Raw genomic sequence first — 56,812 nt, 5'->3', positions numbered from 1 at the left:
CTGGCCGGCGCCAAGCTCCGCCACTACCTGGTCGACGAAGCTGCGCAGCTTCGGCGGCATGCGCCGGTCGCTGGCGTACAGCAGGTGCACCGGCCGCGCCGGCATCTGCAGCTGGGGGAACAGCCGCACCAGGCTGCCCCGGCGCAGGTCTTCGGCGAGCATCGCCTCGGCGCCGAGGAGGATGCCCAGGCCGTCGCGCGCCGCGGCTCGCTGGGCGCGCGCGTCGTTGACCTGGAAGCGGCTGCCGCGGGAGAAGTACTGCAGGCTTTCGCTGTCGAGCATCAGCCAGTCGCTGGCCGCCGCGGGCGACTGGAAGGTGAAGCCCAGGCACTGGTGCCGGGCCAGTTCGGCCGGGGCATGTGGCGTGCCGTACTCGGCCAGGTAGTCCGGCGAGGCGCAGGCCACCAGCCGGTAGGGCGCCAGCGGCCGGGCCACCAGGCTGGAGTCGCCCAGGGTGCCGATGCGGATGACCGCCTCGAAGCCGTCGTCGATCAGGTCCACCAGGCGGTCGTTGAGCGACAGTTCCACCTGCACCTCGGGGTGCGCGCGCAGGTAGCGGCCGAGCAGCGGCAGCAGGCAGTAGGTGCCGTAGGTCACCGGGGCGCTGATGCGCAGGCGCCCGCGCGGCACCGCGCTGTGGTTCAGGGCCAGGGCGTCGGCCGCTTCCGCCTCGGCCAGCACCAGCTTGCAGCGTTCGTAGTACTGCTGGCCGACCTCGGTGAGGCTCTGCCGGCGGGTGGTGCGGTTGAGCAGCTTGACGCCCAGGCGCTCCTCCAGTGCGCCGACGTGCTTGCCGACCATCTGCGAGGACATGCCCAGGGCCGCGCCGGCGGCGGAGAAGGAGCCGCTGTCGGCGGCCTTGACGAATACCGCCATGCTTTGCAGACGATCCATGCTTCAAAACTCGCGATTCAAAACCAATGGTTTCATAACTTGAAAGCGGAGGCCGATTTTTCCGCCTCCAGGTTTCAAATAGCATCCTGGCTTCCGGGTTGGCTGGCAAGCGCCAGCCGCCCCCCACCGAGAATGGACAACGGGAGACAGGCGATGCGTATCGGAATCATCGGGGCGGGCTTCATCGGCCGCGCCCTGGCAGAACTGGGCGTGAAGAACGGCTACGAGGTGATGCTCAGCAACTCCCGTGGCCCGCACACATTGACCAGCACCATGATCGCCCTGGGCTGCCGGATCGGCAGCGTGGAGCAGGCCGCCAGCTTCGGCGACCTGTTGCTGCTGGCGATCCCCTTCGGCCGCTACCGCGAGCTGCCGGCCCAGGCCTTCGCCGGCAAGATCGTGCTGGACGCCAACAACTACTACCCGCAGCGCGACGGCCAGTTCGCCGAGCTGGACAGCCAGGCGACCACCACCAGCGAACTGCTGGCGCAGCACCTGCAAGGCGCCCGCGTGGTCAAGGCCTTCAACGCCATCCTCGAACGCGACCTGGTCGCCGACGCGCGGCCCGCCGGCGCCGCCGACCGCCGCGCGCTGCCGATCGCCGGGGACGATGCGCAGGCCAAGCAGGCGGCCGCTGAACTGCACGAGCGCTTCGGCTACGACGTGGTCGACGCCGGCCCCCTGGCCGAGGGCTGGCGTTTCGAACGTGCCCGCCCGGCCTACTGCCGGCGCCTGGACAGCGCCGGCCTGCGCGCCGCGCTGGCCGATACCGGGCCCAACCAGGCCGAAGGCGCCTGGCGCAGCTGACGCGGCGCGGGGGAGGGCTCTGGCGCGGGGGATTCTGGTTTGCCCCGAGTGACTCCGATAGTATGGGCGGCATGCCCAAGAGTCCCTCCGCACCGCCCGCCGCCAGGCCCTCCCGGCCTGTTTCGCCGCAGGAAAAGATCGCTTTCGTACCGCTGCCCAGCTGGATCCAGGCAGCGGCGCGCTGCGGTTTCGCCATCGACCCCATCCTCCGCGAGATCGGCGTGCGGGTGGATGGCATCCGCCTCAACGAGGTCAGCATCAGCCTGGCCCAGTCCAGCCGGCTGATCGAGGCCTGCGTCGCCCGCTCCGAGGCGGCCAGGGCGCGTGGCGAGCATTTCCCCTTCGTCTTCGGCGAGTCCTTCGCCTTCGGCTCGATCCCCGAGATCGAGACCTACCTGGCCACCTGCACCACGCTGCGCAAGGCGCTGCGCGCGCTGGACTGGGTCAGCGAGCTGATGAGCCAGAGCCTGCGCATGACCCTGCACGAAAGCAGCCGCTACGCCCAGCTGCGCATCGACCTGGGCGACTACCAGGCCTGGCCGGCGCCGACGCGCTACTTCACCGAGGCCTGGCTGGCTTCGATGCTGCGCTTCACCCGCACGCTGATCGGCCGCAACGCCGTGGAACGCGTGCTGGTGCGCCATGCCGCGCCGGAGTATGGCGAACTCTATGCCCGCCACTTCGCTGCCGAAGTGCGTTTCGAGCAGCCCTGCAACGCCATCGTGCTGCCCCGCGAACTGCTCGACCAGCCGCTGTTCGGCGCCTTGCCCGAACTGCATCGGCAGGCCGAGGTGAGCATCGAGCAACGGGTTTCCCGGCTGACCTCGCAGGTGGGCATCAGCGGCCAGCTGGAACGGCTCTTCGGCGAGCGCCCGGCCTTGCTCAGCCTGGGCATCGAGGGCAGCGCCGAGGAACTCGGCATGCAGGTGCGCACCCTGCAGCGGCGCCTGCAGAGCGAGGGCGAGAGCTTCGCCGCGCTGCAGGCGCGCCTGCGCTTCCGCCAGGCCAGCAAGCTGCTGCGCGAAACCGACCTGGACCTGGACAGCATCAGCGAACGCCTCGGTTTCTCCGAACGGCGCGCCTTCACCCGGGCTTTCAGCCGCTGGGCCGGCATGTCGCCCAGCGTCTTCCGGCGTTCGCAGAAGGGCTGAGGGCCCGGCTGGCAGCGACCGCCTTCGACTGTCGTCTTCGGTCCCCTGGGCGTCGCGGGCGGTCCTAGTTGCGCCCCGGGCCTGGCCCTATCGTTCTGCCACACCCCCGCCGGCCAGGCGGGCGGTGCCAGAACAATAAGAGGCCCAGCCTCAGGAGCGCCGAATGACAAGAATAAATCGGCAGGCCAACCTTGCGTCGCAGGTACTGACCTTCTCGGTCGTACTGGGATTGGCCGCCCCCGCCCATGCCTACAACTTCACCCTCGGCGAGATCGAAGGCCAGCTCGACTCCTCGCTTTCCTTCGGCGCCAGCTGGGGGACCTCGAAAATCGACAGGAACCTGGTCGGCATCAACAACGGCGGGCGCGGCCCGACCGCCACCGGCGACGATGGCCGCCTCAACTTCAAGCGCGGCGAAACCTTCTCGAAGATCTTCAAGGGCATCCACGACCTGGAACTGAAGTACGGCGACTACGGTGCGCTGCTGCGCGGCCGCTACTGGTACGACTTCGAACTCAAGGACGAAAACCGGCCCTGGAAGGACATCGACGACCACGGCCGCGACGAGGGCGCCAAGGCCTCCGGCGGCGAAATCCTCGACGCCTTCGTCTACCGCAACTACGACATCGGCGGGCAGCCCGGCGCGGTGCGCCTGGGCAAGCAGGTGGTGAGCTGGGGCGAGAGCACCTTCATCGCCAACGGCATCAACGCCATCAACCCGGTGGACGTTTCCGCCCTGCGCCGCCCCGGCGCCGAGGTCAAGGAAGCGCTGATCCCGGTGAACATGCTCTCGCTGTCGCAGAGCCTCGGCGACTCGCTGAGCGTCGACGGCTTCTACCAGCTGGAATGGCAGAAGACCGTGGTCGACAACTGCGGCACCTTCTTCTCCAGCTCCGATGTGGTGGCCAAGGGCTGCAACGACAACAACCGCGTCGGCTCGCCGGCCATCGCGCCCCTGGAGCCCCTGGCGCGGGCCTTCGGCATCGGCTTCGACGTCGACGCCGAGGGCGTCGCCATCCCCCGCGGCAAGGACCGCGAGGCGCGCGACTCCGGGCAGTGGGGCCTGGCCCTGCGCTGGCAGACCGAGAACGTCGAATACGGCGGCTACTTCATCAACTACCACAGTCGCTCGCCGTTCCTCTCCACCCGGACGCCCAGCGGCCTGCTCGCGGTGGCCGCCAACCCGGCCTTCAACGCTGCCGCAGGGCCCCTGGCCGGCGGCCTGCTGCAGAGCGCCGCGCTGGGCACCGGCCAGTATTTCCTGGAATACCCGGAAAACATCCGCCTCTACGGCCTGAGCTTCTCCACCACGCTGCCCACCGGCACCGCCTGGAGCGGCGAGATCAGCTACCGGCCCAACGCGCCGCTGCAGATCAACACCACCGACCTGCCGCGGGCGCTGCTCAACCCCATCAGCGGTGGCCTCGCCTCGCCAACCATCCCCACCAGCGAGGGCGCCTACAACCAGGGCTACCGGCGCAAGGAGATCACCCAACTGCAGACCACCTTCACCCACTTCTTCGACCAGGTGATGGGCGCCGAGCGCCTGACCCTGGTGGGCGAGGTGGCCTACGACCACGTCGGCGGCCTGGAGAGCACTCACGACCTGCGCTACGGCCGCGACCCCAACTTCGGCAGCGTCGACGACCCGGCGCAGCGCGCCGAGTTCGGCACCGCAGGCTTCGTCACCCGCGACTCCTGGGGTTACCGCGTGCGCGCGCTGTGGGACTACAACAACGTGTTCGCCGGGGTGAACCTCAAGCCCAACCTGGCCTGGTCCCAGGACGTCGACGGCTACGGCCCCAACGGGCAGTTCAACCAGGGCGCCAAGGCCGCCAGCGTCGGCCTGGACGCGGACTACCTGAATACCTACACGGCCAGCCTTTCCTATACCAACTTCTTCGACGGCAAGTACAACACCCAGGGCGATCGCGACTTCCTCGCGCTCAGCTTCGGCGTGAACTTCTGAGGAGCCACAGATGCGTGCAACAACCCGATGGTTCGCTTCCCTGACCCTTTCCCTGCTGGCCACCAGCGTGCTGGCCGCGGCCACCCCCGACGAGGCCGCCAAACTCGGTAGCAGCCTCACCCCGCTGGGCGCGGAGAAGGCCGGCAACGCCGACGGCAGCATCCCGGCGTGGACCGGCGGCCTGCCGACCGATGCCGCGCCGATCGCCGCCGGCGGCTTCGTCGGCGACCCCTATGCCGGCGAGAAGCCGCTGTTCGTGATCACCGCGCAGAACCTGCAGCAGTACCGCGGCAAACTCACCGAGGGCCAGCTGGCGCTGTTCCAGCGCTACCCGGACAGCTACCGCATCCCGGTGTACAGCAGCCACCGCAGCGCGGCGCTGCCGCAGAAGATCTACGACCTGGCCAAGGTCAGCGCCCAGCGCACCAGGCTGGTGGAGGGCGGCAGCGGCCTGGCCGATTTCACCGACAGCCGCTATTACGCCTTCCCCATCCCGCACAACGGCCTGGAGGTGATCTGGAACCACATCACCCGCTACCGCGGCGGCACCTTGCGGCGCTCCATCGTGCAGGCGGCGCCGCAGACCAACGGCGAATACAGCCTGGTCAACTTCGAGGACGAGATCGCCATGCCCGACGGCCTGCCCGACCTGCCGGCGGACAAGGCGGCCAACCTGCTCTTCTACTACAAGCAGAAGGTCACCGCGCCGGCGCGCCTGGCCGGCAACGTGTCGCTGGTGGCCGAGACCATCGACCAGGTCAAGGAGCCGCGCCTGGCCTGGGTCTACAACGCCGGCCAGCGCCGCGTGCGGCGCGCCCCGCAGATCGCCTACGACGGCCCCGGCACCGCCGCCGACGGCCTGCGCACCTCGGACAACCTGGACATGTTCAACGGCGCGCCGGACCGCTACGAGTGGAAGCTGCTGGGCAAGCGGGAAATCTACATTCCCTACAACAACTACCGGCTGGCCTCGCCGCAGCTGAAATACGCCGACATCCTCAAGCCCGGGCACATCAACCAGGACCTGACGCGCTACGAGCTGCACCGCGTGTGGGTGGTGGAAGCGAGCCTGAAGAGCGGCGAGCGCAACATCTACGCCAAGCGCCGCTTCTACCTCGACGAGGACAGCTGGCAGATCGCCGAGTCGGAGCTCTACGACGGCCGCGGCCAGCTCTGGCGGGTGGGCGAGGCGCAGTTGTACCAGCAGTACGACAAGCAGATCCCGGTGTACGCCCTGGAAGCCTTGTATGACCTGATCGCCGGGCGCTACATCGCCATCGGCCTGGGCAACGAGGAAAAGGCGCCTGTGCAATACGGGATCGAGCTTTCTTCCAGTGACTTCAGCACCGCAGCACTGCGCAACGACGGCGTGCGCTAAGGGAGGCGATATGTTTCTGAGTATCCAGCAGGCCCGCGAACTGGCCGAAGCCGGCATGCGCGGTTGCGGCCACAGCGCCGAAGAGGCGAGGGTGATCGCCGACCACCTGATCGACTGCGAACTGCGCGGGCTGTCCTATGGCGGCCTGCCGCGGGCGCTGTCGATCATCGAGCGGATCGCCGCCAGCCCCACGCCGCCGCGGCCGATCCGCATCGAGCGGGAAAGCGCGGTGTCGGCGGCCATCGACGGCGGCGACCAGGTCGGCTACCTGGTCGCCCAGCGCGCCACCGACCTGGCCATCGCCAAGGCCCGCGACAGCGGCGTGGCCGTGGTCGGCGCCCGCCAGACCTGGTACACGGGGATGTTCTCCTACTACCTGGAACAGGTCACCGGCGCCGGCTTCGCCGGCATGATCGCCGGCAGCGGCGGGCACATAGTGGCGCCCCACGGCGGCACCGAAAAGCGCTTCGGCACCAACCCCATCGCCTTCGGCTTCCCCACCCCGACGGCGCCGATGATCTGGGACATCGGCACCTCCAGCGTGATGCTCGCCGAGGTGCTGCTGAAGCTGCGCCTGGGCGAGCGGCTGGCGCCGGGCCTGGCCTTCGACGGGCAAGGCCAGCCGACCCGCGAACCGGCCGAAGCCCTGGCCGGCGCCTTCAGCGTCTGGGGCGGCCACAAGGGCTCGGGCCTGGCGCTGGTGGTGCAACTGCTGGGCATGCTCTGCGGCGCCGCGGCGGCCCCCGAGGGGCTGCGCGATTGCGGCTTCTTCCTGCTGGTGGTGGACCCCGGCCTGTTCGGCGAGCGCGAGGCGTTCCGGCAGAGGGTGGGCGAGTATCTGGAAAGCCTGCGTGCGACTCGTCCGCTGGAGGAAGGTAGGCCGGTGAGGGTGCCGTTCGAGCGGTCGGCGGCGGAGCGTGAGCGGCGGCTGGCGGAGGGGCGGGTAGAGGTGGAGGAGGTGGTGTATCAGGCTCTGGTGAAGGTCGCTGGGACTGGAGGGTGAGGGAAGGGGAGTATGGTTTGGCGCTGGAGCGGTGTTGACGTCCGCAACCCTCTCCCCAGCCCTCTCCCTGAAGGGAGAGGGGGCCGTTCGGTGTGTGCGGGAAGTCAGCAGTTATCCTGATACTCCTTTCGCTCTTGAAACCTCCGTTGTTCCAGGATGACACCAAGCCCCAAATCCGCTCAGGACAGCCCCCTCTCCCTTTAGGGAGAGGGCTGGGGAGAGGGGCGGAGTCCATCCAGCACACCACAACCACCGGCGAACACCTTTCTCGAGCAAGCTCGCTCCTACACTGCAGGAAAAACACCAACGTAGGATGGGTTGAGCGAAGCGATACCCATCGTCACGACCGCATGGGTTTCGCCAAGGCTCAACCCATCCTACGAAAAGCAGCGCACAAACGCCGTTTCCCACCCCTGGGAAACGGCGTTTTCATTTGCCTGCCATACCCTGCATCGAGAACCTTCCAGTCTGTCGTCTTCGGTCCCCTGTCCGTCGTGGCCTGTCCTATGGAGCCCCGCGGCCGCGCCCTATAGTCGCCTCAAGCTCATCGCCGCTCCCCGTGGCGGCGATGCCCCATAACAACAACGAGGAACGGCAGCAGATGGTCAAGATATTCACCGTGGACAGTCCCTTCGAGAACAACGTCCCCAGCCCCGAGGCACTGGCGCGCCAGGCGCGCAAATGGGAGGCGGCGGAGGTCATCGACTACGTACTCTGCGGCTATTCGTCCCTGTGGCCGCACAACCTGGTGACTTCGCCGCTGCTGTTCGCCGAAAGCAGCCGCGTCAAGCTGATCGTCGCCCACCGCCCGGGGGTCATGCACCCGGCCGCCGCGGCGCGCTGCTTCGCCACCATGGACGTGATGTCCGGCGCGCGCCTGGCGATCAACTTCGTCACCGGCTCCTCGGACAAGGATGTGCACCGCGAGGGCGACTACGCCGACAAGGCCACTCGCTACGAGCGCGCCGGCGAGTACGTGGAAGTGATGAAGCGCTGCTGGAGCGAGCCGAAGTCCTTCGACTACCAGGGTGAGTTCTACCGCGCCGAGGCCGTGCGCCAGCTGCTGCGTCCGCTGAAGAACCACGTGCCGGTGTTCATGGGCGGTGACAGCGACGCGGCCATCGAATTCGGCGCCCGCCATGCCGATACCTACATGCTCTGGGGCGAGCCCCTGGCCGGCACCCGCGAGCGTATCGAGCGGGTGCTCGCCGCCGCCGAGAAGCATGGGCGCAAGCCGGAATTCTCGCTGAGCCTGCGGCTGTTCCTGGGCGAAACCGACGAGGCCGCCTGGGCCGCCGCCCACGCCGCCGAGGACACCATCCTCGCCGCCCAGGGCAGCAACCGCTTCGCCCGCTCCAGCGCCGGCGACACCTCGGTGGGGCGCGAACGCCAGTTGTCGCTGACCAACGCCGACGTCCACGACGACTGCTTCTGGAGCGGACTGGTCAAGCTGCTCGGCGGCTTCGCCAACTCGGCGGCGCTGGTCGGCACCCCGGACCGCGTCATGGCCACCCTCAAGCAGTACCACGCCCTGGGCATCGGCGCCTTCCTCTTCACCGGCGGCGCCGATGGCCTGTGGGAACCGTCGCTGAAGGACTTCCTGGTGCGCGTCAAGCAGGAGCTGCAATGAAGCCGGTGCGCCTTCGCGACATCTCGCCGCGCCTGGCCTTCCAGGCACGGCCGGCGAGCACCGCGCAGAAGATCGAGCTGGTCGACCGCCTGAGCGCGGCCGGGATGCGCGCCATCGAGGTGTCGTCCTTCGTCCACCCGAAGCTGGTGCCCGGGCTGGCCGACGCCGAGCAGGTGTTCGCCGGCGTGCAGCGCCGCGAGGGGCTGTCGCTGGAGTGCTGCGTGGGCAACCTCACCGGCCTCAAGCGCGCCATCGACGCCGGCGCCCACGTCGCCTGGTTCCTGCTGGCCGCCGACGAAGCCTTCGCCCGCGCCAACATCGGCCGCTCCATCGACGATTCCCTGCTTGAGCTTGAGAAGATGCGCGAGCTGGCCGAGGGCACCGGCACCGGCCTGGGCACCTATATCATCGCCGCCTTCGGCGGGCCCATCGGCCTGCCGCGCGGCCCGGCCAGCGTGCGGCCGCTGGCCGAGCGCCTGCTGGCCATGGGCGTCGAGCACTGGATCCTGGCCGACTCCTGCGGCTACGCGGCGCCGCCGCAGGTGCGCGCCATGGTCGAGTTCGCCGCCGGGCTCACCGGCATCGACCGGCTCAACGTGCAGGTCCACGACAGCCGCGGCATGGGCGTGGCCAACGTCGCCGAGCTGGCGCGCCTGGGCGTGGCCAACATCGATACCGCCCTGGCCGGTTCCGGCGGCCATCCGGCGGCGCCGGGGGCCTCGGTGGGTGGCGTCTGCACCGAGGACGCGGTGCAATTGCTGGAGCTGATGGGCGTGGACACCGGGCTGGACCTGGGCGCGCTGATCGACACGGCGAACTGGCTGGACGCTATCCTCGGCGCAGGCGAGAAGGGTTTCACCCGGCGCGTCGGCAAGGTACCGCTGGACCAGGCCGAGCTGGAAGCCTTCCGCAAGGCCCAGGGTACCTTCGACTGGGCCAGGCGATAGAACACAGGGCCTGCGTGCCCGGCCGCCAGGCGCCACAGAGCGCCGCCGGCCGGTAGCCCACGAAACATGTGCCCGGTATGCCGGGCCACCATAACAACAAGAGGCGAATCCATGAACGTGCATGACTTAGAGGACCTTGGCGGCGGCACCCTGACCGGCCTGCTGGCCCGGCGCGCCCGGCAGGCGCCGGACAACCCGGCGCTGCTGTTCGAGGGCCGCGAGTACAGCTATGCCGAGCTGAACCGCGAGGCCGACCGGCTCGGCTCGGCGCTGATGGCGCAGGGCCTGGGCAAGGGCGACGTGCTGGGCGTGTTCCTCGGCAACCGTCCGGAATACCTGTTCACCACCCTCGGCTCGTCCCGCGCCGGGCTGGTCAACGTGTCGATCAACAACGCCTACAAGGGCGAGTTCCTGCACTACGCCCTGGAGCATTCCGGGGTGCAGATACTCATTACCGACTCGCGCCTGGCCCAGGCCGTGGCCCAGCTCGACGAACTGCCGCCGACGCTGCGCACCCTGGTCTACCTCGGCGACGAAGCGCCAGGCATCGACGCGCCGGGGCTGCGGGTGCTGTCCTGGGCCGAGCTGCTCGCCGGCGCCAGCGACGCGCCGCAGTTCCCCCGCGTGGAATACCACGACATCGGCGCCATCAGCTTCACCTCCGGCACCACCGGCAAGAGCAAGGGCGTGGTCGCGCCGCACCTGCAGGGCGTGATCATGGCGCGGGAGACCGCCCAGGCCTTCGGCCTCACCCCGCGCGACCGGCTGTACACCTGCATGCCGCTGTTCCACGGCATGGCCCAGGTGACCACCTGCGCCGCGGCCATCTACGCCGGCGCCTGCATCATCCTGTCGCCGCGCTTCAGCGTCAGCAACCTGTGGAACGAGGTGCGTGAAGCCCGCGCCACCCAGTTCAACGCCCTGGGCTCGATGCTGCACATGCTGCTGTCCACGCCGCCGTCGCCGCGCGACCGCGAGCACGACGTGCAACTGGTGTTCGCCGCGCCCGCGCCAGCCGAGGTGCTCTACCGCTTCGAGGCGCGCTTCGGCGTGCACGTGCTCGAAGGCTACGGCCAGACCGAGATCAAGAACGTCCTGTACAACCCGCGCCAGGGCCGCAAGGTCGGCTCGCTGGGCAAGCCGACCGCCTCGTCGATCCTGGAAATCCACGACGAGCAGGGCAACCGCCTGGCGCCCGGCCAGGTCGGCGAGATCGTCTACCGCCCGCGGCTGCCGCACATCATGCTCAGCCACTACCACCGCAACCCGACCGCGACCCTGGAGAAGATGGCCGGCCTGTGGTGGCACACCGGCGACCTGGGCTCGATGGACGAGGACGGCTTCTTCTACTTCCACGACCGCAAGTCCGACTCGCTGCGCCGGCGCGGCGAGAACATCTCCTCGATGGAGCTGGAGCGCGCCCTGGCGGCCTTCCCCGGGGTGGTGGACGCGGCGGCCATCGGCGTGCGCTCGGACCTGGGCGAGGACGAGGTGATGGTGGTGGTGGAGCACCACGCCCCGCAGGCGCTGGACTTCAGCGCGCTGTTCCAGCACTGCGTGCGGCAACTGCCGCGCTTCATGGTGCCGCGCTACTACCGCGTGGTGCAGGTGCTGCCGCGCACGCCCACCGGCAAGGTGCTCAAGGTCCCCCTGCGCGAAGCCGGGCTGACCGCCGACACCTGGGACCACGTCGCCGTCGGCCTCACGGTTCCGCGCTGAGCCGCGGCTTTCCTCTTCGATCTCGCGGCCGCCCGGCGCGGCCCCTTGCAGGTATGACGACATGACTCTCTCCGTCGCTCCCTTCGACCAGCGGCAACTGCGCGACGTCCTCGGCACCTTCGTCACCGGCGTCACCGTGGTCACCACCCGCGACGCCCGGGGCGTGGCCCACGGCGTCACCGCCAACTCCTTCAGCTCGGTGTCCCTCGACCCGCCGCTGGTGCTCTGGAGCCAGGCGCTGACCTCGCGCAGCTTCGAGGCCTTCCGCGACAGCCGGCATTTCGCGGTGAACATCCTGGCCCACGACCAGGTGGCGCTTTCCGGGCACTTCGCCAAGTCCCGCGAGGATAAGTTCAACGGCGTCGAGCACCACGACGGCCACGGCGGCGCGCCGGTGCTGGCCGGCGCGGCGGCGCACCTGGAATGCGAGCAGGTGGCCGCCTATCCCAGCGGCGACCACCTGATCTACATCGGCCGGGTGCTGCGCATCGGCCACGCCAACCGCCGGCCGCTGGCCTTCGCCGGCGGCCGCTACATGCTCGCGAATTCCTGGGACCTGGAGGCTTCCTACCTGCAGTTCGAACAGGCCCCGGCCTTGCCGCCGCAGGCCCTGCGCAACGTCGTCGCGGCGCTGCCGGAGCTGGCCGCGAGCCTGGGCGAGCACAGCCTGTGCCTGGCGGCCTGGGGCAACCGCGGGCCGGTGGCGCTGCACTGGGAGGCGTCGCGCCAGCCGGTCAGCGAGCACCTGGTCAGCGGCCTGGTCATGCCGGTCACCCGCTCGGCCACCGGCCAGGCCTTCGCCGCCTTCCTGCCGGAGGCCTGGACCACGCCCTTCATCGAGGAGGAACTGCGCCAGTTCGCCGAGCCTGGGCAGGACCTCGATGCACGCCGCGAGCAGTTCCGCGCGGCCCTCGACGAGGTGCGCCGGCGCGGCCTGGCCCGCGAGCTGGGGCCGGCGCCGGCGCGTTTGCACAAAACCGCGGTGAATACTTTCAGCGCACCCATTCGCGACACGAATGGTGACATGATCATGGCGTTGACCTTGGCAGGCAGCCCGGCACGCCTGGGTGCAGACTGGGAGGGCGAGGTGCCCCGGCGCCTGCTCGCGGCCGCCGCCGAACTGTCCCGGCAACTCGGCCACCCGGCGGCGGGCTCCGCGGCCTTGCCGCGCTGAAGCCCGGCGTGCCGGTGTCCATGACAACAAGAACAAGGGAAACACCATGCAGCAGCACAGCCAGCAGGCGGACAATGCCTGGCGCATCCTCTTCCTGCTTTTCCTCGCCAACCTGTTCAATTTCTTCGACCGCACCATCCCGGCGATCCTGGTCGAGCCGATCCGCCACGAGTGGAACCTCAGCGACTTCCAGCTGGGCCTGGCCGGCACCGTGTTCACCCTGGTCTACGCCATCGCCGGCCTGCCCCTGGGGCGCATGGCCGACCGCGGCTCGCGCAGCCGCATCATGGGTTGGGGCCTGGCCACCTGGAGCGGGCTGACCGCGCTCAACGGGCTGGCCTGGAACTACACCAGCTTCCTGCTCATCCGCATGGGCATCGGTGTCGGCGAGGCCAGCTACGGGCCGGCCGCCAGCTCGCTGATCGGCGACCTGTTCCCGGCCCACAAGCGCGCCCGCGCCATGGGCATCTTCATGCTCGGCCTGCCGCTGGGGCTGATCCTGGCGTTCTTCACCACCGGCGCCATCGTCAAGGCCTTCGACAGCTGGCGCGCGCCTTTCTTCATCGCCGCGGTGCCGGGGCTGCTGCTGGCGTTCTTCACCCTGCGCATCCGCGAGCCGGCACGTGGCGCGGCCGACGGCGTGGTTGCCGACAGCACGCCGGTGGCGCGCCCCATGCGCCGGGTGCTGGCGATCCGTACCTTCTGGTGGCTGATCCTCGCCGGGCTGGCGTTCAACTTCGCCAGCTACGCCTGCAACTCGTTCATGGTGCCGCTGCTGCAGCGCTACTTCCTGCTGCCGCTGGAGCAGGCGGGCATCGCGACCGGGCTGATCGTCGGCCTGACCGGACTGATCGGCCTCACCGCCGGCGGCTGGGTCGCCGACTACCTGCACCAGCGCAGCCGCAGCGGGCGCCTGCTGTTCGCCGCCTTCAGCATGCTGGTGGCCGCGCTGGCCACCGGCGGCGCCTTGCTCGCCGGGCGCATCGATACCGGCCTGTTCATCGCCGTGTTCGGCGTCGGCTGGCTGTTCTCCTACGCCTTCTTCACCTGCGTCTACACGGCGATCCAGGACGTCATCGAGCCGCGCCTGCGGGCCACCGCGATGGCCCTGTACTTCATCTTCCTCTACCTGCTCGGCGGCGGCCTGGGGCCGATCGTGGTGGGCCTGCTCTCCGACCACTTCTCGCACCTGGCGATGCTCGCCGCCGGCACCGGGCAGATGCGCGAGGAGTTCCGCGCCCTGGGCCTGCACGACGCCATGTTGCTGATCCCGGTGTCGCTGCTGCTGTGCATGCTGGCGCTGCTGATGGGGGCGCGCACCTACGCCGCCGATGCCCACCGGCAGAGCGCCGCGCTAAGCGAGGCCACGCCCCAGGGCGCCAGCTGAGGCCCGGTCGGCCGAGCGCCGCGGCCGACCAGCGCTCGGCCGGGCCACTGCTGTAGAGTACGCCTTCGCAAAGCTCCGCCCCGCGGAGCGCAAGGGCGTGATCGAAGGACGGCGCATGTCGAGCAGAAAGCCACACAACCAGCCCGGGGCGCCCGCGCCCCAAGCGGATGCCGGCGCGGCCACGCGCAACGCCAAGGCGCGTTCGCGCACCCGCGCCAAGCTGATCCGCGCGGCGCGCGAGGTCATGGGCCGGCAGGGCATCGAGGCCACCGCCATCGGCGAGATCACCGAGCGCGCCGAGCTGTCGCTGGGCTCGTTCTACAACTACTTCAGCAGCAAGGAAGCGATCGCCCGCGCGGTGTTCATCGAGGACGCCCTGGCCCTGGCGGACCTGCTGGACGCCGAGGCCGCGAACAGCCGCGACATCGTCGAGCAGGTCGGCCACAACATCCGCAGGACGCTGCACCATGCGCTGCACGACCCGGTGTGGGGCTGGTTCTTCATCCACTCGGCGCACAGCATCAACGACCTCGGCGCCACCCTCGGCAGCCGGCTGCTGCGGGACCTGCGCAGCGGCGCGCAGCAGGGATCGTTCGCCATTGCCGACGCGCAGGCCGCGGCCGATTGCATCATCGGCGGCTGCCTCTACCTGTTGCGGCAGATTCTCGAAGGCGAGCGGCAGGCCAGCGCCATCGAAGGCGCTGTGGAGTTCTTCCTGCTCGGCCTGGGCGTTGCCGGGGAAGCGGCCGGGCGGGTGGCGCACCGGCCGTTGGTAGCGGGTTCCAGCGCCTAAGGCTGGATGAAGGGAACCCCGCGCGGCTCGTGGCTGCGCGGGGGCGGGGCGAGGTCAGCGCGGTTCGGCGACCACGCGGTTCTCGATGTGGCCGATGCCGTCGATCTCCACGCGCATCACGTCGCCGACGGCGAGGAAGCGCGGCGGGTCCATGGCCAGGCCGATGCCGGCCGGGGTGCCGGTGATCAGGATGTCGCCGGGTTGCAGGGTCATCACCTGGCTGAGGTAGGCGATCTGCTTGGCGACGCTGTAGGTCATCTTCGAAGTGGAGGATTCCTGGCGCGTCTCGCCGTTGACCTGCAGGCGGATGTTCAGCGCCTGCGGGTCGGCGATCTCGTCGGCGGTGACGATCCACGGGCCGATCGGGCCGTGGGTGTCGAAGGACTTGCCGAGCGTCCAGGTCGGGCTCTTGGCCTGCCAGTCGCGGGCGCTGACGTCGTTGGCCACGAAGTAGCCGGCGACGTGTTCCAGGGCCTGTTCCTCATCGATGTAGCGCCCCGGCTTGCCGATCACCACGCCCAGCTCGGCCTCGTAGTCCATGCGCTCGCACACGGCGGGGTAGTGCACGTCGTCGAACGGGCCGGTGATGCAGGACACCTGCTTGCTGAACCACACCTGGGAGGTGGGGATGGGCACGCCGGCGCGGCGCGCTTCGGCTTCGTGGTCCTTGTAGTTCATGCCCAGGGCCATGAACTTGGACGGCCGCAGGATGGGCGCGCCCAGGCGCACCTCTTCCAGCGCCAGGCGGTTGCCGGCGTGGCCCTGCAGGGTGCGCGCGGCTTCCAGGGCCGCGGGCGAGGCGAGGATGTCGGCGACGTCGCGGGCGCCGGCGGGCAGCACTTCGGACAGGTCGATCAGGTACCGGCCCTCGACCTTGCCCAGGGAGGTGCGGCCGTTGTGGCTGTAGCGTGCGAGTTTCATGGGGTTTCCTCTTGTGCGTTGCCGCCCCGGGCGCTGGCCGGGGCGGGGCTGGGGTGGGGACGGCTCAGTTCAGGAAGTCCGGCGACAGCGGCGGTGCCCATTGCGCGAAGGCGTCCGGCGTGAGCGGCTCGTGGGTGGTGGGCGTGGCGTCGTTGACCAGGTCGCCGTCGGTCCAGTGCTCGATCTTGTTGCCGAAGGGGTCGCGCCAGTAGTCGAACACCTGGCTGCCCTGGATGTGCCGGCCGATGCCCCAGGCGTGCTGGCGCTCACGGGCCGCCAGGTGCTGGTTGCCGCGCACCAGGTCGTCCCAGTCCAGCACCTCGAAGGCGCTGTGGTCGAAGTCGCGCTCCTGGCTGCCGATGTTGATCAGCGCCACGGTGTGGTGATCGGTGTAGCGCTCGCCCAGGCCGCAATGCAGGAAGGCGGCGACCATGTTTTCCGGCGCCTGCGCGTAGTAGCTGTCGGAAATCCGCAGGCCCAGCACCTTCTGGTAGAAGTCCATCATGGCCGGGAAGTCGACGGTCTTGAGCACCACGTGGCCCAGGCGCATGACGTGCGAGGGGCCGGCCGGCACCCGCGCGGCCTGGCCCAGGCGCGGGCGCTGCTGGGCGTTGTTCAGGCGCAGCGCGGCGCGGGTGGGGGCGGCCTGGACCACTTCGCCGCCGTGCAGCAGGTCGACGCGGAAGCCGTCGGGGTCGGCGAGGGTGACGATGGAGCCGGCGCCCAGTTCGTCGTTGTCACGCACCTGGGTGCCGAACTCGGCGGCGATGCGCTGCAGGTCTGCCAGTTCCTGGGCGATGAAGCCGATGCCCAGGGCCTGGCGCGGGCCCAGCTGGGAGATGTGCAGCGGGTAGCCGCCGGTGTAGGAGCCCATGTACAGGGCGGTGTCGGTCCTGCGCTGTCGGCGCATGCCGAAGTCCTCGAGGAACGCGGCCTGGGCGTCCAGGTCCGGGACCTGGTAGCGGACGTAAGCGATGTCGCGCACGCTGATCATGTTTGTGCACTCTTGTTGTCGTTCGTGAAGGAAAGGTGGCTCAGCCGAAGTCGTGCCAGCAGTGGCTGGGGTCCAGGGCATGCAACTGCTTGTAGGCGCCGGAGAAGAACAGCAGCGGGCGGCCATCGGACTCCTCGATGGCCTCGACGTCGGCCGTGTAGATCAGGTGATCGCCGCCGGGGTACACCGCGTTGGCGCGCACCGCCAGCTGCACCAGCGCGCCCTGCAGCAGCGGGGTGCCGCGGTGCTCGCCGAAGGCGACCTGGCACGCCGCATCCGGGCGGCCGCCGAAGTGCCGGCTCAGCGCCTCGTGCTCCTCGCGCAGGAAGGCGATGCCGAAGCCGTCGCCGGGCTTCACGCTGCCGGCGAAGCGCGACTCCTTGCGGATCGACACCAGCACCATCGGCGGGTCCACCGAGAGCGACATGAAGGCGTTGGCGGTCATGCCCGCCGGCTGCCCCTCGTGCTGGTAGGTGATGACGGTGACGCCGGTGGCGAACTTGCCCATCACCCGGCGAAAGCGCTTGGCATCGAGTGCCGCTGTCTGCATGTCCATGGACTTCTCCTGGCTGGCCACGGGTTCAGATGAAGGGCGTGCCCGGTTCCATGCCGCAGAGGATGCGGCCGTAGGTCTCGAAGTTGGTGGCCGGGGTGACGATGCCGTGCAGCGAGGCGATGCGCGCGTCCTGCCAGAGGCGGTTGAAGGGGTTGCCCACCGCCGCCAGGGAGCCGCCGGAGGCGGTGGCCAGCATGTCCACGGCTTCCCACAGCAGCTTCTCGGCGAAGCCGACGTCGCGGCGCACCCGGGCGCGGTCGAGGAACTCCATGTAGCGGCCGTCGCGGGCGCAGGCGTCCAGCGCATCGGCGTGCTTCTCGAGGATGGCGCGCGCGCCCTCCAGCTTGGCCGAGGCCTCGCCGAGCATCAGGTGGGTGACCGGCGCCTCGGCCTGCTTGGTGTACCAGCTGTACTGGATGCCGCGGCGCGGCAGGCCTTCGAGGAAGGTTTCCAGGGCGGCGACGCCCAGGCCCAGGGCGGGGAAGGCGAGGATGATCGCCAGCATCGGCATGCAGGCGACGCTGTACAGCGGCTCGTCCGCCAGGTGCCTGGACTCGTAGTCGCCGGTGATGGCCTTGCTCACCGAGGTGACCCGCGCATCCGGCACGAAGACGTTGCTCACCGAGACGCTGGAGCTGCCGCTGCCGGAAATGCCGATCACGTTCCAGTCGTCGAGGATCTTCACCTGCGAGGTGGGGACCAGCGACACGCCCTGGTCGATCACGTTGCCGACGGCGTCGACGATGGGGATGCCCAGCAGGTCCCAGTTGGCGTGGTAGATGCCGGAGTTGAAGCCCCACAGGCCTTCCTCGATCAGGTAGCCGCCCTCGACCTTCTTCACCACCGCCTTGCGCGGCGAGAGCACGCCGACCACGCGGGCCTTGGGCCCCTCGCCGAACAGCTCCTCGGCGGCTTGCTCGCCGAAGAAGGTCGCGGCGCTCCAGGTGCTGACGTTGGTCAGGGCGGTGACCCAGGCCACCGAGGCATCGGCCTTGCCCAACTCGGCGACGACTTCCAGGAAGGTGCGCACCGACACCGAGGGGCCGCCGTACTTGCGCGGCGTGGTCATGCTCAGCAGGCCGCCGGCCTCGAGGTCGGCGATGGTCTCGGCGGGCAGCTGGCCGAGGGCGGCGGTTTCCTTGGCGCGGGCTTTGAGGGTGGGGATCAGCGAGGCGGCGTAGGCACGCAGGTCGTCGGCGCTGCGCTCGGTTCTGGCGGGTGTTGCGGCATAGGCGATGGTGCTCATGGAAATACCTTTGTCTTGTCGATTGTTATCAAGGCTCTTCTGCGCCTCCCCCGGCTGAGCTGGGAGGGGAGGGTGGTTTGATACTAGCATCAAATTTGAAGAATATTCAAAAAATAAAATCGACGAGATGAAGGTGAGGGTGGAGGGTGTGTGGTGGGTGGCTGGTGTGGCTTTTCGTAGGGGCTTGTTCGCGAACGGGGCTCGCCGGTGGCTTCGGTGTTTTGGATTAACTCCGCTCCCTCTCCCTAACCCTCGGCTGCGCGCCCCGCCCTGAAGGGAGGGGGGACCGTTCGGAGTGGACTGGCTTTCCCGAGTTAGCCGGCAAGCGCGGTGGTTTCCGGCTGGAACCATTCCTTCTCTCGGCACGGACTAGCCCCCTCTCCCTTCAGGGAGAGGGCTGGGGAGAGGGTGTTCTTGGTCCTGGCGCCGAAGCCCCCGGAAGCCTCGTTCGCGAGCTTGCTCGCTCCTACGAAAAGCAACCTCTGCCGCGGTGCACGAAGTCCTCGATGCCTTCCCGGGGATGTCTGCGCGCCGCTGCGGCGCCCGTGCCGGCGGCGGAAAAAAAGCAGCCACCTGGGTGGCTGCAAGGCGTTGCGTCAGGAGTTGCAGGGGCGGGCCGGGGCCCGCCCATGCCCGGGGCGGCGTGCTCAGCGCACGCCGGCATTCCTCAGCGCGGTCGGGGTGAAGTCGGCGGCCACCGCCTTCACGCCGAACTCGATGGCGTTGCGTTCCTGGTTGCGCATGCCCGAGGCGATGTAGCGGCCGTTCTGCAGGTCGTACAGGGTTTCCACCGCCAGCCACGGCACCTTCACGTCGTAGAAGGGTTCCATGTGGCCCTCGGCGACGCGCCACAGGTTGCCGCGGCCGTCGTAGTGGTCGGCCAGGGCGATCTGCCAGGAATCCTCGTCGACGAAGTACACGCGCTTGGCGTAGATGTGCCGGGCGCCGGGCTTGAGGTTGGCCTCCACCACCCATACGCGGTGCAGCTCGTAGCGGGTCAGGTCGGGGTTGAGGTGGCCGGCCTTGATCACGTCGGTGTACTGCTTGCCGGGCGCGTCCAGGGCGAAGGCGTTGTAGGGGATGTACATCTCGCGCTTGCCCAGCAGCTTCCAGGTGTAGCGGTCCTGGGCGCCGTTGTACAAGTCGAAGTTGTCGCCCACGCGCTGGCCCTCGGAGGCCGGGTAGGGGCCGTCGTAGGCTACCTGCGGGGCGCGTCGCACGCGACGCTGGCCGGCGTTGTAGATCCACGCCTGGCGCGGCTCGGCGACCTGGTCGATGGTCTCGTGCACCAGCAGCACGTCACCGGCCAGGCGCGCCGGCGCGGTTACCGCTTCCTTGTAGTAGAACAGCACGTTGCCGGGGTTGCCCGGGTCGAACTCCTTGAGCCGATCGCGGTAGGTGAACTGCAACTGGAAGAACACCGGAGTGAAGCCGCCGTCCTTGTCCGGGGTGGCCTGCACGCTCAGGCGCTTGACGCTGCCGCCGCGGTAGCGGGTGGTGTGGTTCCACATCACTTCCTGGGCGTTCTGCGGGATGGGGAAGGGGTAGGCGGTGAGGAAGTCGGCCAGGCCGTTGCCGTCCTTGACCATCTTCGCGTGCAGGGCGTTGGCCTTGGCGTCGTTGTAGATGGCATCGGGCAGCGAGACGCTGCGGTGGCTCGGGTACACCGGCATGCGGTAGCTGTCCGGGTAGCGCTTGAACATCGCCAGTTGGCCGGGGCTGAGCTTGTCCTTGTACTTGTCGACGTTCTTCGCGTCGATGACGAACAGCGGTTTCTCCGCCGCGTAGGGGTTGCTCAGGAAGCCCGCGCCGTCCTTGCTGCCGGCGTTGCTGGGCAGCCCGCCGGTCCATTCGGGAATGCTGCCGTCGGCGTTGCCGGCGCGCTCGGCGCCCAGCGGGGTGAGGCGCTTGCCCAGCTCCGCGGCCTGTTCCGGGGAGACGGCGGCGAGGGCGCTGCCGGCCAGCAGCGAGAGGCCGAGGGTGGTGCCTTTGATCAGGTGGTTCATGAGGGGACTCCGGCTCAGAAGGACATGCCGACGCTGAAGGCGACGAAGTCGCGATCGACGTTGGTGTTGTAGCGGCCATCGAAGAAATCGGTGACCGACAGGCTGGCGCTGTAGGTGTTGCGGTAGTCGGCGTCGATGCCGAGGCTGACGGCCTTGCTGCCTTCGTTGAAGCCCGGCTCCGGCGCGTAGCCTTCGACGTCGTGGGACCAGGCGATGTTGGGCTTGAGCGTCACCGACGGGATCAGGTTGCTGTACTCCCAGATGGCGCGCATGCGGTAGCCCCAGGAGAAGTCGGTGGTGAAGCCGTGGCTGTTGCAGTTGCGCGCGGTCGCCGGGCTGTTGGAGGCCTGGCACAGGCTGTTGTCGGGGTACAGCGCGCCCTGGCCGAACACCGGGTCGCGGCCGTAGCGCAGGCCGCCCTTGCCTTCGAGGTTGCCGACATGGACCGCGCCGACCTCGCCGATCAGCGTGACCCGGTCGGCGCCCATCACCTGGTCGAAGAACTGCACGGCGGTGACCTGCGCCTGGGTCACCGGCTTGCGCTGGTAGCCCTGGATCAGTGCGTCGTCGGCCACGGGATAGGCGCCCGAGGACAGCAGCGGGGAGAGGGCGGGAATGCCGCTGGAGGCCGACACCTGGTCCACCGCGTTGAGCTGCAGCGGCATGTTCGGCCGGTAGCTGATCTCGCCGGACAGCGCCGTGCCGGTGGGCAGGGTGGTGGCGAAGCTCAGGCCGTAGAGGCGGATGTCCTCGGGGTAGGTGACCAGGTACCTGGAGGTGCCCAGGCGGTAGGCCACCGCCAGGTCGTTCAGCGCAGGTCCCAGGGCGCCGGCGCAGGCGCCGGGGTCGCCGATGCCGAGGTTGCCGCACAGCTGCGGGACGAAGTTGAGGTTGTCGGCGTTGGGGCTGGAGTAGGAGTTAACGTAGGGCTGGCGGCTGTGGTAGTTGATGAAGTAGGCGCCGAACTCGGTGTCCAGGCTCGGCACCATCCAGCGCAGCGCCACGCCGAACTGGCCGCTGTCGCGCGCGTCGTCGTCGCCCAGGCGCGGCACCACGATGCCCTGGCGGCTGAGGTTGATGCCGAAGGGGGTGAGCGCCGCCATGGCCGCCGGGTTGCCGGTCAGGTTCGGGCCCACCGGCACGCCGTTGCAGCCGTCGGGGACGAAGTCGTTCTGCGAGAAGAAGGTGCCGCAGTTGTCGATCACCGTCTGCTGCCAGCCGAGCTGGTAGAAGCCCTCGGCGGAGAGGTTGTCGGTGATGGCCTGGGACAGGTAGAACATGTTCACCGGGATCAGGCCTTCCTTGATCTCGGCGCCGGGGCGGCGGAACGCCGAGACGTCCACCGGGTTGATGCTGTTGATGCCGCCCTGGATGAAGGTGCTCTCGCCCCAGCTGACCACCTGCCGGCCCAGGCGCACGGTGCCGGGCAGGTCGGCGATCATGTAGTTGTGGTAGAGGAAGGCGTCGAGCAGTTGCCCGCCGGAGGACTTGGCGCCTTCCTCGCGGCCGTGGTCGTCGATGTCCTGGACGAGGCGGTGCTCGTCCTTGAGCTCGAAGTCGTACCAGTACTTGCCGCGGACGAACACGCCGCTGTCGCCGTATTTCAGTTCCAGTTCGTGCAGGCCCTTGAAGATCTTCGAGAAGGTCTCGCCCTTCTTGAAGTTCAGGCGGCCGTCGTCGGTGCCGGTGGCGAGGCCCTTGCCGCCGTTGTTCTCGCCGACCAGCCTGGAATCGGCGTCACGCAGGGCCCAGCTGGCGCCCAGGCTGAAGGTGCTGTCGAACTGGCCTTCGATCTCGCCGGCATTGAAGGTCACGCCGTAGGCCGGCACGGCCAGACTGCCGGCCAGGCCGAGCGCCAGGGGCACGCAGGCGCGGTACCGGAACATGGGTTTGTGGTTCATGACTCATACCTTTTTGTTGTTGTGTGGCATGCAGTGCACTTTTTCGGGGCAGACAGGTCCCCTGCGAGGAACGCGGCGTTCTTCGCGGCGGCGACGTGAAAGGTTCCCTTGCTCGAGAAAATCCGGAAGCGGCAGGCACTGGGCTCATCCAGGGCAATGGCTGTACCAGGCGCGCTGCGCGGCGCCATGCATAGCCTCTGCCGGAGAGGGCTTCCTATTGATTCTTATTGTGTTTTTCCGTGGTCTGGGCCCTCGCTCGGTCGGTTGCGGTCAAACTTCGCTGGCGCCTTGCTGGCGACTTGCATCAACTCCCCGGCTTTCCCGCCGGGGCGGTTGGCGAAAATCGTCAGTGCGCAAGCAAGGCGCGGTCGTTCATGGCAGGCATTCGACCTGGAAGGCGTAGCGCCCCAGCGCCGCGGCCAGGTCGTGGCGGTCCGGGCCCTGGAGCCGGGCGAGGGTGCCGCGGCGGCCGTCCTGGACGACTTCCACTTCAACCGCGTAGCCGGCCTGGGCGGCCTCCTGGCGCACCACGCGCTCGATCTCGCGGCGTTGCAGGGCGGGCTTGAACAGCTTGCCCACCGGCGTCACCGGCAGGCTGGCGAGAATCTCGATGCGCTTGGGCACCGCGGCGCGCTCGCTGACGTGGCGGGCGGCGAAGGCCAGCAGTTCCTCGCTGTCGGCCCGGGCGCCCTGCACCAGCTGCACGTAGGCCACCGGCACCTCGCCGGCATAGGCGTCCGGGCTGCCCACCGCGGCCGCCAGGGCCACCGCCGGGTGCCCCTGCAGGGCCTCCTCGATCTGCTTGGGATCGATGTTGTGGCCGCCGCGGATGATCAGTTCCTTCTTGCGCCCGGTGAGCCAGAAGTAGCCCTCGGCATCCAGGCGCCCGAGGTCGCCGCTGTTCAGCCAGCGCTGGCCGTCGATGTCCAGCCACACGCCACGGTTGTGCGCCTCGTCCAGGTAGCCGGCGAACAGGTTGGGCCCGCGCAGGACGATGGCGCCCACTTCATCCACCTCGGCGTCGCGCAGGTAGCGGCCGTCGTCGTCGAGGACCACCGCGCGCATCGGCTGGTAGGGCAGGCGCAGGCCGATGGAGCCGATGCGCCGCTCGCCGTTGGGCAGGTTGCAGGACGATACGCAGGTGCCCTCGGTCAGCCCGTAGCCTTCGAGGATGCGCACGCCGCTGACGCGCTCGAACTCGCGGAACAGCTCCACCGGCATGGGCGCGGCGCCGCACAGCGCGTAGTCCAGGCTGGAGATGTCGGCATCGCCCACCGGCTGCTGCAGCAGCGTGGCGTAGACGGTGGGCACGCCGGAGAAGAAGGTGATCCGGTAGTGCTCGACGATCCGCCAGAAGCGCGCGAGCAACCCGGCGCTGCGGTAGCCCTGGGGCGTGCCGAGGATGACGTGGCCGCCCTGCAGCCAGGGGCGCAGCCCGGTCACCAACTGGGCGTTCACGTGGAACAGCGGCAGGCCGCAGAAGTAGCGCTCGTTGGCCGGGTCGCCGGCCAGCACGGCGCCCAGCGCCCAGGCGTCGAAGACCTCGGCGCCGTGGGTGCGCACGGCGATCTTCGGCAGGCCGGTGGTGCCGCCGGTACAGAAGTACGAGGACGGGTCCGTGGCCTGGATGACGCGGCCGCTGGCCAGCCGGTCGGCCGGCTGTTCCGCCAGCAGGCCATGCAGGTCGTGGACGTTGCGGCCCTGGCGTTGCCGCTCGACATGCTCGCGCAAGGCCTGGGCGCGCTCGGCGTCCAGGTAGGGCGCGGTGCTCACCCAGACCACTTCGCGCAGCGCCGGCAGCTGGTCCAGGTGCGGGGCGAGGCGCTCCCAGGTGTCCTGCCCCGGCGTCGGTTCCAGTGTCACCAGCACCTTGGCGTTGGCCGCGCGCAGCAGGTCGGCCATCTGCGCGCCATCCAGCAGCGGGTTGATCGGCATGACGATGCCCGCCGCCTCGCCGCCCCAGGTGCAGAAATGGGTTTCCGGCAGGTTCGGCAGCACCAGCGCCACCACGTCGTCCGGGCCGACGCCCAGCGCGTGCAGGGCGTTGGCCGTGCGGGTGATGCGGGCGAACAGTTCGGCATGGCTCCAGTGCCAGGCCTGCTGGTAATGTTCGGCATCGAAGAAGAAGCTCAGCGCCGGGGCCTCCGGGCTGCGTTGCGCGCTGCGCTGCAGGGCCGCGTAGGTGTTCTGCGGCAGGTCGTGGGCGGCGAGCGGGGTGCGTTCCAGATGTTCGATGTCGGCCAGGTTGCGCAGGATCATGCGGCGTACCCTCCGGCGGCGACGTGGCTGCCTGCAGATGCCGGCAGGCGGGAGCGAAGGGCACTGGGGCTGCACGCAAAGGCAATGCGTTGTTGGATGGGCATCGGGGCCGGCTCCATTGTTATTGTTTGGAAGCGTTAATTGAAGGTATTTCAGAAATGAAAGATTTTCAATACCTGGCCCGTCCGCTATTCTTCGTGGCAAGCAAACGGAGCATCTATGGCCATAGGCAAACGAGACAGGACACGCAGCAAACTGCTGATCGCGGCCCAGGAACTGGCCCTCGAAGGCGGGGCGGGCGCCCTGACGGTCTACAACCTGACCGAGCGGGCCGAAATGGCGCCCGGCACCTTCTACAACTACTACCGGACCCGCGAGGACGTGCTGGACGACGTCTTCGAATTGCTGGTCATGGCCGCCCGCCAGGCCGTCGTCGAAGTCACCGAGGGGATGACGGACCTGCGCGCCATAGTCGCCACCTCCGTGCGCCAGACCTTGCGCATGGCCGCGCCGGGGCACGCCGTCGGCCATCTGCTGTTCGACGCCAACCTCCCCACCCAGCACTTCATCCTGGGCGTGCGGCAGTTCTTCCGGCGCGACCTGGAGAACGGCATGGACAACGGCGCCTTTCACGTCAGCAACGAGTCCGCGGTGATCGCGATGGTTTCCGGCAGTTCCTACGGCGTGATGCAGGAGATCTACCAGGGCCGGCTGCCCATGGAGATGATCGAGGACGTCGCCGAGCTGACCCTCGGCCTGCTGGGCGTGGAAGCCTCCGTTGCCGCGGCCCAGGCCCGCCTGCCCATCGATTTCAGGGCGCCGCCGAAGCTGCCGCTGATCGCCACCGAACTGCTCCCGCCGCTGGGCGCCGCGGCGCGCTAGGGGCGGCGGGGCTGCTTCCGTCGTATTGCCCGCAGGCCCGCGGGCATCGAGAATGCAGCCTTCCGAGCCAGAGGTGAGCGGCCATGATCCTGCGCGGTATGGCACAGATGCATATCGACGACCTGCCTCCCGGGTTCCAGTCGCTGGTCCGCGGGCTGGCGGATGGGGAGCCGTTGGGGTTCGTCTGGGTGGTGTTCTACCAGGGGCGTATTTTCGGGGCCTATCCCTGTGCGGACCAGGCGTTGCGCAAGGTGACCGAGATCGAGCATTGCATCAGCGAGGACGAGGTGCCGAGTGCGCAGGGGTGAGGGCTGGTTTTCGACATTCGCCTGATCGCGGACGGAGTCCGCTCCTACGGTGCCAGGAAGCACGGCTTTTCGTAGGATGGCGTTGAGCGAAGCGATACCCATCACCACGGCAGCATGGGTATCGCAAGCTCAACCCATCCTACAATTCCAGGCCACGCCGGACGCCCCGGCGGCGCATAACCGCGAACGGTTATGCGCCCTACGCGTTCAGGGTGTCAGGCCACCGGGATAAGCGGGTCGGCCGCCGCCAGGGCGATGCTGCGGTCGGCCGCCGGCGGGTAGATCCACAGGGTGTTGATCTGCGTCTTCAGCTCCTTGGCCTGCTCGCCCAGCAGCTTGACCTGGCGGTCCCAGCCCTCGGTGTACACCGCGCCCCAGGCGCCCAGGTCCAGGCAGGTCACGTACTTGGGCTGGCGGTAGGGGGTGGGTGGCACGCCCAGCAGGTCGGCGGCGGCGTTGTTGCCGGCGTGGCGGCCCAGGGAGATGGCGTGCTGGCAGGACATCACCGCGTGGTTGCCGAGGTCGTCGGTGGCGGCGTAGGCCACGTCGCCGGCGGCGAATACCTTGGCCTGGCCGCGCACCTTGAGGTTGCCGTCCACGTGCAGGCGGCCCAGGGCGTCGCGTTCGCCGCTCAGTTGCCCGGTCAGCGGGCTGGCGCGCAGGCCGCCGGTCCAGATGACCGTGTGGCTGTCGATGCGGCGGCCGTCGGCCAGGCTCACGCCGTCGGCGTCCACCGCCGCGACGCTGGCGTCGGGCAGCCATTCGATGCCCAGTTTTGTGGAGGCTTCGATGATCGACGGGCGGATGCCTTCGCCCAGGGCGGCGGCCACCTGCGCGCCGCGGTCGACGACGATCACCCGGATGTCCTGCTCCGCGCCCAGCGCCTCGCGCAGGCGCGCCGGCATTTCGGTGGCGGTCTCGATGCCGGTGAAGCCGCCGCCGACCACCACCACGGTGTTGCGCGCCGGGCTGGCGGGGCGGTTGCGCAGGGCCTTGAGGTGCGCTTCCAGGCGCGCCGCGGATTCGATCTGGTCGACGTCGAATGCATAGCTGTCCAGGCCCGGCACCGGCGGCCGGGCGAGCTGGCTGCCGGTGGCCAGCACCAGGCGGTCGTAGCCCAGCTCGCCCTGGCGGCCGGCGGCGTCGCGGTAGCCGACGCTCTGCGCCTGCTCGTCGATGCGCTCGGCGCTGCCCTGGACGAAGCGGATGCCCACCGTGTCGAACAGCGCGTCCAGCGGGGCGAACATGCGGCCCACGTCGGGTTCGTAGAAGCGCGGGCGGATGCGTAGCTCCGCCTGGGGCGCCAGGAGGCTGATCTGCACGTCGTGACGCTCGTGTCGGTCCAGCAGGCGTGCCGCGCTCAAGGCACTCCAGAGCCCACCAAAGCCTGCGCCCACCACCAGAATCTGCTGTTTCATGATTTGCTCCCGAATATACATAGTGATGAATGACCTTGAAGTTTCGGCTCCAAGCCCGGCGTGACTGTCGAGTCGTCCGCTGTGGAATCCATGCTATTCGGGGAAGTTGCGCCGCACACTTCTACATGGGGTTCGCGGAATAGTGCGTTGGTCTGGCGGATATATGCCTAGGTATCGACAGAACTTGCCGGGGAAGTTTCAGCGCGGCTGGCGCAGGGCGGTTTCGATGCACGCGAGCAGGCGCTCGGCGTCGAACGGCTTGGGCAGGCAGGCGAGCGGGGCGGGAACCGCCTCGGGGTAGGCGGTGATGAAGATGACGGGAATGCGCAGGCCCATGGCGATGAGCCTTGCATGCAGCTGCAGGCCGCTCATGCCGGGCATCTGCACGTCGGACACCAGGCACTGCGCCTCGCCGGGATCTCCGGCGGCGAGGAAGTCCAGGGCGCTGGAATGACTGCGCACGCGATAGCCGCTGGCACGCAGCAGGCTCTCCAGCGCCGCGCGCACGGAGTCATCGTCGTCGACCACGGCAATCACGGCCGTCTGGCGACTCGGGGGTTCTTGGGTCATCTGGAATTGCTCGTGGCGGTATCTGTCGAGACTTCAAGATACGCCAGCGAACAAGGCGAAGAAGTATACCTGGGTATAGTCCGGCGAGACCTGGGTATGGGGTTATGCAAACTTCCGTCGAGGCACTTTCCGCAACTTGGCAACTTGCCTCGATCAATGAAGGGCAAGTTCATGGATACGCATATAGTGCTCAGGCCTCGCGGGTAAAGCGGCTGCGATAGTCGCGCGGGGCAATGGACAGGTGGCGCTGGAAGGTGACGCGCATCCGCTCCTCGTTGCCGAAGCCGCATTGCCGGGCGATCTGCTCGATGCTCTGCGTCGAGTGCTCCAGCAGGCGCCGGGCGGCCTCCAGGCGGAACAGCTCGATGGCCCGGGCCGGGGTGCGGCCGGTGCGCTGCTTGTAGACCCGCGAGAAATTGCGCGGGCTCATCCGCACGCGCTCGGCCAGTTGCTCCACCGTGAGGCTGCGCTCGCCCAGGTGCTCGGCCAGCCACAGGTGCAGTTCGTCGAACAGCGGGCTGTCGGCGGCCTGGGACTGCAGCAGGGTGCTGTACTGCGCCTGGCCGCCGGGGCGCTTGAGGTACACCACCAGCTCGCGCGCCACGGCCATGGCCACCTCGCGGCCGCAGTCGGCTTCCACCAGCGCCAGGGCCAGGTCGATGCCGGCGCTCACGCCCGCCGAGGTCCAGGTTTCGCCCTGCTGGATGAAGATCGCGTCGGCGTCCACTTCCACTGCCGGGAAGCGCTGGCGCAGGGCGTCGCACAGGGCCCAGTGGGTGGCGGCGCGGCGGCCGTCGAGCAGGCCGGCGCGGGCCAGCAGGAAGGCGCCGCTGCACACCGAGGCGACGCGCCGGATGCGCGACGCGGCCGCGCTGATCCAGGCTGCCAGCTCGGCATGGCTGTCCAGCGTGTGGCAGATGTCCGGGGCGCCGGGCACCACCAGGGTGTCGGCTGCCACGGCGTGCGGCGGCGGCAGGCGCGTGCTGTCCACCGCCAGGCCTTCCACGGTGCGCACCAGGCCGCCGGCCAGGCTCGCGGTGTGCAGGCGGTAGCCGGGCAGGCCGCGTTCGGCCAGCGCCTTGGAGGCGGCCCAGAACACCGTCTGGGCGCCGCTGAGGTCGAGCAGGCCCATGTCCGGGTAGGCCACGAACAGCACCTCGCGCGGGCCGTTGCCGGGTAACGCATTCTGGGAGTTGTCGCTTGGGGGGACGCTCATTGCCAACGCTGCCATGCCGATTCCAACCAGCAGCGAGATACCGCCTGCGGCGGCGCTTGGCAAGCCCGGCGCCGGCGCTGGCCGATAACCTGGGATTTCTGTCCTGGCGAGCGGGCGCGGCGGCGCGCTAACTTCGTCCGGATGCCGGGCGTCCCGCCGCGTTGTCGGAGGCGCCGTGGTGGACTAGTTTTTTCAGTCGTATGCCAGGCGCGGCGTCGGTCGCAGGAGAGCAAGCCGGATGAATTCGTGGTCGCAATCGGGGGCGCAGCAGGGTAGCGCCAAGCCCAGGGAGCCGGTGGTCTACGTGGTCGACGACGACGAGTCGATGCGCCTGGCGCTGTCCGGGCTGCTGCGCTCCATCGGCCTGCGCGTGGAGACCTTCGAGTCCCCCGCGGACTTCCTTGCCTTCCCCCGCGACGACGCCCCCAGCTGCCTGGTGCTCGACGTGCGCCTGCGCGGCGAGAGCGGCCTGGCCTTCCAGGAGCAGGTGGAGAAGCACGGCCTGCGCATGCCCATCGTGTTCATGACCGGCCACGGCGACATCGCCATGACCGTCAAGGCCATGAAGGCCGGGGCGGTCGACTTCCTCGCCAAGCCGTTCCGCGACCAGGACATGCTCGACGCCGTGGCCAACGCCCTGGCCAAGGACGCCGAGCGCCTCGCCGCCGAGCGCTCCAGCGCCGGGCTGCGCGAGGCCTACGCCGCGCTCACCCCTCGCGAGCGGGAGGTGATGAGCTATGTGGTGGCCGGCCTGATGAACAAGCAGATCGCCGCCGAGCTGAACCTCAGCGAGGTGACGGTGAAGGTCCACCGCGGGCAGCTGATGCGCAAGCTGGCGGCGCGCTCGGTGGCGGACCTGGTGCGCAAGTCCGAGGCCCTGGGCATCGCGCCGCAGACGCGCCGGGCCCCCTGAGCGGGCGCGGCGTGGAGCGCGGATGAGCGACAGACGACAGGTCCTCTGGGACGACGGCGAGCGCGTGTTCAGCCGTGGGCGGCACCCGCGCCAGGATGGGCTCGGCGTGTTGCTCGCGCGCCCGGCCGGCGAGCCGCCGCAGCCCGCCAGCGTCGAGCGCCTGGCCCACGAGTTCGGCCTGAAGGACGAGCTGGACGGCGCCTGGGCGGTGCGCCCGCTGGAACTGCTGCGCGAGGGCGGGCGCAGCCTGCTGGTGCTGGAAGACCCCGGCGGCGAGCCGCTGTCCGCGCAACTGGGCGCGCCCATGGAGACCGGCCGCTTCCTGCAGCTGGCCGTGGGCATCAGCGCGGCCCTGGGCCACCTGCACCAGCGCGGCCTGGTGCACAAGGACCTGAAACCGCCGCACATCCTGGTCGACTGCGCCGACGGCCGCGTGCGCCTCACAGGTTTCGGCCTGGCCTCGTGGCTGCCGCGTGAACGCCAGGCGCCGGAGCCGCCGGAAACCATCGCCGGCACCCTGGCCTACATGGCGCCCGAGCAGACCGGGCGGATGAACCGCTCGATCGACTCGCGCAGCGACCTCTACGCCCTGGGCATCACCCTCTACCAGATGCTCACCGGCGACCTGCCGTTCGCCGCCAGCGAGGCCATGGAGTGGGTGCACTGCCACATCGCGCGCCAGGCGGTGCCGCCCACGGCGCGGGTGGCGAGCATCCCCGCGCCGCTGTCGCAGCTGGTCATGAAGCTGCTGGCCAAGACCGCCGAGGAGCGCTACCAGAGCGCCGCCGGGCTGGAGCACGACCTGCGCCGCTGCCTGGCGAGCTGGCAGCGCCACGGGCGCATCGACGACTTCCCGCTGGACGGGCACAGCGTGCCGGAGCGCCTGCTGATCCCCGAGAAGCTCTACGGCCGCGAACGCGAGGTCGGCACCCTGGTGGCCGCCTTCGAACGCATAGTCGCGGGCGATGCGCCGGGGCTGGTGCTGGTGTCCGGCTATTCCGGCATCGGCAAGTCCTCGGTGGTCAACGAGCTGCACAAGCTGCTGGTGCCGCCGCGCGGGCTGTTCGCCTCCGGCAAGTTCGACCAGTACAAGCGCAACATCCCGTACTCCACCCTGGTGCAGGCCTTCCAGGGCCTGGTGCGCATGCTCCTGGGCAAGAACGACCGCGAGCTGGCGCGCTGGCGCCAGGCCCTGCTGCAGGCGCTGGGCGCCAATGCGCGGGTGATGACCGAGCTGATCCCGGAGCTGAAGCTGATCATCGGCGAGCAGCCGCCGCTGCCGGCGCTGGAACCGCAGCAGGCGCAGCGCCGCTTCCTGCTGGTGCTCAAGCGCTTCATCGGCGTGTTCGCCCGGCCGGAACACCCGCTGGCGCTGTTCCTCGACGACCTGCAATGGCTGGACGCGGCCACCCTCGACCTGCTGGAAGACCTGCTGACCAGCGACGACCTGCGCCACCTGATGCTGCTCGGCGCCTACCGCAGCAACGAGGTGGACGACGCCCACCCCCTGCGCACCACGCTGCGCAAGGTCGGCAAGGCGCAGGTGCGCATCGACGAAATCCGCCTGGCGCCGCTGGGCCGCGGCCACGTCGAACAGCTGATCGCCGAGGCCCTGCACGGCGCGCCGGCGCACATCCGCCCGCTGGCGCAGCTGGTGCACGACAAGACCGCCGGCAACCCGTTCTTCGTCATCCAGTTCCTCCAGGCCCTGGCCGAGGAGGGCCTGCTGGCCTTCGAGGCGCAGGCGCGGCAGTGGCGCTGGGACCTCGGGCGCATCCAGGCGATGGGCTACACCGACAACGTCGTCGACCTGATGCTCGACAAGCTGGCGCGGCTGCCGGCGCAGACCCAGGAGGTGCTGCAGCAGCTGGCCTGCCTGGGCAACCGCGCCGAGGCCGCGACCCTGGGCAGCGTGCTGGCGCTATCGCGCAGCCAGCTGCAGCGGGCCCTGTGGGACGCCATCCGCCAGGAACTGGTGGAGCGCGGGGAGGGCGCCTACGCCTTCGCCCACGACCGCATCCACGAAGCGGCCTACCTGCTGATCCCCCAGGCCGAGCGCGCCGCGGCGCACCTGCGGATCGGCCGCCTGCTGGCCGAGCAGACGCCGCCGCAGGCGCGCGAAGAGGCGATCTTCGAGATCGTCGGCCAGCTCAACCGCGGCGCCGCGCTGATCGCCGAGCCGGCCGAGCGCGAGCGCCTGGCCGGGTTCAACCTGCTCGCCGGGCAGCGGGCCAAGGCCTCGACCGCCTATGCCTCGGCGCTGGCCTATTTCGCCCGCGGTGTGGAGCTGCTGGACGAGGCGAGCTGGCAGGGCCGCCACGAACTGCTGTTCGCCCTGGAGTCCGGCCGCGCCGAATGCGAGTTCGCCACCGGCCAGGTGGCCCAGGCCGAGCAGCGCCTGCGGGTGCTCTCCGGGCGCGCTGCGACGACCGTGCAGCGCGCCTGGGTGGCCTGCCTGCAGGTGGACGTCTACCTGATCCTCGACCGCCGCGACGACGCCGTGGCGGTCTGCCTGGACTTCCTCCGCCACGTGGGCATCGACTGGCCGGCCCACCCGGACGACGCCACGGTGCAGGCCGAGTACGAGCGCATCCGCGCCCAGCTCGGCGCGCGGCCCATCGAGTCGCTCATCGACCTGCCGCCGATGCGCGAGCCGCTCGCCCTGGCCACCATCGAGGCGCTGACCACGCTGTTCTCGCCGGCCCTGCACACCGACGGCAACCTGGCCTGCCTGACCATCTGCAAGGCCATCAACCTGAGCCTGGAGCACGGCAACGGCGACGCCTCCTGCGTGGCCTACGCCAACATCCCGCGGGTCGCCGGGCGGCGCTTCGGCGACTACCAGGCCGGCTTCCAGTTCGGCCGGCTCGGCTGCGAACTCGTCGAACGCCGCCGCCTGGAACGCTACGAGGCGCGCACCTACCTGTCGTTCTCGCTGTTCGCCCAGCGCTGGGTGCAGCCGGTGCGCGCCTGCGAGGAGCAGCTGCGCCAGGTGTTCGACAGCGCGAACCGCACCGGCGACCTGCCGTTCGGCGCCTTCGCCTGCAACAGCCTGGTGTCCAACCTGCTGTTCAGCGGCGAGCCGCTGCCCGAGCTGCAGGCCGAGGCGGAGCGCGGCCTGGCCTACGCCGGCAAGGTTGGCTTCGGCCTGGTGATCGACTTCCTCGACAACCAGCTCGCGCTGATCCGCACCCTGCGCGGCCTGGCCCCGCGCTTCGGCCATCTCGACCAGGGCGGCTTCCGCGAGGCGGATACCGAGGCGCGCCTGGCCGATGCGTCGCGGGTGTACAGCTGCTGGTACTGGGTCCGCAAGCTGCAGGCGCGCTACTTCGCCGGCGATTACGCCGCGGCGCTGGAGGCGTCCGCCCAGGCGCAGCCGTTGCTGTGGACTTCCCATGCGTTCATCGAGGAGGGCGAGTACTGCTTCTTCGACGCGCTTGCCCGTGCCGCGCTGTGCGATGCCGCTGCGCCGGACGATAGCCACCTGGACGCGATAGCCGCGCACCGGGACGAGTTGCGGGTATGGGCCGACCTCTGCCCGGCGAACTTCAGCTGCCACGTCCTGCTGCTGGAAGCCGAACTCGCCCGCCTGCAGGGCCGCGTGGCCGATGCCGAGCTGCACTACGAGCAGGCCATCCGCGCCGCCCAGGATGACGGCTTCTTCCAGGTGGAGGCGCTGGCCAACGAACTGGCGGCCGCCTGCTACGCCGCGCGCGGGCTCGACAGGGTGGCCCGCGTCTACCTGCAGGGCGCGCATGCCTGCTACCTGCGCTGGGGCGCCGCGGGCAAGCTGCGGCAGCTGGAGGCGCGCCATCCCTTCCTCGGCGAGCAGGCGCCGGCGCCGGGCCCCATCGCCACCATGGCCGCCCCGGTGGAACAGCTGGACCTGGCCACCGTGCTCAAGGTGCTGCAGACCACTTCCGGCGAAATCGTGCTGGAGCGGCTGGTGGACAGCGTCATGCGCACGGCCCTCGAACAGGCCGGCGCCGAGCGCGGCGTGCTGGTGCTCCAGGGCGCCGACGGGCCGCGCATCGTGGCGCAGGTGACGGTCGACGACGACGCGCCGCGCCTGCAACTGCGCGACGAGCCGCTGAGCGAGGCGCTGCTGCCGGAGGCGCTGCTCTACCAGGTGCTGCGCACCGGCGAGACCCTGGCGCTGGACGACGCCATGGCCGAGGCGGCATACGCCAGCTCGCCCTACGTGCGCAACCGCCAGGCGCGCTCCATCCTCTGCCTGCCGCTGATGAACCAGGGCCAGCTCAGCGGCGCCCTGTACCTGGAGAACAACCTGACCGCCCGCGCCTTCAGCCCGGCGCGCACCGCCGTGCTCAAGCTGGTGGCCTCGCAGGCCGCCGCCTCGCTGGAGAACGCCCGGCTGTACCGCGACCTCGCCGAGCGCGAGCGGCGCTACCGCGAGGTGCAGGGCGAACTGGCCCACGCCAACCGCGTGGCGACCATGGGCCAGCTCACCGCGTCCATCGCCCACGAGGTCAACCAGCCGATCGCCGCCACCATCACCAACGCCTACGCGGCGCAGCGCTGGCTGGGCGCGCAGCCGCCGGACCTGGGCGAGGTGGGGCAGGGGCTCGAACGCATCGTCAAGGACGCCAACCGCGCCGCGGACGTGCTCAAGCGCATCCGCGGGCTGCTGCGCAAGGCGCCGTCGCAGAAGAGCGCGGTGGACATCAACGAGGCGATCCTGGAAATGGTCGAGTTCACCCGCGGCCAGGCCGCCAAGGGCGGCGCCACGGTGCGCACGCAACTGGCCGACGGCCTGCCGCCGGTGGAGGGCGACCGGGTGGAACTGCAGCAGGTGCTGCTCAACCTGATCATCAACGCCATCGAGGCCATGGGCGAGGTCGACGACGGCGTGCGCCGGCTGGACATCGAGACGGCGCCGGACGGCGCAGGCGGCGTGCGGGTGAGCGTCAGCGACACCGGGCCGGGCTTCGCCGCGCAGGATGCCGGGCAGGTCTTCGCGCCTTTCTACACCACCAAGCCCAGCGGCCTGGGCATGGGCCTGTCGATCTGCCGTTCGATCATCGAGGCCCATGGCGGGCAGTTGCAGGCCTTGGCCAACCCGCCGCGTGGCGCGCGGGTCCGCTTCGACCTGCGGGGCTGCCCGGGCCAGGCCCTAGAGCTGCGATAGGCCGCCGTCCACGCACAGGTCGACGCCGGTGACGAAGCTGCTGTCGTCCGAGGCGAGGAACAGCGCGGCGTTCGCCAGCTCCTCGGGGCGGCCGAGCCGGCCCAGGGGAATCAGGCCCGTCACCTGCCTTTCGAACGCGGCGAACTGCTCGTCGCCGATGCCCATCTTGCCGATGATCGGCGTCAGCACCGGGCCCGGGCTCAGGCAATTGACGCGGATGTTGCGCTGCCTGAGTTCCGCCGCCCAGCTGCGCGCGAAGGAGCGGACAGCGGCCTTGGTGGCGGCGTACACCACATGGGCGTCGAGGGCCTTGAGGTGGGCGATGGACGACACCAGCACGATGGAGCCGCCGTCGCGCAGCAGCGGCAGGGCCTTCTGGATGCTGTAGAAGACGCCTTTGACGTTGATGTCGAACTGCTCGTCGAACTGCGCCTCGTCCACCTGTTCGCCCGCGGCGGGGCGGATGACGCCGGCATTGGCGACCAGCACGTCGAGCCGCCCGTACAGCTGGCCGATGCGCTGGTACAGCGCGTCGATATCGGCCAGCCGGCTGGCGTCGGCGCAGATGCCCAGGGCGTTGCCGCCGATCTGCCCGACGGCCTCGTCCAGCACCTGGCGGCGCCGCCCGGTGATGACCACCGTCGCGCCCTCCCGGGCGAACCGCTGCGCGGTGGCCAGGCCGATACTGCTGTTGCCGCCCGTCACGAGCGCGATCTTGTCGTTCAGCTTTCCCATGGTTCCTCCAACGTCGTTGCCGAGTGAGTTTGCGTGGGGGATTGCCATGCAGGGCCGGCCGGCAGCGGCAGGTAGCGCCCGATCTTCTCCGCCAGCTTCGCGCGGCGATCGGCGAGCCGGGCCTGGAGCGCGTCCAGTGCCTGGAGCTTCTCCAGGTGCTGCTGCAGGCAGGCGAGGAAGCCTTCGCTGTCCTCCTCCTCTTCCAGGTGCTGCAACAGGCCGTGGATCTGCCGGGTGCTGAAGCCGCACTCGATCAGTTCGCGTATCCAGAGCACGCGCCGCACCATGGCCGGGGCGTAGTCGCGATAACCGTTTTCCAGCCGCGACGACGCGATCAGCGCCCGGGCCTCGTAATGACGAAGCGCGCGGGTGCTCGCGCCGGTACGCAGTGCCAGTTCGCCAATCCGCATGTTCACCTCCACCGGCGGAACTCTAGGGGCTTGACGCTAGTGTCAAGGTCAAGCGCCTGCATTGCCCGGCGCGGGACCTCGGGGTGGCGATTATAGGAACGCGGCCCGGCGGCCAGAAATGCACATGGGTATAGGCCGGGCATACCTGGGTATGACGGCCGGCTCGTCTATGCTGGAGTTTTCGATTGCCAGCGAGGGTGCGTCATGGGCCTGAACGAAGCGAGCCAGCGGCTGCGGCGCGAATTATTGAACATGGCCTTCCGCCATGAGGGACTGGCGACCGACCTGGGGCGGGCCGCCGAGCAGCTGCCGGCGTCCCAGGCGGTGCACCTGGTGCGCATGGCGGCGTTCCTGCAGGGCGATGCCGAACGGCTGATCGCCATGGCCGAGCAGGTGCGCACGGGCGTCATCAGCGCCAGCGACCCCTGACCCCTCCAAAGCACTATTCCCTTCCTCCGGCGTGCGGGTAAGGTGGCGGCAGAACACCGCTGGATTGCCCATGAACCGCAACGCCGCGCCCCCGCAGGCCCGCCAGGTCGTCCTGGCCAACGGCCTGGGGCTGACCCTGATGCACGACCCGCAGGCCACCCGCGCCGCCGCCCTGGCGCGGGTGGCGGCCGGCAGTCATGACGAGCCGCAGGCGCACCCCGGGCTTGCGCATTTCCTCGAACACCTGCTGTTCCTCGGCGGCGCGCGCTTCGCCGCGGGCGAGCGGCTGATGCCCTGGGTGCAGGCGCGGGGCGGGCGGCTGAACGCCAGCACCCGGGCGCGCACTACCGACTACTTCTTCGAAGTGCCCGCCGCGGAGCTGGACGGCGGGCTGGCGCGCCTGCTCGACCTGCTGGCCCGGCCGCGGCTGGAAGTTAGCGCGCAGCTGGGCGAGCGCGAGGTGCTGGAGGCGGAATACATCGCCCGCGCCAGCGATGCCGGCACGCTGATAGACGCGGCCCTGGCCGCCGGGGTGGCCGAGGGGCATCCGCTGCGCCGCTTCGTGGCCGGCCGGCGCGCCAGCCTGGCGGTGGAGGAGGCGGGCTTCCAGGGCGCGCTGCGGGACTTCCATGGCGGTTTCTACCGGCCCGGCAATGTGCAGATGTGGCTGCAGGGGCCGCAGTCCCTCGACGAGTTGCAGGCCCTGGCCGCCCGGCACTGCGGGGATTGGTTGGCTGGCCCAGTGCCGGTCCGCAACCTGCCGCCGGCCCTGGCGCCGCCGGCCGGCGACAGGCTGCACTTGCGCCTGCCCGGTGCGCCGCGCCTGGTGCTGGGCTTCGCCGTGGCCGAGCTGGATGCTGCCGCCGAACAGACCTTCGATGCCCTGGCCGGCCTGCTGGGCGACGAGGCGGAGGGTGGATTGCTGGCATGGCTGGGCGAGCGCGGGCTGTGCGATGCGGCGAGCCTGCGGGTGGTCTACCGCGCGCCGGGGCAGGCGCTGCTGGCGGCGACCTTCGAACTGGCGCAGGCGTGGGATGCCGCGCGGGTCGAGGCGGCCTTTCTCGATTGGCTGCGGGCGCTGCGCGAGGGTGGCGGCGTTGCCTTGGTGGCGGACGAAGCACGGCAACTGCCTCCCCTGGAGCAACTGCAGCGGCGTGCCCGAGGCCTGCCGGCGCCGGTCTCGCCGCTATGGCTGGCGGCGCTGGACGCATCATGCCTGGTCCGCCTGCTGGTGGCGGCGGATGCGCCGGGCCAGCCCGCCTGCGTAGCCGGCTTCGACCTGCACCTGGGGCGCAGCCCGGTCGAGCCCGTGGCCTTTGCCCCACAGTCCTGGCGTTTTGCGGCGCCGCCAGCGGCTAGCAGCGCAGCAATGGGCGCGATCCATTTGCGTTGGCGCTTCCCGAGCGCGCCAGCCCATAGCCACTTCCTCGCCTTGCGCCACGGCCTGCGTCCCCTGGCCGGGCTGGCGCGGCGCCATGGCGTGAGCCTGCGCCTGGACGAGGAGAGCGCCGACTGGGCCCTGGGCCTGCAAGGCCCGGCCGACCGCCTGGAAAGCTGCCTGGACAGCGCCCTGGCGCTGCTGGCTGAGCCCCCCGCGGCAGTGCTGGCCCAGGGGGAGCGCCTGCTGTTGCGCGAGCGGCAGCAGAAGGCCGCCGAACTGCCGATCCGCCGCCTGCTCGATGCCTTGCCGGTCCAGTTGGCGGGGGAGGGTGCGGCTTTGCCGGACTGGTCCTCGGCGCGCTGGGATGTGCTGGTGCGCAACGCCGAGTCGCCCCAGCCAAGCCAGGTGCCCGGCCTGTTGGCGACGGAGCCGCTGTTGCCGCCGGCGCTGGTTCCGGGCCGCCATCGCTGCGTCATGGCGGGTGAGGGCGAGTCGGCGTTGCTGCTGTTCTACCCGCTGCCAGGGCGGGACGCGGCCCAGGAAGCCGCCTGGCGCCTGCTGGCGCGCGAGCTGGAAGGCGGCTTCTACCAGCGCCTGCGCGTCGAGTTGAACCTGGGCTACGCGCTGTTCTGCGGCTTCCGCCAGGTCGCCGGTTGGCGCGGGCTGCTGTTCGCCGTGCAGTCGCCGCATACACAGCCGGACGCGCTGTTCGAGCACCTGCGCACCTTCCTGGAAGACGCCGCCATCTCCCTGGGCGAACTGCCCGACGCCCGCCTGCACGACCTCGCCCATAGCCTGGCGAACGAGCCGGCCGGCAAGAACGCAGCCTGGCGCGACCAACTCGCCGGTGTGGATGCCGGCCACGCGCAACGCGTGGCCGAGGCCGCTCGCCGCACCACTCGCGCCGATCTCCAGGCCGCCCACGCCGCATTGCTGGGCGAGCAGGGCGGCTGCTGGCTGCTGACCAACCGCGCCTGATCTCTTTCTACACCTTCTTCCGCTGCTGCTCGGGCCTACCGCCCCGGACACGTGCGCCTGCGACTTTGGTCCTGCGCCGCAAGGCCCGCTGCCAAGGTGCCGCTACCCCCGCGACCAAGGCGCCGGGCCTTATGGTGGCCTGGTGCCATGGCCTTGCGTAGCGCTCCGGCAAGCCCCACGCAAGCAGCGCCGAAGCGCGCCCAAAGCAGCGTATGGCGCCGCGCGGGGCGTTTCGATAATCGCCTCCGCCACGACCCCGAACGGTCATCCATCCCCTGCGGAGCGCGTCATGAACAAGAACAACACCGCCATTCGCCGTTTCCTGCCCCTGGCCCTGGCCTCGCTGGGCAGCCTGGGCTGCCTGCCGGCCGTCGCCGACATCAAGCTGTACGACAAGGACGACACCACCTTCTCCACCGACGGCTACTTCAACGCCTTCTACGTCAACAGCGACGTGGACCGCGAGGGCGACACCTACGACCGCCGCCAGTCGCGGGTGAAGATGGGCTTTTTGCCCAACTACATCGGCTTCAACTTCGGCAAGAAGATCGACGGCCTGACCCTCACCGGGCGTTCCTCGTTCTGGGTGACCATCAACGACAGCGAGCAGGACGGCACCGACACCGCCATCGACGTGCGGCAGTTCTACGGCAACGTGGCCGGCGACTGGGGCGAGGTGCTGATCGGCAAGGACTTCGGCCTGTTCTCGCGCTCGAACATCTTCCTCGACGAACTGCTGGCCGGCTTCGGCAACGCCAGCGACACCCTCGGCCTGGTGGACGGCAAGGGCGTGTCCTTCGGCAACATCGGCACCGGCTACCCGTACCCGTTCCCCACCTCGCAGATCACCTACCGCAACAATAACCTGGTGGACGGCCTGCGCGTGGCGGTGGGCATCATGGACCCGATCGACACCAACCAGATCGACAAGGACGCCAGCGACGGCCTGGACGACAAGGCCTACCAGGACAACCCGCGCTACGAGAGCGAGATCAGCTATCAGTTCGACCTGGGCGGCGCGCAGATCTACAGCTGGGTCAATGGCGCCTACCAGACCTCGAAGAACACCAACGACCAGGTCGACGACGTCACCTCCAAGGGCCTGGGCTACGGCATCCAGGCCAAGTTCGGCGGCGTGTCGCTGACCGGCTCGGGCTTCACCGCCAAGGGCATCAACCCCTTCTTCACCAACAACGCCGGCGAAGCCGCGCTGCGCGAGGTGGACAGCCGCGGCATGCTGCTGCAGGGCTCCTACACCTGGGGCAAGAACCGCCTGGCACTGTCCTACGGCAAGACCGAGGACGACGGCAACGGCCTGGGCAGCGCGGCGGACTACTCCACCCGCGGCATCGCCTACTTCCGCACCATCAACGACAACCTCAAGCTGGTGGCCGAGTACAACCAGTACGAGATCGACGGCCGCAAGGGCTCGCTGGTGAGCGAGGACACCGACACCTTCGCGGTTGGCGCGGTATTGAACTGGTAATCCTCAGGGCTCCTTTGGCAGTAATTGGGCGGGGCGGCGGTGGCGTCGGTCCGCCGTTTTTTTTGTGGGGGGATGGTGTTCTGTCGGGAGGGTCTTTGAAGAGCGCCCTCTCCCCAGCCCTCGGCTGCGCGCCCCGCCCTGAAGGGAGAGGGGGCTAGTCCGTGCCGAGAGGAGGAGTGGTTTCAGCCGGTAACTTTCGGTTTTGCCGGCTAACGCCGAAACATCAGCACACACCGAACGGTCCCCTCTCCCTTCAGGGAGAGGGTTAGGGAGAGGGTTGCGGACACCAACCCCGCTCCGCAACTGAACCTGACTCCGCTGTTCGCTATACCGCGAATCGCACGCAGGGCGCGCTCCTACAAAGAACATGGGCAGCAACTGTCTTGCCGACTGCGCCGAGGTGCTTTTCGTAGGATGGGTTGAGCTTGCGATACCCATCGGACCCTGGTGATGGGTATCGCTTCGCTCAACCCATCCTACGGGCGTTTCCCTTGCATCCGGAGCGGATCTTGCCCGCGAACCACACCGGAACCTCCAGCCCGCCCCTACGCCTTTCGGAGGTCCCCGCCAGCACCCAAGTAGCATGGGGCCGCGCCGGGCGCCTTCGTAGAATGCCCCCGTGGTCAACCGGCGTTGAGGCAGGCGTATGCAGGAAGGGCAGGGAGAAGGCGTAGTCAGAGGCATGTCCAGCGCCCGCGACGCGGAGGCGGTGGCCCAGGACCTGGCGCGCCAGTTGATCCACCCGCACCTGGGCTTCGTGCTGTTCTTCTGCTCCGCCGAGTACGACCTGCCGGCCCTGGCCGCCGCGCTGGAGCAGTACTTCGGCGGCATCGAGCTGGTCGGCTGCACCACCGCCGGCGAGATCACCCCCCAGGGCTACGGCCGCGGCTGCGTCAGCGCGGTGGGTTTCGACGTGCGCAGCTTCGCCGTGGCCAGCGCGCTGATCGACGAGATGGAGCGTTTCAGCCTGATCGACGCGCAGCAACTGGTGGAGGCCCTGGTGGCCGACTGCCGCAGCAGCGAGCTGGCGCCGATCAAGGACCACAGCTTCGCCCTGACCCTGCTCGACGGCCTTTCCAGCCGCGAAGAAGTGGTGCTGGCGGCGCTCAGCGCGGCGCTTGGCGCCATTCCGCACTTCGGCGGCTCGGCCGGCGACGACAACCACCTCACCCATACCCACGTCTACTACCAGGGCCAGTTCCACACCGGCGCGGCGGTGGTGCTGCTGTTCAACACCTGGCTCGACTTCGAGGTGTTCACCACCCACCACGTGGTGCCGCGCGGCGAGAAGCTGGTGGTGACCCGCGCCGACAGCGCCAGCCGCCGGGTGCTGGAGCTCAACGCCGAGCCCGCCGCCCTGGAATACGCCCGGCTGGTCGGCGTGGAGCCCCACGAACTGAGCTTCGAGCTGTTCTCCCGCCACCCGCTGGCGGTGCGCATCAAGGACCAGTACTACGTGCGCTCCATCCAGCAGGTGCACGACGACTTCAGCCTGACCTTCTACTGCGCGGTGGAGAACGGCATCGTCCTCACCGCCATGAGCACCGGGCCTCTGCTGCCCAACCTGCAGGCGCAGTTCGCGCGCCTGCACGAACGCCTCGGCCCGCCGCTGCTGACCATCGGCTGCGACTGCTTCCTGCGCCGCCTGGAGCTGGAAGTGGCGGGCGACAGCGCAGCCACCGCCGCTTTTCTCCGCCACCAGCAGGTGATCGGCTTCAACACCTACGGAGAGCAATTCAATGGCATGCACATCAACCAGACCTTCACCGGCGTCGCCATTGGCCGTCCCCGTGGCGGCGCCGGCTGAGCTGCTGGCGCGCATCGACGAACTGGAGCGCGACAAGCTCAAGCTGCAGCGCATCAACACCGCGCTGATCGAGCGCATCGAATCCAGCGCCTCGCGCGGCGACGGCGCCTACGGGGCCTTCCAGCATTCGGTGGTGCTGGCCGAGCAGGTGCGCGAGCGCACCGACGCCTTGAGCCAGGCCATGGCCGAGCTGAAGTCCAGCAACCAGCTGCTCAGCGACGCCCGCCTGCGCGCCGAGACCGCCCACCAGCACCTGCTGGACGCCATCGAAAGCATCTCCGACGCCTTCGTGCTGTTCGACCCGCAGCAGCGCATCGTGCTGTTCAACGAACGCTTCCGCGCACTCTGGGCGCCTACCCGCGCGCGCCTGGGCGCCGGCACCCGGCTGGCCGAGGTGCGCCGCCTGGCGCAGAGCAGCGGGCTGATAGTCGAGGAACAGCGGAGCAACGACGACGAACACACCCTCTACCGCCTGCGTGACGACCGCTGGGTGCGCATGAGCGAGCGGCCGACCCGCGACGGCGGCCTGGTGGTGCTCTACACCGACATCACCGAGATCAAGCTCAGCGAGACCGCGCGCCGCGAGCAGGCGGTGGCGCAGAAGTCGCACCTGCTGCAGCGCGCCGTGGACAACCTGTCCCAGGGCGTGGCCATGGTCGGCGCCGAGGGCGCGCTGGAGCTGTGGAACCGGCGCTTCCTGGAGCTCTGCGGGCTGGCGCCGATCGGCGCGCACCGGCCCTTCGCCGACGTCATGGGCGAGAGCGGCCTGCCGCTGCTCACCCCGCGCAGCCGCGGCGACGACGGCGCGCCCCTGGCGGCCCTGGAGCAGCGCCTGTTCGACGGCCGCATGCTGGAAATCCGCACCCACGCGCTGCCCACCGGCGGCTTCGTCAACACCTTCACCGACATCACCGAGCGCTACCGCCACGCCGAGGCATTGCGCGAGAGCGAGCGCTGGATCCGCCTGATCACCGACCAGGTGCCGGCGCTGATCGCCTACCTCAACGCCGACCTGGTCTACGAATTTACCAACAAGGTCTACGAGCAGTGGTACCGCTGGCCCAGCGGCGCGATGCTCGGGCGCAACCTGCGCGAGGTGCACGGCGCCGAGCACTGCCGGCGCCTGGAGCCGTACTTCGAGCGGGCGCTGTCGGGCGAGAGCGTGACCTTCGAGATCGCCGAGACCAACCTGGCCGGGCAGGAGCGCTACATGCAGCGCTCCTACGTGCCCAACCGCCAGGCCGACGGCCAGGTCGCCGGGCTGTTCGTGCTGATCCGCGACATCACCGAGCGCCGCCGCACCGCCGAGGCGCTGCACCAGGCCTACCAGAACCTGGAGCAACGGGTGCGCGAACGCACCGCCGAGCTAACCAGCCTGAACGACCAGCTCAAGCGCGAGATCGACGAGCGCAGCCAGGTGGAAGCGCGCCTGCGCGAGGCCAAGCGCGAGGCCGAGCAGGCCAACCTGTCGAAGACCAAGTTCCTCGCCGCGGTCAGCCACGACCTGCTGCAGCCGCTGAACGCCGCGCGGCTGTTCACCAGCGCCCTGCAGGAACGTGGCGAGGGCGACGGCCTGGTGCGCAACATCAGCCACTCGCTGGAGGACGTGGAGAACCTGCTGGGCACCCTGGTGGACATCTCCAAGCTCGACGCCGGGGTGATCAAGCCGGACATCGCGCCCTTCGAGGTGGGCGAGCTGCTCGGCAACCTCGCCGCCGAATACCGCCAGATCGCCGCTAGCGAAGGCCTGCGCCTGGACTACGTGGCCTGCGATGCCCAGGTGCGCAGCGACCTGCAGCTGCTCGCCCGCATCCTGCGCAACCTGCTGTCCAACGCCATCCGCTACACGCCCGCCGGCCGCGTGCTGCTGGGCTGCCGGCGGCGCCGGCAGAGCCTGTGGATCGAGGTCTGGGACACCGGCATGGGCATCCCGGCGGACAAGCTCGGCGAGATTTTCCAGGAGTTCAAGCGCGGCGACACCCAGCGCTCCCACCAGGACCGCGGCCTGGGCCTGGGGCTGGCGATCGTCGAGAAGATCGCGCGCATGCTCGGCCACCGCATCCAGGTCGGCTCGGTGCCCGGCAAGGGCTCGCGCTTCGCCATCGAGGTTCCGCTGGCGCGCGGTGCGGTGCGCGCCCGCCCGGAGCCGGCGCAGCAGGCCGAACACCTGGTGGAACGTCTGCGCGGCTCGCGGGTGTGGGTGCTGGACAACGACGCGGCCATCTGCGCCGGCATGCGCACCCTGCTGGAAGCCTGGGGCTGCCGGGTGGTCACCGCGCTATCGGAAGAAGACCTGGCGCGCCAGGTGGACAACTTCCACGCCGAGGCGGACCTGCTGATAGCCGACTACCACCTGGACGACGGCTGCAATGGGGTGGACGCCGTGGCCTCGATAAACGCCCGCCGCGGCGAGCCGTTGCCGGCGCTGATGATCACGGCCAACTACAGCAACGAGCTCAAGCAGCAGGTGCGGGAGCTGGGGCATACGCTGATGCACAAGCCGGTTAGGCCGATGAAGCTGAAGACGGCGTTGTGTCACTTGATGGATAGGGCCGGCTGAGGCGCTGTACCTGTAGGTGCAACTGTCTTGCCGGCCGCGCCGGGGTGCTTTCGTAGGATGGGTTGAGCCTGCGAAACCCATGCGGTCGTGGTGATGGGTATCGCTCCGCTCAACACCATCCTACGAGGAGTGCCGCCGGTGGTTTTCGTGCCATCCGGCAACACCGGCGTGGCCGGCGAGCGCTGAAATCACACTTCACGCCGAACGGTCCCCTCTCCCTTCAGGGAGAGGGTTAGGGAGAGGGAACGAGGGTGGGCTTAGCAGCGGAGTAGCAGGTCGCGTAATAACGGAGTCAGGTTCGACTTCGGCGCAGGGTTTGGGTCCGCAACCCTCTCCCCAGCCCTCTCCCTGAAGGGAGAGGGGGCTATCCGTGCCGCCGGTGATTTTCGCGCCATCCGGCAACATCGGCGTGGCCGGCGAGCGCTGACATCACACTTCACGCCGAACGGTCCCCTCTCCCTTCAGGGAGAGGGTTAGGGAGAGGGGGCGAGGATGGGCTTGGCAGCGGAGTAGCAGGTCGCGCAATAACGGAGTCAGGTTCGACCTCGGCGCAGGGGTTGGGTCCGCAACCCTCTCCCCAGCCCTCGGCTGCGCGCCCCGCCCTGAAGGGAGAGGGGGCTATCCGTGCCGCCGGTGGTTTTCGTGCTATCCGGCAACACCTGCGTGGCCGGCGAGCGCCGAAATCACACTGCACGCCGAACGGTCCCCTCTCCCTCTGGGAGAGGGTTAGGGTGAGGGAGCGGAGTCACCGGCAAAGAAAAGCCAACCAGTGCTCAAGCCCGCTGAACAGCCGGCACACGCACCTTGGCCCGCAGTATCAGCGCAATCCCCCCCAACACCGCGCAAGACACCAGCACCAACCGCAAACCGATGTGCTCCCCCAGCAGCAACGCCCCGGCCAACGCCGCCAGCACCGGCACACTCAACTGCACCGACGCCGCCTGGATCGCCGACAGCCCCGGCAGCGCCGCGTACCAGATGGCATAGCCAATCCCCGAAGCCAGCGCCCCGGACAGCACCGCGTAGACCACTCCCGGCACATCCCCCCGCAACTGGCCATGGAACACCAGGGCCAGCACGGCGGCAAAGGCGATACCTCGAACGAAGTTGCCCGTAGTCACCGCCAATGGATCACCCGCATTACGCCCCAGCAGCGAATACAGCCCCCAGGCCACGCCGGACAGCAGCATCAGCAGCGCGCCCGTCAGCGGCGGGGCGCCGGCGCCGGGCAGCAGTTGCACCAGCAGCCCGCCCAGGGCCAGGGCGAAGCCCAGCAGGGCCTGGCCGGCCAGGCGTTCGCCGCGCAGCAGGCCGACCACCAGCATGGTCACCTGCACCGCGCCGAACAGCAGCAGCGCGCCGGTGCCGGCGTCCAGCTGCACGTAGGCGTAGGAGAAGGCCGCGGCGTAGACGAACAGCGCCGCCGCCGCGCGCCAGTTGCCTTTGGCCTCGCCGGCCCGGCCGCGCAGGCGCAGCAGCAGGCCGAGCATCAGCGCGCCGGAGAGGATGCGGATGCCGGTGAAGCTCACCGCGTCCAGCTGGGTGGCCTTCAGCGCCAGGCGGCAGAGCAGGGAGTTGCCGGCGAAGGCGAGCATCGCCAGCGCCGTGAGCAGCAGGGTGCGCGAGGCGGGCATGGGCGGCTCCCTAGCGGCGCAGGTAGGCGGCGAAGTCGATGTCGCCGGCGCTGAGGATGGCCTGCACGCGGTTGTGCACCTTGAGCTTGCGCAGGATCGCCGAGACGTGGGCTTTCACCGTGGTCTCGGCGATCTCCAGGTTGTAGGCGATCTGCTTGTTCGACTCGCCCTTGGTCATGCGTTCGAGTACCAGCAACTGCTTGCGCGTCAGCGCCTGCAGCAGCTCCGGCGGGATGCCGTGCTCCTCGTGGCCGTTGCGCCGCGGCGAGGCCTTCTGCGTGCGGATGATGTCCGAGGGCAGGTAGACGTTGCCGTTGAGGATCTGCTCGATGGCCTCGGTCATCTGCGCCCGCGGCGAGGACTTGGTGATGAAGCCCACCGCGCCGTAGGTGATGGCCTGCAGCACCACCTGCTTGTCCTGCTCGGCCGAGACGATCACCACCGGGATGGTCGGCGCCTCGTTGCGCAGGTTCATCAGGCCGCTCAGGCCGTGCATGCCGGGCATGTTCAGGTCGAGCAGGATCAGGTCCAGGTCGTCGTGCTCCTGGGTCAGGCCCAGGGCGCTGTCGAGGTCGGCGGTCTCCATCACCTCGCTGCCGGGGAAGCCGTCGGCGATGACGTTGTGGATGGCCTCGCGGAACAGCGGGTGATCGTCGGCGATCAGGATCTTGTACATGGCCTACACCTCGTTGTTGTCGTTATGGGCGGCGGCTAGCCGTTGCCGGGTGTACTCAGGGGAAAGGGTGCGGCTGGGCGTCCTGCAGGGGCAGGCCGGCCTGTTCCCAGGCGTCTACTCCGTCACGGTACCAGTAGAGCCTGGAATAGCCCAGCGCATGGGCGCGGCGGACCGCGTTCCAGCTGGCCCAGCAGTCCGAGCGGCAGTAGAACACCAGCGGGCGCGTCGGGTCGCCCTCGCTCAGCTGCCGCAGGTTCTCGCGGAAGTAGGCCTGCCAGGGCGCGCTCAGCACGCCGTCGCCGGTGTTGGCCAGCCACAGGCTGCCGGGCAGGTTGCGGTGCGGCTCGTTGGCCACGAACCGGCCGTTGAGCCAGGTACGGCGGTACACGTCCACCAGGCGCGTGCGCGGCTCGCGCTTGAGCAGCGCCTGCAGGGCGGCGGTGTCCAGGGTGGTGGCGTGGTCGGCGCTGGCCGGGGTCGGGCTGCGGTACTGGCTGGTGCGGTAGCCGTCGCTGGAGAACAGCGCTTCGTCCGCATGGGCCAGCGGCAGGCCCAGCAGCGCGCAGAGCAGGGCAGGGGCTAGGCGGGGCATGGTGGCATCTCGATATTTATTCTTCTGCCCGCCATTACATGCCAGGGGCGCTGCTTTGGAAATTCGACGTCCGGAGGGTTGATCCAGTACCAAAGTAGGAGTTTTCAGCCCTTGCGCAGCGCCGCGTGCTGCGGGTTGAAGGTGAGCAGCGCAAGGCCGGCGAACAGCAGCGTCAGCCCCAGGCACACCGCCAGCGCCAGCGGGTCGAAGCGCTGGTACAGGGCGAAGCGCACCAGCTCCACGGCGTGGCTGAAGGGGTTGAGCGCGCACAGCCAGTACAGCCCCACGCTGGCCTCGCGCATCTTCCACAGCGGGTACAGCGCCGAGGACAGGAAGAACAGCGGGAAGATCACGAAGTTCATCACCCCGGCGAAGTTCTCCAGCTGGCGGATGGCGTTGGACAGCAGCAGGCCCAGGGCGCTCAGCAGCAACGCCGCCAGCAGCAGCGCCGGCAGCGCGGCGAGCAGCCCCCAGGCCGGCGGCTGCACGCCGTACAGCCAGGCGATGGCGAGGAAGGCGTATACCTGCAGCAGCGACACCAGCGCCGTGGCCAGCAGCTTGCCGGCCAGCAGGAAGGCGCGCGGCAGCGGACTGGTGAGCAGCACGCGCATGCTGCCCATCTCGCGGTCGTAGACCATCGACAGCGAGCCCTGCATGCCGTTGAACAGCAGGATCATGCAGCACAGCCCGGGGACTATGTAGGTCTCGTAGGTCACGTAGGTGTCGTAGGGCTCGATGATCGAGATGCCCAGCGCGGCGCGAAAGCCGGCGGCGAACACCAGCAGCCACAGCAGCGGGCGCACCAGGGCGCTGAGGAAGCGCGAGCGCTGCAGCACGAAGCGCAGCCACTCGCGCACCACGATGCCGCGCAGGCACTGCCAGTAGGCGGCGGGGCCGAAACCGAGGGTGTCGTAGGTGCTCATGCGCAGGCTTCCAGGCGGGTGAGGCGGGCGAAGGCGCGGGGCAGGTCGCCACCGTCGGCGGCGCTGACCTGGGCCGCTTCACCCTGGGCCACCAGGCGGCCGCGGTCGAGCACCAGCAACCGGTCGTCGCCGCGCACCTCGTCCAGCAAATGGGTGGTCCACAGCACCGCCAGGCCCTCGTCGCGGCACAGCTGGCGCACGTGTTCGTTCAGCCCCTGGCGCGCGGCTGGGTCCAGCCCCACGCTGGCCTCGTCGAGCAGCAGCAGGCGCGGGCGGTGCAGCAGCGCGCGGGCGATCTCCACGCGGCGGCGGTGGCCGCCGTTCAAGGTGCGCACCTTGTCGCGGCGGCGTTCCTGCAACTGCTGGCGGGCCAGCTCCTGCTCGATGCGCTCGGCCGCCAGGGCCCGCGGCAGGCCGTGCAGGGCGGCATGGTAGCGCAGGTTCTGCTCCACGCTCAGGTCCAGGTCCAGGGTGCTCTGCTGGAACACCACGCCCAGCTGGCGCAGGGCCAGGCGCGGCTGGCGGGCCAGGCTGCAGCCGCATACCTCGATCTCGCCCTGTTGCAGGTCGTACAGGCGCGTGAGCAGGGCGATCAAGGTCGACTTGCCGGCGCCGTTGGGCCCCAGCAGGGCGGTGAAGCGCCCGGCCGGCAGGGTGAAGTCGATGCCGTCCAGCGCCTTGCGCGCGCCGTAGGCGAAGCCCAGGCCCGCCACCCGCAGGGCGTTCATGGCGTCACCACCACGCCCCAGGGGTAGCGCCCGACCTTGATCGAGCGGGTCACCTTGAGGTCCTTCACGTCGATCACCGACACGTCGCCGCTGACGCCGTTGGTGGCCAGCAGCAGGCTCTCGTCCGGGTTGAACGCCAGGTGCCAGACGCGACGGCCCACCAGCAGGTAGTCGAGCACCTCGAAGGTCTTCGCATCCACCACCGCCACGTGGTTGGCCGGGCCCAGGGCGACGAAGGCGTACTTGCCGTCGCTGGTCAGCTTCACGCCCACCGGCTGGATCTTGTCCGGGTGCACGCCCTTGATGGCGAAGCGCAGGCTCTTGAGGATCTTGCGGCTGGCCACGTCCACCACGCTGACGCTGCCGCCGATCTCCGCCGACACCCAGACCTGGCTGCCGTCCTTGTTGAACTCCGCGTGGCGTGGGCGCTGGTCCACCAGGGTGCTGTCCACCAGCTTCTGCGTGGCGGTGTCGATCCAGTGCAGCATGTTGGTGGTCTCGCTGGTATTCACCGCCCACTTGCCGTCGGGGCTCACCGCCATGCCCTCGGGCTCCACGCCCACGTCGATCTGGCCGAGCACCTGGGCGGTCTGGGTATCGACCACCGTCACCAGCGCGTCGTCCTCGTTGGAGACGTACAGCCAGCGGTCGTTGGGGTGCAGGGCGAACTGCTCGGGGTCGGCGCCGGAGGGCAGCTGCCTGACGATCCTGCCGCTGGCCAGGTCCATTACCTGCACGGTGTCGGAGTCGCTGGCGCAGATGTACAGCAGCTTGTTGTCGTGGGACAGCGCCAGGCCGCGTGGGCGCTTGCCGGTGTCCAGGGTGCCGGTGACGGTCATGCTGTCCAGGTCGATGACGCTGATGTCGTTGTCCTTCTCGTTGGACACGTAGGCCTTGGCGGCGAAGGCCGGCGGCGCCAGGCACAGGGCGGCGGCCAGCAGGGAAGGGGCCAGGGTGGCCTGGAGCATGGCAGGTCGGAAAATGGCGGCGCGGAACATGGCGTATCTCCAGGTCAGGGCTTGGCGTCGGCGAGGCGGCAACGGCTTTCCGGGGCATCCAGGCCGAGGCTGTCGAGTTCGCTTGCGGGGTGCAGGAAGCCTTCCTGCGGCGAGGTGCTGACCAGCGCGCGCTGCTGCACCAGGGGAATGGGTTGGCGCAGCTGGCCGTCCCAGGGGCGGTAGCTGAGCTTGTAGCCCTTGAAGCCGTCCAGCGGCAGGTCCGGCGACAGCGCCAGGGCGCGGATGGCTTGCGGCTCGGCATTGCGCAGGCGCGTCACGGCGCTGGCCACGCTGCGCACGGCGACCCAGGCGGCGAAGTCGCGGTCGTTCATCCAGCGCTTGGCCTGGGCCTCGAAGCGCTTCTGCAACTGCGCGGCGCCGAAGGTTTCCACGGTCTTGTGCCAGCCGGTGGCGACCAGGCCCTGGGTGCCGGCCACCGGGCGCGGCAGCCAGGTGTTGTAGGGCACGTACTCGCCGAAGTCGCCGTGCTCGTCGGCCACCAGCACCACGTCGTAGTCGTCGCCGGCCTGGGTGAACAGCGGCATGTCGGCCTGGGCGCTGCGGCGCTGGTCGTTGGCGAAGGTGAAGGCCTTCTCCTCGACTATCTTCGCCCCGAAGCGCCTGGCCGAGCGGCGCAGGGCGGCGGCGTAGGCCTTGTCCCCGGGGCGCTGGCCGATGATCAACAGCCAGTGCGTCCACTTGCGCAGCACCAGGAACTGGGTGAGGGCGTCGGTCAGCATCAGCCGGCTGGGCAGGGTGTGCAGCACGTTGGCCGGGCACTGCTCGGCGCGCAGCTCGTCGTCGGCGGCGCCGGCGTTGAACAGCAGGCTGTCCGGCAGCGCGGCGGCCAGCTGGCGCAGGCTCTCGGCCGGGGCGTTGACCACGAACAGGCGCAGGCCGTCGTCGTGCAGCTTGCGCGCCTCGGCCAGCAGCTGCTGGGCGTCGGCGCTGGTGGCGCTGACCAGGCTGTAGCGCTGCTTGAGGAAGCGCCCGGTGGTGTTGCTGTCGTCGATGGCCAGCTCGGCGCCGCGCAGGCCGGCGTCGCCGGGCTCGGGGATGATGTTCGACAGCAGCGGGCCGGGGTCGGGCGTGTAGCCGAGGTAGGCGATGCGCACCTGCAGCTCGGCCGGGGCATCCTCGGCACGCGCGTTCAGGCAGAGCAGGGCAGCGCAGGCGACCGCCAGCAGGTAGGCCACGCCGTGCAGGGCGAACTGGCGCATGGGCGACTCCATTGTTGTTGTGTCGCCAGCATAGGAACGCGCCAGGGCCTGGGAAATATGCAGAAAGTACCGCCGGGGCAATACCAAGGTAGTAGATCGCCGCCCGCGGCCGCGCCCTAGCATGGCCCTACAACAACAAAGACAACGGGAGCCGAGCCATGCGTATCGCCGTCACCCTGGTACTGCCCATCCTGCTGATCCTCAGCCTGCTGGGCTTCGATTTCATGTACAGCCTGCACACCCGCCCCGGCGTGCCCAGCGCCTGCGTCGCCGGCCAGCCCTGCCGCGTGGGGCCGTAGGGCGCGGCCATGTCGGCGTTGTGGCGGATCAACCTGCTGGTCGGGCTGTTCTTCGCCCTGGTCGCCGCGCTGTGTGTGGCCGTGCTGCTGCACCAGGGCGACGAGGACGTGCGCCGCGAACTGGACGCCGCCCGCGCCGTGGTGGAATACCTGCGCGAGGCGGCGCTGCGCGACCCGGCCAGCCTCGACCAGAGCCTCACCGGCGGCCTGCGCCACGTGCGCGTGCACTGGCTCGACCAGCCGCCGCCGGCGCCGCGCGGCTGGCTCGACGAATGGCTGGCGGCGCGCCTGTACCCGGACGTCTACCACGCCGCGCCGCTGCAACTGGCCGACGGCCGCCGCGTGCAGCTGAGCGTGGACCCGCGCGACGAAATCGACGAAGTCCGCGACTCCCTGGTGCAACTGTTGGCGCTGTTCGGCGTGGCCCTGGCGGTCAGCCTGCTGGCGATCCGCTGGGCGGTGCGCGGCGGGCTGCGGGTGGTGGAACAGTTGCAGGCCGCGTTCGGCGAGATCGCCCAGGGCCGCCTGCAGGTGCGCCTGCCCGGCCATTCGCTGCCCGAAGCGCAGCGCCTGGCCGGGCGCTTCAACGGCATGGCCGAGGCCCTGGAACGCGCCTGCCAGGAAAACGCCGAACTGACCCGCTCGCTGCTCGCCGTGCAGGAGCGCGAGCGCCAGGAACTGGCCCAGGCCCTGCACGACGACATCGGCCAGTACCTGGCCGGCATCCGCGCGCAACTCTTCCTGCTGCACAGCCTGCACGACCAACCCGCCGCGCAGCCCACCCTGGAGCGCATGGACCAGCACTGCCGCGGCCTGAACGACAGCTTCCGCGCGCTGATCCGCGACCTCTACCCGGTGGTGCTGGAGCACCTGGCCCTGGACGAAGCGGTGCGCGCCTACGTCGAGGACTGGCAGGCCAGCCAGGGCATCGCCTGCACCCTGCGCCTGCCCGACAGCCTGCCGCCCCTGGGCGACGCGGCCAAGGCGCACCTGTACCGCCTGCTGCAAGAGGCTCTGACCAACGTCGCCCGCCACGCCGGCGCCAGCCGCGTGTGGGTGCGCCTGCAAACCCGCGGCGGCCACCTGTACCTGGCCGTGCGCGACGACGGCCGCGGCAGCGACGGCCCGCCCCGCGCCGGCATCGGCCTGCGCTCCATGCGCGAGCGCGCCCGCTGCCTGGGCGGCGAACTGCAACTGCGCAGCCAGCCCGGCCTGGGCCTGGCGCTGCGCCTGCGGGTGCCGCTGCCAGTGGCGGCATGAGAGGAGAGAAAGCGATGAAAATCCTGCTGGTGGACGACCATTTCGTGGTGCGCGAAGGCATAGCCGCCCTGCTGCGCGGCCTGCTGCCGGAAGCGGACGTGGTGGAGGCGGGCGACGGCGAGGAAGCGTTGCAGGCGGTGCAGCGCGAGATTCCCGCGCTGGTCATCCTCGACATCGGCCTGCCCGGCATCAGCGGCCTGGAAGTCACCCGCCGGCTGCGCCAGCGCCTGCCGCAGCTGCGCGTGCTGTTCTTCAGCATGCACGACGAACTGCCCCTGGTGCGCCAGGCCCTGGACGCCGGCGCCGCCGGCTACGTGACCAAGGGCGCGGCCCCGTCGGTGCTGCTCGAAGCGGTACGCCGCGTGCTGGCCGGCCAGCTCTACATCGAACAACCCCTGGCCACCCGCCTGGCCTGCCAGCCCAGGGGCCTGGAAGAGGGCGACCCGCGCCTGCACGGCCTGACCCGCCGCGAATTCGAAATCTTCGTCATGCTCGCCCGCGGCCTGCCGGCAAGGCAGGTGGCCGAACACCTGTGCGTGAGCGCCAAGACGGTGTCCAACCACGTGACGCTGCTGAAGCAGAAGCTGCAGGTGAGTTCCCATGCGGAGCTGGTGCACCTCGCCATCGACAGCGGGGTGCTGCGTGTGAGCGGCGAGGCGCTGGCGGGGTAGGGACCTGGCTTTGCAGGGAATGGTGTGGATGGTGCCGCGTAGGAGCGAGCATGGCTTTTCGTAGGATGGTGTTGAGCGAAGCGATACCCATCACCATGGTCCGATGGGTATCGCAAGCTCAACCCATCCTACGAAAAGCGCCCCGGCGCAGCCGGCAAGGCAGTCGCTCCCCCAGGGGCTGGGAGGCGCAGGCGTAGGATGGCGTGGAGCGCAGCGATACCCATCTTGTCCCACGCATAACCTGCTTGGGTTTCCAACTACCTGTTGCTTGATGTGATGTATTGCATCACACTTCGCCGCATGATTGTCAGCTTCCAGCACAAGGGCCTGGCTCTGTTCTTCAGAACTGGCTCCACCCGAGGAATCCGTGCCGACCACGCCAAACGCCTGGCGCGTATGTTGCCGTTCCTCGATCGAGCGGCCGCTCCGGACGACCTCAACCTACCAGGCTGGCGTCTGCATCCCTTGAAGGGAGAACTGGACGGTTTCTGGTCACTCACGGTCAGCGGCAACTGGCGGGTGATCTTCCGCTTCATCGGCAACGACGTGGAACTTGTCGACTATCTTGATTACCACTGAACAGGAGGGGGTGCCCATGGTCATGTTCAATCCACCACATCCTGGCGAAACCCTGCGCGAAGACGTGCTGCCGGCGCTCGATATCAGCGTCACCGAACTGGCCCGCCGCCTGGGCTTCGCACGCGAAACCCTGTCGCGGGTGCTGCACGGCCGCGCGCCCATCAGCCCGGACCTGGCCGTGCGCCTGGAGCTGGCCGGCATCGGCACGGCGCGCACCTGGCTCGGCGTGCAGGCCGACTACGACATCTGGCAGGCCAGGCACCGCGAACAACCACATATCGAGCGCTTCGCCGATATCGCCTGAAAACTGAAAAGCTCCGCGAATGCGGGGCTTTGCCTGTTCCGAAGCATCAGGGAGCTGCTTCGTAGGATGGCGTGGAGCGCAGCGATACCCATCGCCCCCCTGCGCACCACCTCCCCTGTAGGAGCGGACTTCGTCCGCGATCCGCGGCCACGCCTCCTGCAACGGTCGCCCTCAAGGCTCGAAAGTCACCGGCCGCAGCGGTGCGGTATTCACCTTCAGCTCGAACACATCCGGCCGCGCGTAGTGGCCGCAGGCGTCGAAATCGAGGTTGCCCTTGCTCAGCTGGGCCATGTCGAGGTCGGCGTAGAGTTCGGTCTCGCAGTCGAACACCGGGCCGGCCAGCACTTCGCCCTGCGGGCTGACGATCATGCTGCCGCCGCGCATCACGTACTCGTCCTCCTGATAGTCCAGGCCGAACGCCTCGCGGTGCTGCTGCGGGTACTCGCCCAAGCGGATCGCCTGGCAGGCCGAGAGCACGAACACCCGGCCTTCCAGGGCGATGTGCACCATCGAACTGGCCCAGGACGGGCGGTCGTCCGCGGTGGGCGCGCAATACAGCTGCACACCCTGGGCGTACATGGCCTGGCGCAGCGCCGGCATGTAGTTCTCCCAGCAGATCACGCTGCCCAGCACGCCGAACTCGGTGTCCACCGGCTCGATGGTGGAGCCGTCGCCGAAGCCCCAGATCAGCCGTTCCTGCCCGGTGGGCATCAGCTTGCGGTGGTAGCCAGCGATGCCGCGCCCCGGCGCCAGGGTCACGGCGGTGCAGTACAGGGTGCGGCCGAAGCGCTCGATGATGCCCACCACCACGGTCACCCCGGTCTGCTCCACGCACTCGGCGAGCACCGTCAGTTCCGGGCCGTCCAGCGCCACGGCGCCCTCGACGTAGCGCTGGTACAGCTCGCGCCCCGCGGCGCTGCGGTTGCCCACCACGCTGCCGAAGGCCACCCCCTTGGGGTAGCCGCCGATGAAGGCTTCGGGGAACACCGCCAGCTTCGCGCCCTGTTCCGCCACGCGGCGGAGGATGCCGCAGGCCTTCTCGACGCTGGCCATCGGCTCGTAGGGAACGGAGGCGGCCTGGATGATTGCTACACGGGTCATTGGGGGCTCCTGACTGTCTGTTGAAAGGCTTAGAAACGGCTGATGTCGTTGTCGCGGGTTTCCGGCAGGGTCTTCCACAGCACCACCAGACACACCAGGGAGACCGCCGCCAGATAGGCCGCGGGCAGGTTCGCGTCGCCGGTCTGGCGAATCAGCGCGGCGGCGATGAAGGGCCCGGGCCCGGCGAGGATCGCCAGCGCCAGGTTGTGGCCCAGGGCCGCGCCGGTGGAGCGGATCGAGGCCGGGAAGACTTCCACCAGCAGCACCACGTCCATCACCGCGGTGATCGCCACCAGCACGCCCATCACGATCAGCCCGGCGAGAATCGCCAGTGGGTTGCCGCTGTTGAGCAGCAGGAAGATCGGATAGGCCAGCAGCGTGAGCGCGGCGGCAGCGCCCAGCAGCAGCTTGCGCCGGCCGATGCGGTCGCTGAGTTGGCCGATCAGCGGGTTGACGATCACATAGACCACCAGCGCCGCGCTGCACAGCCACAGCGCGCTGCTGCGCGGCAGGCCGACGGTGGAGACCAGATGGTTGTTGGCGTAGGTGATGAAGTAGTAGAGCGAGACGCCGAACAGCGCGGAGAAGGCGAAGGTGGTGACGAAGGCGCGGCGGCGCACGGCGCGGCTCGGGGCTTGCGCCTTGTGCGAGTCGCGCTGGCGGACCATCTCCTCGTATACCGGAGTGTCGCCCAGCTTGCGGCGGATGAACACGGCGATGCCGGTCATCACGATGGACGCCACGAACGGCAGACGCCAGCCCCAGGCCGCCAACTGCTGGTCGTCCAGCGCCGAGGCGATGCTCGCGGCGGTGAAGGGGCCGAACAGGAAGGCCAACCCCGCCGTGCCGG

At 69.5% G+C, this 56,812-nt stretch carries 47 protein-coding genes (1 of these 47 cut by a window edge); 25 read left to right on the top strand and 22 right to left on the bottom strand.

Going from position 1 to position 56,812, the window contains the following annotated elements; genetic code table 11:
- Nucleotides 1-894: the 5' portion of a LysR family transcriptional regulator gene (locus RN02_RS21135; RefSeq protein WP_043316512.1), read on the bottom strand. It extends 6 nt beyond the left edge of the window; only the first 894 of its 900 coding nucleotides appear in the window; its start codon is at nt 892-894; its stop codon lies off the left edge, out of view.
- A gap of 153 nt (nt 895-1,047) precedes the next feature.
- Between RN02_RS21135 and RN02_RS21130 the strand changes: the two genes are divergently transcribed.
- From RN02_RS21130 to RN02_RS31715, 11 genes are all read left to right on the top strand, one after another.
- Nucleotides 1,048-1,701: an NADPH-dependent F420 reductase gene (locus tag RN02_RS21130; protein WP_009623032.1), complete on the top strand. Its 654-nt coding sequence runs from the start codon at nt 1,048-1,050 to the stop codon at nt 1,699-1,701.
- 71 nt (nt 1,702-1,772) lie between these two features.
- Nucleotides 1,773-2,852 carry an AraC family transcriptional regulator gene (locus tag RN02_RS31725; RefSeq protein ID WP_161796256.1) on the top strand — a complete coding sequence of 360 codons (1,080 nt, stop codon included), beginning with the start codon at nt 1,773-1,775 and terminating at the stop codon, nt 2,850-2,852.
- A gap of 163 nt (nt 2,853-3,015) precedes the next feature.
- On the top strand, nt 3,016-4,821 hold the full coding sequence (locus RN02_RS21120) for a DUF1302 domain-containing protein (RefSeq protein ID WP_043316509.1): 1,806 nt from the start codon (nt 3,016-3,018) through the stop codon (nt 4,819-4,821).
- A 10-nt stretch (nt 4,822-4,831) separates the two neighbouring features.
- Complete coding sequence (locus RN02_RS21115) at nt 4,832-6,199, top strand: DUF1329 domain-containing protein (RefSeq protein WP_009623028.1); 1,368 nt, start codon at nt 4,832-4,834, stop codon at nt 6,197-6,199.
- 10 nt (nt 6,200-6,209) lie between these two features.
- On the top strand, nt 6,210-7,202 hold the full coding sequence (locus RN02_RS21110; RefSeq protein ID WP_043316508.1) for an Ldh family oxidoreductase: 993 nt from the start codon (nt 6,210-6,212) through the stop codon (nt 7,200-7,202).
- Nucleotides 7,203-7,770: 568 nt separating this feature from the next.
- Complete coding sequence (locus tag RN02_RS21105) at nt 7,771-8,832, top strand: LLM class flavin-dependent oxidoreductase (protein ID WP_236695207.1); 1,062 nt, start codon at nt 7,771-7,773, stop codon at nt 8,830-8,832.
- Complete coding sequence (locus tag RN02_RS21100; RefSeq protein ID WP_009623025.1) at nt 8,829-9,779, top strand: pyruvate carboxyltransferase; 951 nt, start codon at nt 8,829-8,831, stop codon at nt 9,777-9,779. The genes RN02_RS21105 and RN02_RS21100 overlap by 4 nt, the downstream gene beginning before the upstream one ends.
- Nucleotides 9,780-9,890: 111 nt before the next feature.
- Complete coding sequence (locus RN02_RS21095) at nt 9,891-11,498, top strand: AMP-binding protein (RefSeq protein WP_043272000.1); 1,608 nt, start codon at nt 9,891-9,893, stop codon at nt 11,496-11,498.
- A 61-nt stretch (nt 11,499-11,559) separates the two neighbouring features.
- Entirely contained in the window at nt 11,560-12,672 is a 1,113-nt protein-coding gene (locus tag RN02_RS32620) for a flavin reductase (protein ID WP_043316504.1), read from the top strand.
- A 46-nt stretch (nt 12,673-12,718) separates the two neighbouring features.
- The gene (locus RN02_RS21085; RefSeq protein ID WP_009623022.1) at nt 12,719-14,059 is read left to right on the top strand and encodes a spinster family MFS transporter; all 1,341 of its coding nucleotides are present in this window, start codon (nt 12,719-12,721) and stop codon (nt 14,057-14,059) included.
- A 115-nt stretch (nt 14,060-14,174) separates the two neighbouring features.
- Nucleotides 14,175-14,852 carry a TetR/AcrR family transcriptional regulator gene (locus tag RN02_RS31715; protein ID WP_052267779.1) on the top strand — a complete coding sequence of 226 codons (678 nt, stop codon included), beginning with the start codon at nt 14,175-14,177 and terminating at the stop codon, nt 14,850-14,852.
- Nucleotides 14,853-14,906: 54 nt separating this feature from the next.
- On the opposite strand, the gene RN02_RS21075 is transcribed toward RN02_RS31715, so the two are convergent.
- The 7 genes from RN02_RS21075 to RN02_RS21045 all read right to left on the bottom strand — a co-directional run bounded on the left by RN02_RS21075 (nt 14,907) and on the right by RN02_RS21045 (nt 24,735).
- The gene (locus RN02_RS21075) at nt 14,907-15,773 is read right to left on the bottom strand and encodes a fumarylacetoacetate hydrolase family protein (RefSeq protein ID WP_043316502.1); all 867 of its coding nucleotides are present in this window, start codon (nt 15,771-15,773) and stop codon (nt 14,907-14,909) included.
- A 64-nt stretch (nt 15,774-15,837) separates the two neighbouring features.
- A complete protein-coding gene (locus RN02_RS21070) occupies nt 15,838-16,767 on the bottom strand; it encodes a VOC family protein (protein ID WP_043316500.1) in 930 nt (309 codons plus the stop codon).
- Nucleotides 16,768-16,807: 40 nt separating this feature from the next.
- Entirely contained in the window at nt 16,808-17,323 is a 516-nt protein-coding gene (locus RN02_RS21065; protein WP_009623015.1) for a flavin reductase family protein, read from the bottom strand.
- Between the two features lie 25 nt (nt 17,324-17,348).
- Nucleotides 17,349-18,569, bottom strand: a complete 1,221-nt coding sequence (locus tag RN02_RS21060) for an acyl-CoA dehydrogenase family protein (RefSeq protein WP_043316498.1) — start codon at nt 18,567-18,569, stop codon at nt 17,349-17,351.
- A 647-nt stretch (nt 18,570-19,216) separates the two neighbouring features.
- Complete coding sequence (locus RN02_RS21055; RefSeq protein ID WP_009623011.1) at nt 19,217-20,575, bottom strand: DUF1329 domain-containing protein; 1,359 nt, start codon at nt 20,573-20,575, stop codon at nt 19,217-19,219.
- Between the two features lie 14 nt (nt 20,576-20,589).
- On the bottom strand, nt 20,590-22,476 hold the full coding sequence (locus RN02_RS21050) for a DUF1302 domain-containing protein (RefSeq protein ID WP_043316492.1): 1,887 nt from the start codon (nt 22,474-22,476) through the stop codon (nt 20,590-20,592).
- A 372-nt stretch (nt 22,477-22,848) separates the two neighbouring features.
- A complete protein-coding gene (locus RN02_RS21045) occupies nt 22,849-24,735 on the bottom strand; it encodes an acyl-CoA synthetase (RefSeq protein WP_043316490.1) in 1,887 nt (628 codons plus the stop codon).
- 219 nt (nt 24,736-24,954) lie between these two features.
- Here RN02_RS21045 and RN02_RS21040 point away from each other — a divergent pair, with 219 nt between their 5' ends.
- Both RN02_RS21040 and RN02_RS21035 read left to right on the top strand, forming a co-directional pair.
- Nucleotides 24,955-25,617 (top strand): TetR/AcrR family transcriptional regulator, encoded by a 663-nt coding sequence (locus tag RN02_RS21040; protein WP_043271983.1) that lies wholly within the window; start codon nt 24,955-24,957, stop codon nt 25,615-25,617.
- An 83-nt stretch (nt 25,618-25,700) separates the two neighbouring features.
- Nucleotides 25,701-25,925 carry a hypothetical protein gene (locus tag RN02_RS21035; protein WP_009623002.1) on the top strand — a complete coding sequence of 75 codons (225 nt, stop codon included), beginning with the start codon at nt 25,701-25,703 and terminating at the stop codon, nt 25,923-25,925.
- Nucleotides 25,926-26,140: 215 nt separating this feature from the next.
- Here the strand turns inward: RN02_RS21035 and RN02_RS21030 are convergent, their stop codons facing one another.
- The 3 genes from RN02_RS21030 to RN02_RS21020 form a co-directional block, all read right to left on the bottom strand.
- Nucleotides 26,141-27,343: an NAD(P)/FAD-dependent oxidoreductase gene (locus RN02_RS21030; RefSeq protein ID WP_043316486.1), complete on the bottom strand. Its 1,203-nt coding sequence runs from the start codon at nt 27,341-27,343 to the stop codon at nt 26,141-26,143.
- A 198-nt stretch (nt 27,344-27,541) separates the two neighbouring features.
- Entirely contained in the window at nt 27,542-27,913 is a 372-nt protein-coding gene (locus RN02_RS21025; protein ID WP_043316484.1) for a response regulator transcription factor, read from the bottom strand.
- A 190-nt stretch (nt 27,914-28,103) separates the two neighbouring features.
- Nucleotides 28,104-29,129: a GlxA family transcriptional regulator gene (locus RN02_RS21020; protein ID WP_052267778.1), complete on the bottom strand. Its 1,026-nt coding sequence runs from the start codon at nt 29,127-29,129 to the stop codon at nt 28,104-28,106.
- A gap of 238 nt (nt 29,130-29,367) precedes the next feature.
- On the opposite strand from RN02_RS21020, the gene RN02_RS21015 reads away from it, so the two are divergent.
- Nucleotides 29,368-30,042 (top strand): response regulator transcription factor, encoded by a 675-nt coding sequence (locus tag RN02_RS21015; protein ID WP_009622997.1) that lies wholly within the window; start codon nt 29,368-29,370, stop codon nt 30,040-30,042.
- Between the two features lie 22 nt (nt 30,043-30,064).
- Complete coding sequence (locus tag RN02_RS21010) at nt 30,065-35,191, top strand: trifunctional serine/threonine-protein kinase/ATP-binding protein/sensor histidine kinase (RefSeq protein WP_043316481.1); 5,127 nt, start codon at nt 30,065-30,067, stop codon at nt 35,189-35,191.
- On the opposite strand, the gene RN02_RS21005 is transcribed toward RN02_RS21010, so the two are convergent.
- Entirely contained in the window at nt 35,177-35,926 is a 750-nt protein-coding gene (locus RN02_RS21005; RefSeq protein ID WP_043316479.1) for an SDR family NAD(P)-dependent oxidoreductase, read from the bottom strand. The genes RN02_RS21010 and RN02_RS21005 overlap by 15 nt on opposite strands.
- Nucleotides 35,914-36,336 carry a MerR family transcriptional regulator gene (locus RN02_RS21000; protein ID WP_043316475.1) on the bottom strand — a complete coding sequence of 141 codons (423 nt, stop codon included), beginning with the start codon at nt 36,334-36,336 and terminating at the stop codon, nt 35,914-35,916. The genes RN02_RS21005 and RN02_RS21000 overlap by 13 nt, the downstream gene beginning before the upstream one ends.
- A gap of 204 nt (nt 36,337-36,540) precedes the next feature.
- On the opposite strand from RN02_RS21000, the gene RN02_RS20995 reads away from it, so the two are divergent.
- From RN02_RS20995 to nahK, 5 genes are all read left to right on the top strand, one after another.
- A complete protein-coding gene (locus RN02_RS20995) occupies nt 36,541-36,765 on the top strand; it encodes a hypothetical protein (protein WP_009622991.1) in 225 nt (74 codons plus the stop codon).
- Between the two features lie 70 nt (nt 36,766-36,835).
- Nucleotides 36,836-39,124, top strand: a complete 2,289-nt coding sequence (pqqF, locus tag RN02_RS20990; RefSeq protein ID WP_043316471.1) for a pyrroloquinoline quinone biosynthesis protein PqqF — start codon at nt 36,836-36,838, stop codon at nt 39,122-39,124.
- A gap of 289 nt (nt 39,125-39,413) precedes the next feature.
- Nucleotides 39,414-40,610 carry a porin gene (locus RN02_RS20985; RefSeq protein ID WP_043316469.1) on the top strand — a complete coding sequence of 399 codons (1,197 nt, stop codon included), beginning with the start codon at nt 39,414-39,416 and terminating at the stop codon, nt 40,608-40,610.
- Between the two features lie 646 nt (nt 40,611-41,256).
- Complete coding sequence (gene nosP / locus RN02_RS20980) at nt 41,257-42,417, top strand: nitric oxide-sensing protein NosP (RefSeq protein WP_043316467.1); 1,161 nt, start codon at nt 41,257-41,259, stop codon at nt 42,415-42,417.
- On the top strand, nt 42,350-44,977 hold the full coding sequence (gene nahK / locus RN02_RS20975) for a hybrid sensor histidine kinase/response regulator NahK/ErcS' (RefSeq protein WP_082033844.1): 2,628 nt from the start codon (nt 42,350-42,352) through the stop codon (nt 44,975-44,977). Before nosP ends, nahK begins: the two co-directional genes overlap by 68 nt.
- Before the next feature lie 773 nt (nt 44,978-45,750).
- Here the strand turns inward: nahK and RN02_RS20970 are convergent.
- The 7 genes from RN02_RS20970 to RN02_RS20940 form a co-directional block, all read right to left on the bottom strand.
- Nucleotides 45,751-46,611: a DMT family transporter gene (locus RN02_RS20970; RefSeq protein WP_043316462.1), complete on the bottom strand. Its 861-nt coding sequence runs from the start codon at nt 46,609-46,611 to the stop codon at nt 45,751-45,753.
- A gap of 10 nt (nt 46,612-46,621) precedes the next feature.
- On the bottom strand, nt 46,622-47,287 hold the full coding sequence (gene agmR / locus RN02_RS20965; RefSeq protein ID WP_009622977.1) for a response regulator AgmR: 666 nt from the start codon (nt 47,285-47,287) through the stop codon (nt 46,622-46,624).
- A 55-nt stretch (nt 47,288-47,342) separates the two neighbouring features.
- On the bottom strand, nt 47,343-47,879 hold the full coding sequence (locus RN02_RS20960; protein ID WP_043316460.1) for a PQQ-dependent catabolism-associated CXXCW motif protein: 537 nt from the start codon (nt 47,877-47,879) through the stop codon (nt 47,343-47,345).
- Nucleotides 47,880-47,983: 104 nt separating this feature from the next.
- On the bottom strand, nt 47,984-48,802 hold the full coding sequence (locus tag RN02_RS20955) for an ABC transporter permease (protein ID WP_052267777.1): 819 nt from the start codon (nt 48,800-48,802) through the stop codon (nt 47,984-47,986).
- Nucleotides 48,799-49,530, bottom strand: a complete 732-nt coding sequence (locus RN02_RS20950; RefSeq protein WP_043316458.1) for an ABC transporter ATP-binding protein — start codon at nt 49,528-49,530, stop codon at nt 48,799-48,801. The genes RN02_RS20955 and RN02_RS20950 overlap by 4 nt, the downstream gene beginning before the upstream one ends.
- A complete protein-coding gene (locus RN02_RS20945; protein WP_043316518.1) occupies nt 49,527-50,498 on the bottom strand; it encodes a YVTN family beta-propeller repeat protein in 972 nt (323 codons plus the stop codon). Before RN02_RS20945 ends, RN02_RS20950 begins: the two co-directional genes overlap by 4 nt.
- 44 nt (nt 50,499-50,542) lie before the next feature.
- Nucleotides 50,543-51,748: an ABC transporter substrate-binding protein gene (locus RN02_RS20940; protein ID WP_043316455.1), complete on the bottom strand. Its 1,206-nt coding sequence runs from the start codon at nt 51,746-51,748 to the stop codon at nt 50,543-50,545.
- 158 nt (nt 51,749-51,906) lie between these two features.
- On the opposite strand from RN02_RS20940, the gene RN02_RS33980 reads away from it, so the two are divergent.
- The 5 genes from RN02_RS33980 (at nt 51,907) to RN02_RS20920 (ending at nt 54,861) form a co-directional block, all read left to right on the top strand.
- Nucleotides 51,907-52,047 carry a hypothetical protein gene (locus RN02_RS33980; RefSeq protein WP_009622964.1) on the top strand — a complete coding sequence of 47 codons (141 nt, stop codon included), beginning with the start codon at nt 51,907-51,909 and terminating at the stop codon, nt 52,045-52,047.
- 9 nt (nt 52,048-52,056) lie between these two features.
- Nucleotides 52,057-53,307: a HAMP domain-containing sensor histidine kinase gene (locus RN02_RS20935; RefSeq protein WP_043316452.1), complete on the top strand. Its 1,251-nt coding sequence runs from the start codon at nt 52,057-52,059 to the stop codon at nt 53,305-53,307.
- Between the two features lie 14 nt (nt 53,308-53,321).
- The gene (locus tag RN02_RS20930) at nt 53,322-53,978 is read left to right on the top strand and encodes a response regulator transcription factor (RefSeq protein ID WP_043316449.1); all 657 of its coding nucleotides are present in this window, start codon (nt 53,322-53,324) and stop codon (nt 53,976-53,978) included.
- A gap of 300 nt (nt 53,979-54,278) precedes the next feature.
- The gene (locus tag RN02_RS20925; protein WP_024128692.1) at nt 54,279-54,557 is read left to right on the top strand and encodes a type II toxin-antitoxin system RelE/ParE family toxin; all 279 of its coding nucleotides are present in this window, start codon (nt 54,279-54,281) and stop codon (nt 54,555-54,557) included.
- A 16-nt stretch (nt 54,558-54,573) separates the two neighbouring features.
- A complete protein-coding gene (locus tag RN02_RS20920; RefSeq protein ID WP_009622956.1) occupies nt 54,574-54,861 on the top strand; it encodes a HigA family addiction module antitoxin in 288 nt (95 codons plus the stop codon).
- A 171-nt stretch (nt 54,862-55,032) separates the two neighbouring features.
- On the opposite strand, the gene RN02_RS20915 is transcribed toward RN02_RS20920, so the two are convergent.
- Both RN02_RS20915 and RN02_RS20910 read right to left on the bottom strand, forming a co-directional pair.
- Nucleotides 55,033-55,962, bottom strand: a complete 930-nt coding sequence (locus RN02_RS20915) for a carbon-nitrogen hydrolase family protein (protein ID WP_043316448.1) — start codon at nt 55,960-55,962, stop codon at nt 55,033-55,035.
- 29 nt (nt 55,963-55,991) lie between these two features.
- A partial coding sequence (locus RN02_RS20910; protein ID WP_043316516.1) for an MFS transporter occupies nt 55,992-56,812 on the bottom strand: 821 nt, incomplete at its 5' end.

Origin of the sequence: Pseudomonas sp. PI1 (assembly GCF_000812405.1) — a bacterium.
In the GTDB taxonomy this organism is placed as follows: domain Bacteria; phylum Pseudomonadota; class Gammaproteobacteria; order Pseudomonadales; family Pseudomonadaceae; genus Pseudomonas; species Pseudomonas citronellolis.
Note: the sequence above shows the minus strand (reverse complement) of the source record. Positions and strands in the feature narration are given on the sequence as shown.

Excerpts from the sequence above, each read along its gene's own strand:
- RN02_RS21130 (WP_009623032.1), top strand. The coding sequence starts at position 1,048 with ATGCGTATCGGAATCATCGGGGCGGGCTTCATCGGCCGCGCCCTGGCA.
- RN02_RS31725 (WP_161796256.1), top strand. The coding sequence starts at position 1,773 with ATGCCCAAGAGTCCCTCCGCACCGCCCGCCGCCAGGCCCTCCCGGCCT.
- RN02_RS21120 (WP_043316509.1), top strand. The coding sequence starts at position 3,016 with ATGACAAGAATAAATCGGCAGGCCAACCTTGCGTCGCAGGTACTGACC.
- RN02_RS21115 (WP_009623028.1), top strand. The coding sequence starts at position 4,832 with ATGCGTGCAACAACCCGATGGTTCGCTTCCCTGACCCTTTCCCTGCTG.
- RN02_RS21110 (WP_043316508.1), top strand. The coding sequence starts at position 6,210 with ATGTTTCTGAGTATCCAGCAGGCCCGCGAACTGGCCGAAGCCGGCATG.
- RN02_RS21105 (WP_236695207.1), top strand. The coding sequence starts at position 7,771 with ATGCCCCATAACAACAACGAGGAACGGCAGCAGATGGTCAAGATATTC.
- RN02_RS21100 (WP_009623025.1), top strand. The coding sequence starts at position 8,829 with ATGAAGCCGGTGCGCCTTCGCGACATCTCGCCGCGCCTGGCCTTCCAG.
- RN02_RS21095 (WP_043272000.1), top strand. The coding sequence starts at position 9,891 with ATGAACGTGCATGACTTAGAGGACCTTGGCGGCGGCACCCTGACCGGC.
- RN02_RS32620 (WP_043316504.1), top strand. The coding sequence starts at position 11,560 with ATGACTCTCTCCGTCGCTCCCTTCGACCAGCGGCAACTGCGCGACGTC.
- RN02_RS21085 (WP_009623022.1), top strand. The coding sequence starts at position 12,719 with ATGCAGCAGCACAGCCAGCAGGCGGACAATGCCTGGCGCATCCTCTTC.
- RN02_RS31715 (WP_052267779.1), top strand. The coding sequence starts at position 14,175 with ATGTCGAGCAGAAAGCCACACAACCAGCCCGGGGCGCCCGCGCCCCAA.
- RN02_RS21075 (WP_043316502.1), bottom strand. The coding sequence starts at position 15,773 with ATGAAACTCGCACGCTACAGCCACAACGGCCGCACCTCCCTGGGCAAG.
- RN02_RS21070 (WP_043316500.1), bottom strand. The coding sequence starts at position 16,767 with ATGATCAGCGTGCGCGACATCGCTTACGTCCGCTACCAGGTCCCGGAC.
- RN02_RS21065 (WP_009623015.1), bottom strand. The coding sequence starts at position 17,323 with ATGGACATGCAGACAGCGGCACTCGATGCCAAGCGCTTTCGCCGGGTG.
- RN02_RS21060 (WP_043316498.1), bottom strand. The coding sequence starts at position 18,569 with ATGAGCACCATCGCCTATGCCGCAACACCCGCCAGAACCGAGCGCAGC.
- RN02_RS21055 (WP_009623011.1), bottom strand. The coding sequence starts at position 20,575 with ATGAACCACCTGATCAAAGGCACCACCCTCGGCCTCTCGCTGCTGGCC.
- RN02_RS21050 (WP_043316492.1), bottom strand. The coding sequence starts at position 22,476 with ATGAACCACAAACCCATGTTCCGGTACCGCGCCTGCGTGCCCCTGGCG.
- RN02_RS21045 (WP_043316490.1), bottom strand. The coding sequence starts at position 24,735 with ATGATCCTGCGCAACCTGGCCGACATCGAACATCTGGAACGCACCCCG.
- RN02_RS21040 (WP_043271983.1), top strand. The coding sequence starts at position 24,955 with ATGGCCATAGGCAAACGAGACAGGACACGCAGCAAACTGCTGATCGCG.
- RN02_RS21035 (WP_009623002.1), top strand. The coding sequence starts at position 25,701 with ATGATCCTGCGCGGTATGGCACAGATGCATATCGACGACCTGCCTCCC.
- RN02_RS21030 (WP_043316486.1), bottom strand. The coding sequence starts at position 27,343 with ATGAAACAGCAGATTCTGGTGGTGGGCGCAGGCTTTGGTGGGCTCTGG.
- RN02_RS21025 (WP_043316484.1), bottom strand. The coding sequence starts at position 27,913 with ATGACCCAAGAACCCCCGAGTCGCCAGACGGCCGTGATTGCCGTGGTC.
- RN02_RS21020 (WP_052267778.1), bottom strand. The coding sequence starts at position 29,129 with ATGAGCGTCCCCCCAAGCGACAACTCCCAGAATGCGTTACCCGGCAAC.
- RN02_RS21015 (WP_009622997.1), top strand. The coding sequence starts at position 29,368 with ATGAATTCGTGGTCGCAATCGGGGGCGCAGCAGGGTAGCGCCAAGCCC.
- RN02_RS21010 (WP_043316481.1), top strand. The coding sequence starts at position 30,065 with ATGAGCGACAGACGACAGGTCCTCTGGGACGACGGCGAGCGCGTGTTC.
- RN02_RS21005 (WP_043316479.1), bottom strand. The coding sequence starts at position 35,926 with ATGGGAAAGCTGAACGACAAGATCGCGCTCGTGACGGGCGGCAACAGC.
- RN02_RS21000 (WP_043316475.1), bottom strand. The coding sequence starts at position 36,336 with ATGCGGATTGGCGAACTGGCACTGCGTACCGGCGCGAGCACCCGCGCG.
- RN02_RS20995 (WP_009622991.1), top strand. The coding sequence starts at position 36,541 with ATGGGCCTGAACGAAGCGAGCCAGCGGCTGCGGCGCGAATTATTGAAC.
- pqqF (WP_043316471.1), top strand. The coding sequence starts at position 36,836 with ATGAACCGCAACGCCGCGCCCCCGCAGGCCCGCCAGGTCGTCCTGGCC.
- RN02_RS20985 (WP_043316469.1), top strand. The coding sequence starts at position 39,414 with ATGAACAAGAACAACACCGCCATTCGCCGTTTCCTGCCCCTGGCCCTG.
- nosP (WP_043316467.1), top strand. The coding sequence starts at position 41,257 with ATGCAGGAAGGGCAGGGAGAAGGCGTAGTCAGAGGCATGTCCAGCGCC.
- nahK (WP_082033844.1), top strand. The coding sequence starts at position 42,350 with ATGGCATGCACATCAACCAGACCTTCACCGGCGTCGCCATTGGCCGTC.
- RN02_RS20970 (WP_043316462.1), bottom strand. The coding sequence starts at position 46,611 with ATGCCCGCCTCGCGCACCCTGCTGCTCACGGCGCTGGCGATGCTCGCC.
- agmR (WP_009622977.1), bottom strand. The coding sequence starts at position 47,287 with ATGTACAAGATCCTGATCGCCGACGATCACCCGCTGTTCCGCGAGGCC.
- RN02_RS20960 (WP_043316460.1), bottom strand. The coding sequence starts at position 47,879 with ATGCCCCGCCTAGCCCCTGCCCTGCTCTGCGCGCTGCTGGGCCTGCCG.
- RN02_RS20955 (WP_052267777.1), bottom strand. The coding sequence starts at position 48,802 with ATGAGCACCTACGACACCCTCGGTTTCGGCCCCGCCGCCTACTGGCAG.
- RN02_RS20950 (WP_043316458.1), bottom strand. The coding sequence starts at position 49,530 with ATGAACGCCCTGCGGGTGGCGGGCCTGGGCTTCGCCTACGGCGCGCGC.
- RN02_RS20945 (WP_043316518.1), bottom strand. The coding sequence starts at position 50,498 with ATGCTCCAGGCCACCCTGGCCCCTTCCCTGCTGGCCGCCGCCCTGTGC.
- RN02_RS20940 (WP_043316455.1), bottom strand. The coding sequence starts at position 51,748 with ATGCGCCAGTTCGCCCTGCACGGCGTGGCCTACCTGCTGGCGGTCGCC.
- RN02_RS33980 (WP_009622964.1), top strand. The coding sequence starts at position 51,907 with ATGCGTATCGCCGTCACCCTGGTACTGCCCATCCTGCTGATCCTCAGC.
- RN02_RS20935 (WP_043316452.1), top strand. The coding sequence starts at position 52,057 with ATGTCGGCGTTGTGGCGGATCAACCTGCTGGTCGGGCTGTTCTTCGCC.
- RN02_RS20930 (WP_043316449.1), top strand. The coding sequence starts at position 53,322 with ATGAAAATCCTGCTGGTGGACGACCATTTCGTGGTGCGCGAAGGCATA.
- RN02_RS20925 (WP_024128692.1), top strand. The coding sequence starts at position 54,279 with ATGATTGTCAGCTTCCAGCACAAGGGCCTGGCTCTGTTCTTCAGAACT.
- RN02_RS20920 (WP_009622956.1), top strand. The coding sequence starts at position 54,574 with ATGGTCATGTTCAATCCACCACATCCTGGCGAAACCCTGCGCGAAGAC.
- RN02_RS20915 (WP_043316448.1), bottom strand. The coding sequence starts at position 55,962 with ATGACCCGTGTAGCAATCATCCAGGCCGCCTCCGTTCCCTACGAGCCG.